The sequence below is a fragment of the Bacillota bacterium genome (assembly GCA_013314855.1).
GTDB lineage: Bacteria > Bacillota > Clostridia > Acetivibrionales > DUMC01 > Ch48.
This window is the reverse complement of record JABUEW010000003.1, coordinates 1-57671: the sequence shown is the minus strand read 5'-3', so window position 1 is coordinate 57671 and position 57671 is coordinate 1. Positions and strand designations below refer to the sequence as shown.

The 57671-nt window shown below is 36.3% G+C and carries 45 protein-coding genes and 2 pseudogenes (1 of these 47 running past the window's edge); 7 read left to right on the top strand and 40 right to left on the bottom strand.

Annotated features, from left to right (window positions below; all coding sequences use genetic code 11):
- Both HPY74_01170 and ytaF read right to left on the bottom strand, forming a co-directional pair.
- On the bottom strand, positions 1-661 hold the 5' portion of the coding sequence (locus tag HPY74_01170; GenBank protein ID NSW89287.1) for an L-fucose isomerase. It extends 1160 nt beyond the left edge of the window; only the first 661 of its 1821 coding nucleotides appear in the window; it begins with the start codon at positions 659-661; its stop codon lies beyond the left edge, outside the window.
- A 361-nt stretch (positions 662-1022) separates the two neighbouring features.
- A complete protein-coding gene (gene ytaF / locus HPY74_01165) occupies positions 1023-1715 on the bottom strand; it encodes a sporulation membrane protein YtaF (protein NSW89286.1) in 693 nt (230 codons plus the stop codon).
- Between the two features lie 287 nt (positions 1716-2002).
- Between ytaF and HPY74_01160 the strand changes: the two genes are divergently transcribed.
- A complete protein-coding gene (locus tag HPY74_01160) occupies positions 2003-3259 on the top strand; it encodes a LysM peptidoglycan-binding domain-containing protein (protein NSW89285.1) in 1257 nt (418 codons plus the stop codon).
- 37 nt (positions 3260-3296) lie between these two features.
- Here HPY74_01160 and HPY74_01155 read toward each other — a convergent pair whose 3' ends face one another.
- Positions 3297-4295 (bottom strand): LacI family DNA-binding transcriptional regulator, encoded by a 999-nt coding sequence (locus HPY74_01155; GenBank protein NSW89284.1) that lies wholly within the window; start codon positions 4293-4295, stop codon positions 3297-3299.
- A 201-nt stretch (positions 4296-4496) separates the two neighbouring features.
- On the opposite strand from HPY74_01155, the gene HPY74_01150 reads away from it, so the two are divergent.
- Both HPY74_01150 and HPY74_01145 read left to right on the top strand, forming a co-directional pair.
- Positions 4497-5717, top strand: a complete 1221-nt coding sequence (locus HPY74_01150) for a histidine kinase (GenBank protein NSW89283.1) — start codon at positions 4497-4499, stop codon at positions 5715-5717.
- 2 nt (positions 5718-5719) lie between these two features.
- Positions 5720-7339: a response regulator gene (locus tag HPY74_01145; GenBank protein ID NSW89282.1), complete on the top strand. Its 1620-nt coding sequence runs from the start codon at positions 5720-5722 to the stop codon at positions 7337-7339.
- Positions 7340-7471: 132 nt separating this feature from the next.
- Here the strand turns inward: HPY74_01145 and HPY74_01140 are convergent, their stop codons facing one another.
- The 27 genes and pseudogenes from HPY74_01140 to HPY74_01010 all read right to left on the bottom strand — a co-directional run bounded on the left by HPY74_01140 (position 7472) and on the right by HPY74_01010 (position 42860).
- On the bottom strand, positions 7472-7612 hold the full coding sequence (locus HPY74_01140; protein NSW89281.1) for a hypothetical protein: 141 nt from the start codon (positions 7610-7612) through the stop codon (positions 7472-7474).
- A gap of 48 nt (positions 7613-7660) precedes the next feature.
- On the bottom strand, positions 7661-8317 hold the full coding sequence (locus tag HPY74_01135; GenBank protein ID NSW89280.1) for a hypothetical protein: 657 nt from the start codon (positions 8315-8317) through the stop codon (positions 7661-7663).
- 62 nt (positions 8318-8379) lie between these two features.
- A pseudogene (locus HPY74_01130) lies at positions 8380-8828 on the bottom strand (sugar phosphate isomerase/epimerase).
- Positions 8829-8913: 85 nt separating this feature from the next.
- Positions 8914-9705 (bottom strand): TIM barrel protein, encoded by a 792-nt coding sequence (locus HPY74_01125; GenBank protein NSW89279.1) that lies wholly within the window; start codon positions 9703-9705, stop codon positions 8914-8916.
- A gap of 15 nt (positions 9706-9720) precedes the next feature.
- A complete protein-coding gene (locus tag HPY74_01120; protein NSW89278.1) occupies positions 9721-10632 on the bottom strand; it encodes a hypothetical protein in 912 nt (303 codons plus the stop codon).
- Between the two features lie 79 nt (positions 10633-10711).
- The gene (locus HPY74_01115; GenBank protein ID NSW89277.1) at positions 10712-11572 is read right to left on the bottom strand and encodes a sugar phosphate isomerase/epimerase; all 861 of its coding nucleotides are present in this window, start codon (positions 11570-11572) and stop codon (positions 10712-10714) included.
- A 50-nt stretch (positions 11573-11622) separates the two neighbouring features.
- A complete protein-coding gene (locus HPY74_01110; GenBank protein ID NSW89276.1) occupies positions 11623-12675 on the bottom strand; it encodes a hypothetical protein in 1053 nt (350 codons plus the stop codon).
- 1274 nt (positions 12676-13949) lie between these two features.
- Complete coding sequence (locus HPY74_01105; GenBank protein NSW89275.1) at positions 13950-14738, bottom strand: M55 family metallopeptidase; 789 nt, start codon at positions 14736-14738, stop codon at positions 13950-13952.
- Positions 14739-14804: 66 nt separating this feature from the next.
- Positions 14805-17000, bottom strand: coding sequence for a beta-galactosidase trimerization domain-containing protein (locus HPY74_01100; protein NSW89274.1), 2196 nt, complete (start codon positions 16998-17000; stop codon positions 14805-14807).
- A 512-nt stretch (positions 17001-17512) separates the two neighbouring features.
- On the bottom strand, positions 17513-18532 hold the full coding sequence (locus HPY74_01095; protein NSW89273.1) for a hydroxyacid dehydrogenase: 1020 nt from the start codon (positions 18530-18532) through the stop codon (positions 17513-17515).
- 107 nt (positions 18533-18639) lie between these two features.
- Positions 18640-19554, bottom strand: a complete 915-nt coding sequence (locus HPY74_01090) for a hypothetical protein (protein ID NSW89272.1) — start codon at positions 19552-19554, stop codon at positions 18640-18642.
- Positions 19555-19584: 30 nt separating this feature from the next.
- Positions 19585-20589, bottom strand: coding sequence for a hypothetical protein (locus HPY74_01085; protein ID NSW89271.1), 1005 nt, complete (start codon positions 20587-20589; stop codon positions 19585-19587).
- A 57-nt stretch (positions 20590-20646) separates the two neighbouring features.
- Positions 20647-21540 (bottom strand): carbohydrate ABC transporter permease, encoded by an 894-nt coding sequence (locus tag HPY74_01080; GenBank protein NSW89270.1) that lies wholly within the window; start codon positions 21538-21540, stop codon positions 20647-20649.
- A gap of 31 nt (positions 21541-21571) precedes the next feature.
- Positions 21572-22513: a sugar ABC transporter permease gene (locus HPY74_01075; GenBank protein ID NSW89269.1), complete on the bottom strand. Its 942-nt coding sequence runs from the start codon at positions 22511-22513 to the stop codon at positions 21572-21574.
- A gap of 305 nt (positions 22514-22818) precedes the next feature.
- Positions 22819-24357, bottom strand: a complete 1539-nt coding sequence (locus HPY74_01070; protein NSW89268.1) for an extracellular solute-binding protein — start codon at positions 24355-24357, stop codon at positions 22819-22821.
- A 281-nt stretch (positions 24358-24638) separates the two neighbouring features.
- Entirely contained in the window at positions 24639-25643 is a 1005-nt protein-coding gene (locus tag HPY74_01065) for a hypothetical protein (protein ID NSW89267.1), read from the bottom strand.
- Between the two features lie 51 nt (positions 25644-25694).
- Positions 25695-28331: an alpha-mannosidase gene (locus HPY74_01060; protein NSW89266.1), complete on the bottom strand. Its 2637-nt coding sequence runs from the start codon at positions 28329-28331 to the stop codon at positions 25695-25697.
- Positions 28332-28381: 50 nt separating this feature from the next.
- Positions 28382-30742: an AraC family transcriptional regulator gene (locus HPY74_01055; protein NSW89265.1), complete on the bottom strand. Its 2361-nt coding sequence runs from the start codon at positions 30740-30742 to the stop codon at positions 28382-28384.
- Positions 30743-30790: 48 nt separating this feature from the next.
- Complete coding sequence (locus HPY74_01050) at positions 30791-31633, bottom strand: sugar phosphate isomerase/epimerase (protein ID NSW89264.1); 843 nt, start codon at positions 31631-31633, stop codon at positions 30791-30793.
- Positions 31634-31653: 20 nt separating this feature from the next.
- The gene (locus tag HPY74_01045; GenBank protein ID NSW89263.1) at positions 31654-33336 is read right to left on the bottom strand and encodes a 5-deoxy-glucuronate isomerase; all 1683 of its coding nucleotides are present in this window, start codon (positions 33334-33336) and stop codon (positions 31654-31656) included.
- Between the two features lie 92 nt (positions 33337-33428).
- Positions 33429-34454: a Gfo/Idh/MocA family oxidoreductase gene (locus tag HPY74_01040; protein ID NSW89262.1), complete on the bottom strand. Its 1026-nt coding sequence runs from the start codon at positions 34452-34454 to the stop codon at positions 33429-33431.
- Positions 34455-34660: 206 nt separating this feature from the next.
- Entirely contained in the window at positions 34661-35485 is an 825-nt protein-coding gene (locus HPY74_01035; GenBank protein ID NSW89261.1) for a carbohydrate ABC transporter permease, read from the bottom strand.
- A gap of 78 nt (positions 35486-35563) precedes the next feature.
- The gene (locus tag HPY74_01030) at positions 35564-36511 is read right to left on the bottom strand and encodes a sugar ABC transporter permease (GenBank protein ID NSW89260.1); all 948 of its coding nucleotides are present in this window, start codon (positions 36509-36511) and stop codon (positions 35564-35566) included.
- A 136-nt stretch (positions 36512-36647) separates the two neighbouring features.
- Positions 36648-38324, bottom strand: a complete 1677-nt coding sequence (locus HPY74_01025; GenBank protein ID NSW89259.1) for an extracellular solute-binding protein — start codon at positions 38322-38324, stop codon at positions 36648-36650.
- 286 nt (positions 38325-38610) lie between these two features.
- The gene (locus HPY74_01020) at positions 38611-40911 is read right to left on the bottom strand and encodes an AraC family transcriptional regulator (protein NSW89258.1); all 2301 of its coding nucleotides are present in this window, start codon (positions 40909-40911) and stop codon (positions 38611-38613) included.
- 223 nt (positions 40912-41134) lie between these two features.
- Positions 41135-41971, bottom strand: a complete 837-nt coding sequence (locus tag HPY74_01015) for a helix-turn-helix domain-containing protein (GenBank protein ID NSW89257.1) — start codon at positions 41969-41971, stop codon at positions 41135-41137.
- Positions 41972-42083: 112 nt separating this feature from the next.
- Positions 42084-42860 carry an SDR family oxidoreductase gene (locus tag HPY74_01010; protein NSW89256.1) on the bottom strand — a complete coding sequence of 259 codons (777 nt, stop codon included), beginning with the start codon at positions 42858-42860 and terminating at the stop codon, positions 42084-42086.
- A gap of 215 nt (positions 42861-43075) precedes the next feature.
- Here HPY74_01010 and HPY74_01005 point away from each other — a divergent pair, with 215 nt between their 5' ends.
- The gene (locus tag HPY74_01005; GenBank protein NSW89255.1) at positions 43076-43951 is read left to right on the top strand and encodes a ribokinase; all 876 of its coding nucleotides are present in this window, start codon (positions 43076-43078) and stop codon (positions 43949-43951) included.
- A gap of 64 nt (positions 43952-44015) precedes the next feature.
- Here the strand turns inward: HPY74_01005 and HPY74_01000 are convergent, their stop codons facing one another.
- Positions 44016-44564, bottom strand: coding sequence for a DUF47 family protein (locus HPY74_01000; protein ID NSW89254.1), 549 nt, complete (start codon positions 44562-44564; stop codon positions 44016-44018).
- Positions 44565-44877: 313 nt separating this feature from the next.
- On the bottom strand, positions 44878-45054 hold the full coding sequence (locus HPY74_00995; GenBank protein ID NSW89253.1) for a DUF4338 domain-containing protein: 177 nt from the start codon (positions 45052-45054) through the stop codon (positions 44878-44880).
- A gap of 215 nt (positions 45055-45269) precedes the next feature.
- Here HPY74_00995 and HPY74_00990 point away from each other — a divergent pair, with 215 nt between their 5' ends.
- Both HPY74_00990 and HPY74_00985 read left to right on the top strand, forming a co-directional pair.
- The gene (locus HPY74_00990; protein NSW89252.1) at positions 45270-46493 is read left to right on the top strand and encodes a tyrosine-type recombinase/integrase; all 1224 of its coding nucleotides are present in this window, start codon (positions 45270-45272) and stop codon (positions 46491-46493) included.
- The gene (locus HPY74_00985) at positions 46493-47314 is read left to right on the top strand and encodes a tyrosine-type recombinase/integrase (GenBank protein ID NSW89251.1); all 822 of its coding nucleotides are present in this window, start codon (positions 46493-46495) and stop codon (positions 47312-47314) included. Before HPY74_00990 ends, HPY74_00985 begins: the two co-directional genes overlap by 1 nt.
- A 47-nt stretch (positions 47315-47361) precedes the next feature.
- On the opposite strand, the pseudogene HPY74_00980 reads toward HPY74_00985, so the two are convergent.
- Positions 47362-47598: pseudogene (locus HPY74_00980) on the bottom strand (integrase).
- Here HPY74_00980 and HPY74_00975 point away from each other — a divergent pair.
- Entirely contained in the window at positions 47589-48194 is a 606-nt protein-coding gene (locus HPY74_00975) for a transposase (protein ID NSW89250.1), read from the top strand. The pseudogene HPY74_00980 and the gene HPY74_00975 overlap by 10 nt on opposite strands.
- A gap of 556 nt (positions 48195-48750) precedes the next feature.
- Here HPY74_00975 and HPY74_00970 read toward each other — a convergent pair.
- The 7 genes from HPY74_00970 to HPY74_00940 all read right to left on the bottom strand — a co-directional run bounded on the left by HPY74_00970 (position 48751) and on the right by HPY74_00940 (position 57376).
- Entirely contained in the window at positions 48751-49617 is an 867-nt protein-coding gene (locus HPY74_00970; GenBank protein ID NSW89249.1) for an MBL fold metallo-hydrolase, read from the bottom strand.
- Positions 49618-49641: 24 nt separating this feature from the next.
- Positions 49642-50445: an endonuclease/exonuclease/phosphatase family protein gene (locus HPY74_00965; GenBank protein NSW89248.1), complete on the bottom strand. Its 804-nt coding sequence runs from the start codon at positions 50443-50445 to the stop codon at positions 49642-49644.
- 86 nt (positions 50446-50531) lie between these two features.
- Positions 50532-52049: an extracellular solute-binding protein gene (locus HPY74_00960; GenBank protein ID NSW89247.1), complete on the bottom strand. Its 1518-nt coding sequence runs from the start codon at positions 52047-52049 to the stop codon at positions 50532-50534.
- 88 nt (positions 52050-52137) lie between these two features.
- Entirely contained in the window at positions 52138-53004 is an 867-nt protein-coding gene (locus HPY74_00955) for a carbohydrate ABC transporter permease (GenBank protein NSW89246.1), read from the bottom strand.
- A gap of 22 nt (positions 53005-53026) precedes the next feature.
- The gene (locus HPY74_00950; GenBank protein NSW89245.1) at positions 53027-53971 is read right to left on the bottom strand and encodes a sugar ABC transporter permease; all 945 of its coding nucleotides are present in this window, start codon (positions 53969-53971) and stop codon (positions 53027-53029) included.
- 125 nt (positions 53972-54096) lie between these two features.
- On the bottom strand, positions 54097-55857 hold the full coding sequence (locus HPY74_00945; protein NSW89244.1) for a histidine kinase: 1761 nt from the start codon (positions 55855-55857) through the stop codon (positions 54097-54099).
- Entirely contained in the window at positions 55850-57376 is a 1527-nt protein-coding gene (locus HPY74_00940) for a response regulator (GenBank protein NSW89243.1), read from the bottom strand. Before HPY74_00940 ends, HPY74_00945 begins: the two co-directional genes overlap by 8 nt.
- Between the last annotated feature and the right edge of the window lie 295 nt (positions 57377-57671).

Sequence of the window (57671 nt, the reverse complement as noted above, 5' to 3'; positions counted from 1 at the left end):
ATTCATTTCTCATTCCAAGATAGTTCTGGAAAAAGTCTGCATCTACTATAGAACCTGCAATTCCCATGGAAACCGATCCAATGGAAAGATAAGATTTGCCGCGCATTTCAGCAACTGCAAGCCCTGCTTTAACAAACTTAAGTATCTTCTCTTGCACATCTTTAGGAATACTTGTATCATTCTTGTCCTGTACATCCCTGCCATAAATACTGAATGCAGGCAGTCCTTTCTGGTTATGGGCAGCCAACACTGCGGCGAGATATACCGCACCCGGTCGCTCCGTACCATTGAACCCCCATACGGCTTTCGGAGTATAGGGATTCATATCCATGGTTTCCGAACCATAACACCAGCAGGGCGTAACGGTCAATGATACCCCTACTCCTTCTCTTTCAAATTTCTCTGCAGCCATTGCTGCTTCAGCTACTCCCCCTACACAAGCATCAGCAATAACGCACTCTACCGGCATACCGTTTGGATGCCTTAAATTCTCAGTAATTAACTTTGCTGCAGCTTTTGCCATATTCATTGTTTGTTCTTCCAAAGATTCTCTTACACCTTTGCGCCTCCCATCAATAGTAGGACGTATGCCTACCTTTGGAAGTGTACCCCTTAATCTGTTCTGGGGTGGATTTAGTTTAATGCTTTCCGGATTCGCCATAAAATAACCTCCTTTGTATACTCAATTACATTCATATGCTTTTATTTTATAATATTTATGATACAAATATCAACCAATCTTTTGTAATCGGGCTGGGGGCGCATTTTCTTCCCATGACCCATTATATTCCAGAAACGGTGCTCCAGGCCTCTAGAGCCTGTAAATTCACTTCGGGGCAAATCAAACTCGCAAAATAATTTTGAATAAAATTTAATAGCACATCAATGTAATTATTTTGCTCAAACAGTTGATTTGCTTATCCCTCGTCGGATTAACAGGCTCTATGAGACCTTCCGCAATGTTTCTGTCATTATATGGGTCATATATAAAAAAATGCGCCCCCGGGCTGGTGTTATCAATTTTAATAAGTCCTTATAATAGCTAATATTATTAGCAAAATTCCGGGAATAATTGCCATGAATTTCTCTTTCACTTTTCCTGTATCTGCCAGATTCTCACCCAGACGGTTACCTATGCAGGTCCCAAGACGTAGTAATACCATTTGAAATAGTCCAACTGCAAACGGTATAATCGATGAATGAAATCCGGAAAGTGCGCTTCCTATGCCCACACCTACAGCATCCACTGACAATGCAAGACCAAGCAATAAAGATTCTTTTATATCTATAATACCTGATTTATCTATATCACATTCGGAAGGGTTCCGAAGTACCTGTATTGTAATGCCCAGTGACTTTATTACAATTTTCAATAATGTTTTATCCCGGCTATTCATCTTATCATGGTTATACTGGTCATTGTTGCCCATTTCCAAGGTATCTTTACCTTTATTCTTTATTAAGCTCTGAAGAATAATCCAGCATCCCATAATTATTAAGATGATAATACCTAATAGCTTTGATATCTTTGGCGGTATAGTATAAGACAGGTATTTACCGAGGAAAATGGCAGCTCCTGAATATAATATGGAAAACATACAGATAATAATAGCAGACAGTAAAGGTATTTTAACTTTCCTCAACCCATAAGTCATTCCAACTCCCAAAGCGTCAATACTTAAAGATAATGCAAGTATACATATTGAAAAGACCATATTTATTACTCCCTTCTTATCATCGTCCATATACTATTGGACTTTTAGGTATTGAATCTTAGCGGTTTTAATGCCCTTTACCTTTACCCATACAATATATGACAATTTCAAATGGGATGTTACCGGCCTTTGTAACAATATACATCTTGGTATACTGTATTAACACTACAAAATATAACAAATCATAACATTATGTCTGTTACCATAAATTAACATTCATATTTTTTATCTTTGTAATAAAAAATAAATATAAATCTATTAATAATAAGGAATAGGATTATAATACGATGATGAAGATAACTAATGGGGAGCAAAAAAATAAGTACAAAGATGAATACCTTTATATGAATTATATAAGTATGTTTAAACAAGTTTGCAAATTATTCATTGCAATATTAGTATGCTTTATGGTGCCCTGTATTAATTCAGGAGCTTCCAGTCCTTCTATCGCAGTATCAACTACTACTGTAGCATCAGGCGAAGACGATTATTTTATTTATACGGTTGTTGCCGGAGATAGTCTTTGGCTGATAGCAAACAAGTTTAATACTACAGTAAATGAAATTATTTCACTTAATAATCTAAAAAGTACAACAATTTATGTAGGGCAATCATTAAAAATTCCTGCAGATACCGGCCCCGGTATAAAAAATATTAACTACAAGGTTAAGGCAGGAGATACTCTTTCCATGTTGGCAGAATACTTTGGGACATCTATTGAAAATATTAAAATTCTCAACATGCTTTCCAGTGATATTATATATATCGACCAGGTACTACGGATTCCTGCAAGTTGTATAAAGTACAGGGTTGTGTCCGGTGACACTTTATGGCAATTATCATTAAAATATAATACTTCTATTGAAAAAATAAAGCTCTTCAACGGTTTGGAGGGGCATTTAATATATATTGGACAAATCCTGTATATCCCATATTTGCCCCAGGTACCGGAAGTGTCGTATATCACCCATACTGTTCAATCCGGAGATACTGTTTGGAGTATAAGTATTAAATACGGAATTCCTCAATATGAAATTCTTAATGCCAATGGACTGTCGGAATCCAGTATATTAATGATAGGACAAAAGCTAAAAATACCTGTGCATAAAATTCCGGTTAAACCTACACCAGGACCCCAGTACGGTGAATACCTCGACTGGTGGACAGAAGCCCAATACCTGTTCCCTATAGGGAAAACCGCGGTGGTCAGGGACTTCATTACGGGAAATACCTTTAAAATTAAAAGGACAGTGGGAGCAAACCACGCTGACTGTGAGCCTTTATCATCTCTAGATTCAAATGTAATAAAAACGCTATGGGGCGGCAGTTACTCATGGGTTACCCGCGCAATAATTGTTGAGGTGGATAATAGGAAAATAGCAGCGTCAATGACATCTATGCCTCATGATATTTCCTATATAGAAAATAATAATTTCCCCGGACACTTTGATATACATTTTAGAAACAGTACACGTCACGTAGATGGAGCAGTAGATGCTGCCCACCAGGAAAAAGTGAAGATTGCTGCAGGAGTCAAGTATTAGGTTCATTATTTAGGTTTGCTTAGCCTTGCCTTTCCTTTTAACCTTTTAATGCGCTGCACGTGTTTCTTATTGCCAGGCTCGGTTGGAGAATATTGAATTTTCTTGGCACTTCCTGTCCTTTAATCAGCTTTAGAAGAAGCTCGGTACACATTCTCCCCATTTCAAACTTTGGCTGGCAAACAGTTGTCAGTTTTATCCTATGCATGGATGAAAATGATATATCATCAAACCCGGCAACAGATATATCTTTGGGAACATTTAGCCCAAATTCTTCTATAGCTTGTATTACACCTAAAGCTACTATATCATTTACTGCAAATACTGCAGTAGGAATTTTCCTGTTAATCAGGATTTCCATCGTAGCCTTATATCCACTTTCACGGCTAAAACTGTTAAACGTTTGGATATTAGCATCAACCGTAAAACCGTGTTTAATCATAGCTTCTTTATAGCCTTCAAACCTTTCTCTATTAGTGCTTGTTTTTTCCGAACCTCCTATATATACAATATTCTTGTGGCCAAGTTTAATAAGATATTCGACAGTTATCACAGCTCCCATTTTATTGTCTATACCCACGTAATAAATGTCGTCATGCTTTGGTCCTTCTGTAACATATACCATTGGAATTGATAAGTCCGTATGATGACTTGCCATTTCTATTACTGAAGAAATAATTATCCCGTCAACTCTTTTTGAATTTAAAACATCTACATATGTTTTCTCCCGTTCATAGTCCCAGTTTGTATTACAGAGAAATACACAATAACCGTTTTCATTTGCAAAAGATTCTACCCCCAGGGCAAGTTCTGCAAAAAAGGGATTGGATATATCAGGTACAATTAGTCCTATCATATTAGTATTTTTACCCTTTAAACCCCTTGCCGAAGGATCTGGAACATAATTCATTTCCTTTGCAATTTTTTTAATCCTTTCTCGTGTTTCATCGTTTACATCAGGATGGTTGCTTAAAGCCCTTGATACAGTAGCATAAGAAACCCCCGCCACTTTTGCAATATCTTTAAGTGTAACAGCCATTAATATTTTCTCCCCCTTAGAATAAAGCAGAAGCTCATTATAAAAGTTCCAAAACGTTTACATTAAAAGTCTAACATTCACAACAAGCATATGTCAAGTTCAAGTCTAAAAGCTAAGGAATTATTTTGGCGAACCGCTGGGAGTTGTTAATATCTCCCTACAAGAATCAGTAATAGCGGAAGCCTTAAGAGATATATAAAATTGTATTCTTCCCAAGAAGTATTGATTATTAATAAAGACGAGTTGGTATTATCGCATAGCGATGATTCAATTTTATCAAGCAACATTATAGCTGCCGAGGGAAAAATAAGTGCAACTGATTTAAATCCTTTTATTGGCGATATTAAAAACAATTTGTTTTCAAATAAAAGCGGGATACTTGAACTTAAATTTAAGGGCAAGGATTTAATAGTATTATTTAACACAATAGATATAAGCAACTGGAAACTTCTTAGCATTGTTGATAAAGCAGAAATGCTCTCAACCTTTAATACCATAAAAAAATACATAATGATTGCAAGTTTCATGGCACTTATACTGGGTGCAATATTTATAATTATTATTACAGGGATTATTTATAAGCCGATATCCATTTTAAAATCTGCCATGCAAAAAGCCAGGGAAGGAAAATTTGATGTATGTATTACAGATAAAAGGAAAGATGAATTTAGAGAGTTGTATGAAAGCTTTAACTCTATGATTGAAACTATAGACAAACTTATCAATGAACTATATGAAAAGAAACTCCTTGCTGCAGAGGCTGAACTAAAGGCTCTCCAGGCAAATATAAATCCTCATTTTATATATAATATATTTGAGTCCATGATTTGGATGATAGAACTGGGAAACATGGATGATTTGAAAAAAATGGTCATATCCCTGTCAAAATTTTACCGGCTGGTTTTAAGCGAAGGGAAGGATATAATAACTGTTAAAGAAGTTGCCGAACAAATCGAGAATTACATCACCATACAAAAAATCAGGTACAAAGACAGACTCTATGTAAATATTAACATTGATAATAAGCTGTATGATTATGAAATGTTGAATATTTTGCTTCAGCCTATCATCAAAAACGCAATAATTCACGGCATCCAGGGCAAATCCGGACCGGGGTGCATCAAAATAAACGGGTACATGGAAGCAAACGACATAATGGTTTTTACGGTGGAAGATGATGGAATTGGAATTCAGGAAGACAAGCTGGAAGAAATTAAGAAAAACTTAATTGATTTTAGCAATTCGAAAAACACAAAAGACGCGTACTATGCGCTTAAGAACATTAACCAGAGAATAAAGCTCCACTATGGCGGCGAGTTCGGCATTAATATCGAAAGTACTTATAATAAAGGCACAAAAGTAATCCTTAAAATTCCTACAAATAAATCCGCGAAGAAGAAAATATACCAGGAGGCTGTGTAATTATGTTCAAAAAAATACTTATTGTTGACGACGAGCCCTGGGTACAGGAAGGTCTTGTTAAAAGCTTACCATGGGATACCCTGGGAGTGCGGGTCGTAGGAGCTGCCCAGGATGGCAAGACTGCGCTTGACATATACGCAAAAACGTCACCTGAAATAGTACTAACTGATATAAGGATGCCTGTTATGGATGGACTCGAACTGTCAGAGGAAATAAGTAAAATTAACAAGGACACATATGTTATCCTTATGAGCGCTTATGACGAGTTTGAATATGCAAGGAAGGCTCTTGAAGTTAATGTTAAGAACTATATTTTAAAGCCATTCGGTAAAGAAGAAATTGTGCTTTTGCTTAAAAAAGCATGTAATGAAATAGACGAAACAAAAAAGAAAACAAGGGCTTTGGAAGAAATTAACCTGTATGAAAGAAAAAAAATACTGGAAACATTAATATCAGGCATATTGGATAATCCCGAAGAATTTTTAGCAAAATGTGCAGAAAAAGGTATTAATTTATTTGAAAAAAAGATAATTATGTACGCTGGAAGAATTAATATTCATAATAAATATACAAGTACTGCAAGAAATACTAATGAAAATGGAGCTGATAATATCGAAGAACAAAATATTGTTAAATTAATTGAAGAAGATTTTCCTAAAGATTTTGTAAGTATTGTATCATTTATGGATAGAAAAAACCTGGTAACAGGTTTTCTGGGCTTTAGCCATCCATATGATGAAAGCAGTGTTAAAACATTTCTCATGGATGCTTGTGAAAAGCTTAATAAACAGTACAACGTCTCGGTTACATTCGGCGTAGGCAGCGCATTTGATTATATTAACAGGGCAATTGAAAGTTATAATGAAGCCGTAACCGCTTTAAATTATGCAATAATATGTCAAAACATAAAAGTGTTGTTTTACGGCGAAATACCTTCTTACAAAAGCAGTATTGATAATAATAGTTTATTTGCCTATAAACAAAAAATCGAACACATATTAAGGGCAGGTATGGCTGAAGAAATAAAAAAGACAGTTGAAGAAATGAACGAATTGGTCTTAAAAAGCAGGATGCTTTATAATTTGGGAATAAAAGACATTATGCTGCAGTTTGTGGAAATTCCCGTAAGAATATTAGTTGAATACGGTTACAGTATTGAAGATGTATTCGGTACAAAATATACCGTTCTTGACTATCTTAACCAAATGGAAACACTGGAAGAGTTTAAAAAATGGTTTGCGAGCTTTTTGCTCTCGACAGCTAACCTTATAGACAGCAATAACTATGATGTTAGAAAAGACATGGAATTGGCAAAAGAATTCATACATCGAAACTATTCGAAGAATATAACATTGCAGGATGTATCGGAAAAAGTTATGTTGACCCCCTGTTATTTCAGCAAAGTTTTTAAAAAGGAAGTCGGGATGTCATTTATCAGGTATCTTACCGAAATAAGGATTAACAAGGCCAAGGAACTTTTAGATGATTTCTCCCTAAAGATTTATGATATTTCATACATGGTGGGATATAATAATGTGAAACACTTTGTTTCGTTATTAAAAAAATACCTGGGTGTTTCGCCAAGCGAATACAGAAAAAAAATATCCTGGCGAAGCCAGTAGTACGTTTGTATTTTATCAATCTACTGTATAAATCCTTCACTTGTTTCCGATATGTCAAACTGCCGCACCAGACATTTTTCATTGCTTTTGCTGAAAGGAGTAAAAGGATAGTAATCACCATTTAGTAACATATTAACAGCTTTGTGCCATATATACGACAGGCCTGGCATATTTGCCGGAAATACCTACTACGGTATCCTGGGAATAAAAGACCAGTATCAACGGTAATAAGGCAAATATGCTCCCCTTACCCCAAATATCAGGAACTACCATTTTTATCCTTTCTCCACCTTTGGATGATGCATTATCTTGCCATTACCCTCATCTACCTGTTTTTGACAGGAAAAATACCTGTCCTATTTTTGCAGTATTCATATCCTCCCTGAAGGGTTTAAATTCTTCAATAATCATCTTATATGAATTTTCAAAAAAGTTAATACCGTTAAAAACAGGCGTTGTTTTACCCCTTACTTTACCGTAGAGCAAAAGGTCAAGTCCCAGCGGATCATGGACATTTTCATTCTTTACTCTTGTTTCAGCCCCGAAATACTTCTCGTATTCGCCGGTACATCCGCATATGGGGCACTCGTCTACATATGCATGTAATCCAGAAGGCCTGTCCACCTCAAAATGCACACTTATTGCAATTCTGTAAAACTTATCGCCGAACATTTCAAGTGGCTTACAACGTTTTAAAGGTGCAGAATAGAACCTGAGATGCAGCTCATGGTCATGGCTTCTTTCACCCAATTCTACAGGAAAAAGTCCTCTTCTGCGTGTAAAATAATCACAACCTTCAGCTATATGAAAACATTCAAAGTCATTGTAAACTTCAGCACATTCCTTCAACCTCTCAACAACAAAATACAATGCTTTATCGTAGTTCTCGACCATTCTGCAGCTTACATATATCCAGAGGTTCGGATATCTTGGTGTGGAGCTTGGGAATATACTCCTGGCAGGTAGATCTTTATTCATATAAATCACCAATCCTTTATATCCTTAATTTAAAATGTTTAAACCGGTAAAGAATAGGTCCTTTATTTCTTAAGTACAGCTTCAGTTTTTTCTTTACCTGTTTTAATGGTCTTTTCTATGTCCCATTCCCAATATTCTTCATTAAATAATTCTACTGAAGCCATTTTGTCATATCCAATTTTCTTCAATACTTTAATAATTTCTTCAAGATTTATTACCCCATCCCCAGGCCATACCCTGTGCCTGTCCCTAAGCCATCCGGCTGGCATATCCATTGAATCATTAATGTGAAAAATAATGTAACAAACTCCAGGGCATTGAAAGCATAGGGTTTAATTTTGCTGTTATTGAAAAAATGAGCCAATGATTCTATAGAAAATTCATTTAAATAATCTTTAAGTTTATCTAGTCTGATTTCAATTAAGTCATAACCATATTTTTCACATAACATTAAATCTTTCTTAAGATTAGAATATTTCATTGTAGTAGCCTGGTTAAAACAAATCTTCATAATGACATTCCTCCGATAAATGAAGCTATTAAAATTAATTTTATTAAAATTTTAAAATTAATTAGTTTTAGTACAATAAAACATCTTACCTTCTCTGTATTACTTCCATAATCTTATCAATTGCTGTTCTAGAACAATCTACAGGACATAGTTCAAAACCTATAATACCTTGATAACCGCAATCTTTAACAGCTTTAAATATATTATTAAATGCTAGTTCACCTGTACCAGGTTCATGCCTTCCCGGCACATCTGCCACGTGTATGTATCCTATATTTTCTATGTTTTTTACAATTATATCAATTATATTTCCTCTCATTATCTGCATATGGTATATATCATACAGTACTTTTATATACTCGGAATCTACTGCCTTAATCAATTCAAAAGCCTCTTCCGGCGTATCCAGGAAGTAATTCTTATGATCAACAATACTATTTAACGGTTCAAGGACAAGGCATATTCTTTCCCGCTCAGCTATGGGTTTTAATTGCTTTAGTACTTCATACATATTAATAAGCATTGCTTCTTTTGAAGCAACTCCATGCACCTCTTTAGCCGAACCGTCTTTTTCCAAGGCATTGGAATGAATCACCAGGTAATTGCAATTTAATGATTTTGCAGCTTCTATTGACTTTTCAACAAACTTGACATATTCAGCATTTTCTTCCCTATTTACCATGGAAAACTCGTCATCGCCCGAAAAACTTGCCACTTTAATCTTCGATTCTTCTATGGCATCTTTAATGCGAGGCAAATTTTTGTCCTTCCACGTCCAGAATTCAAAATACTCAAATCCGCACTCTTTTGCTTTTCTAATCCTTTCGGTAAATTCATATTCCGTAAATAGCATTTCAATACAAGCCGAATACTTCATAACCAGCACCCTCCTTTAACAACTCCTTATAAAAAACGGCTGTGTAAACAGGGCTTTCCCGCTTTCAAAAAGCACGTGCAGCCGCACATAGCTTTCAGTTCCATCCGGCCTGTAACTAAAGCGGTTTTCCGTTGTAAACGCTTTTTTCAGCAGCCTCCCATTCTTTCCAATGGCCGAATATATTTTTCTCTCCTGTATGCTGCTTTTAAGCAGTATATTTATTTCATTGTCATCAACAAATATATCTTCAATGCATGCGCCGGTTGAAACAACAAAACTCCCTCTTTTTACCGATTCAACTATACTTTCCCTGCTCAGCCTTTCCGCCTTGACAATATTATAACTTTTATTAAATTCTTTTCTGTGATGAAAATCGTCATTCCCGAATCCCCATACAACTTTTCCGCTGCTTAGCAATTTATCCCATACATCGACGGCAATATCCCAATAATCATACTCACCGTCAATATGGGCCTTGTCAAATATTATTGACGAATTAAGTATTTCCACACCGGTATAACCGTATAATTCCTCGAGATAGCCTTCAGGCCAGTAATCCTCTCTTTGCCAGTGAGGATGCGCCATTATTATAATGGCATTCTCACTATTCAGTTCATTTATGAAATCTTGATAGTCTTTCTTCGTTACGGTATACCTTCTTCCTTTGTGCCATGTATTTGCGACAACAACATGGGGATTCGGCCCCGTGCTTTGTTCAAAACCCGGTATTACAACTACTTTATCCGCAAAATCCATACACTCCGGCTTATTTTGGTCATGCTCGGACATTGTAAGAAAATCGCACCCTGCCTCAATCATGGAGCATATACACTCCCCGACGCTGAAAATCTCGCTGTGGTTATGGAACGACCCCTTATACCATTGGCCTTTTTCAATATACGGATTGTCAATAGCAATAATACTCATTTAAGCCACCTCTTCTCACACTTTTTTACGGCAAGTTTCATTGTTTTAATGTCTCCCCTCGCTCGCCTGCTGTTTAATCTCAATATATCAACTCTTTTAAAGTTTTCAGCGTATCTTCTATAAACATTTCATTCTGTCCAACATCATTTTCCAGCATGTAAACTCCGTTATAACTATCTTTCAGCACATCAAACACTTTATCATAAGGTATTAAACCCCATCCTATGGGAAGATGCAGGTCGCCTCTCCCTACTGTCAGCCTTTCCTTCAATGAACGCTGCTTGTTTACAAGCCTGTCAGGATCATACAACCCGATATTATCATGAATATGCACGTGTTTTATATACGGCTTTGCCTGCTTTACGGATTCCATGAAATCGTAACCATAGTACTTTGAAGCCAGAAAAGAGTGTGCAAAATCAAAGGTCATTTGCAAATTCTTGTGGTTAATTCTCCTGATAAGACTCAAGACAGGCTCTACACGCTCTATTTCTATGTTTTCAACACCTATTACAACGCCCACTTTCCCTGCATAATCCGCCATTTTAGCCATGCCTTCTTCGAATACCTTTTCTACGCTCTCATCTTCCGATTTTTGGGAAAAATGTGCTACATATACCATACCTCCTATTTCCTTTGTAAAATCAAGCCCTGCTCTGAATATATCATGCTGCATTTCCAGGTTGTTTAAATCCCTCATATTCTGCATGCCCGGGCAATGGACAGTATAACCGAATGGGAAATCGGAAAGTATGGATTTTATGGTTTTCAACACCTTCAAGTTTAATGAACCTCCTATCAATACAGGTCCCAACTCCGGTGTCAATTCAATGCAATCAATATCGTATTTTGCCGCAAGTTTGAGAGCTCCGGGCAGTTCCTCAATACTTACCCTGTTGCCAAAGCTAATGCCAATCTTTTTCCCGTTGCAACTGTTCAATCCTTAAACCCCCTTGAAAGCTTATTAAATCTCACTACTAAATCTAAATCTCATTCAATGAAAAAAGGCTGGGTTAGAAGTGTTTTGCCGCTTTCATAAATTACCTGCATTCTTACATATCCTTCATTACCTTCAGGACTGTAAGAGAAAACATCTTCTTTTGTGCAGCACATTTTCAGTATTCTTCTTTCTTTTCCGTATGCAATGTACGTTTTATTTTCAAATTTATTGTCCACCATCAGGCTTATAGTGTTTTTATCTTCATCTACCGCAATATCCTTGATTCTGACCCCTGTAGACACGGCAAAACTCCCTTTCGTCAGGGCGTTTATAACCCCTCCGGGAGATATTGAACGGCCTCCACGCAATTTCACCAGGTTAAACACCGAATTGAATTCTCCCCATTTTTGCAGTCCATCATTCCCAAATCCCCAGATCTTTTTTCCACTATCAAGCAAACTGTCCCAGAGAGCAATTTCAATACCGGAAGAACAATATTCTCTAAATTTTTTGCCCTGTTCTTTATCTATTTTAGAGCCGTTCCCAAAAGCAATATTCCCGTTTAGGATTTCTATCCCCACATAACCATCAAGATTTTTAAGATATTCCAATTTTTCTTGCAACCCGCTTAATTCCATCGGCTGTACAAAAAAAACAAGCCCTCCGGCCTTATTTTGACTATCAATAAACTCCTGCGCTTTTTGTATATCTTTTCCCCTGTTACTATCTTTTCCGCTATTATCCGCTTCATGCTCTTTATTATTGGTTTCATTTTCTTTTTCATTTTCTTCATGATCAAATCTGTCAACGCCGGTTTTCATTGAATTTAATACAACCATTGGCATATCAGCTTTTTTTTCAAACCCGGGAACCAGTACAATATTCTGCATGCCGTTTTTTTCATCCCCGGAATTGCTACACAAATACACATTCCCCCATCCGGTCAACGAAACAACATCATATCCTGCCTTTATATATTCTATAATAATCCTATCACCAAAATACCCGGTATCTTCCGAAACAGGCGTCGGATGAACATGAAGGTTCGCTTTCACCCATTTGCCTTCTCCAAAATACGGGCTTTTTATTCTTATTCTTCCCATTTTTTCCCTCCGCCATTTTTTGATTTTTATTTATTCATTACTTCAATTACTCGATATTATATTCTCGGCATGGAGTTTTCCAATGCGCCCGGCTCCAATCAACCCAAGTTTTAATATCTTTTCATGATTAATGTAACACTTTTCATCGTCTTTGATATTCATATAATCCCCCTTAATATACCATTTATGGCTTAAACGTTTACGGTGATACATATAGATTTAAATAACCTTTTTTATTCTAGCGTTATTATAATAGTATCAAACGTTTGCAATTTTGTCAATCTATTTATAACTTCACAATTAACCTAATTTTGAAATGCACACTTACACCTAAAATAATTATAGAATAGTCAAATTCACATTTAAAGGAGGTATACTTGCTATTTGTTCTGATTTTTTACTGCATCATACTATATTCTAAACTGGCATAGCTAGAACCAAAAAGGTTTGAAAACTTACACTGAAAATGTATAATGGAATCATACTTTGGACAAAGGTAACGAACCATTGAAAGTGCATTCCATAAAGCGATCACTTTGCACCGCCTGCACCTGCTCTTTTGGAATAACCACGGATACGATTGCATTTTCGTTTTTGATGAGATCTTTATCGCACATACGTGAGTAAAAAAGAAAAAACCCAGGAAAAATAAGAGCCTTCATAAGCCAAATACTAACAGGAAAAAGTAATGGAGAATTCTATGCGGGAATTGTTCCCCGACTCCAAATTCGTGTGGAAGAATAATAGCAATAAGTTATCGGATGTAATATGTGAAGTTGCTCAACCTCTCGTCGTATCGTCATAATATTCGAGCGAACAGGACGGTTTAACTACTGTCCTGCCCTCCATTCATCACAATGCAATTCTATTATTGTCCTTTACGTTCTTAACCTGCTTTGGGTCAACCAGTCTCTCCGGGTGTTCCTGCTCCTGCTTCTTGATATACTCAAGAAATCCTTCCAGACCGCCATGCTGTTCCAACAACTGCTCTCTTGACTTCCAGACTTCTTCAACAATCGGATCTCTATACGCTATAATTATCCCTCCCCATCAATTCATCCGGCGTTAGCAATATCGGCTCAAACAAGTTATTCTTCCTGTTGAATCATAAAAATTTTATTTTTATCCTATTAATAGTGCCTATATTGTTAATTTTATCTAATTATATAATAATATTACATAAATTTTAACCATACGTTTAAGTCAAGTGTCACCATAACATCATCGTTAAGGTGTCTGACCTCAACTCCTTATATGTTAACGAAATATGAGTTTCAAAATAAAATATCTCTATAATTCTCCACTTTGTATACAAGTTTTCGTACGGTTCGAGCGTCAAGACGCTCAATATTATCGTATTTTTTCATCAATTCATCACACATATCCGAACGATATAACTCAAGCTTAATTTCCAGTGGTAGTAAAGGTTTATATGGTTTAACTTTACCTATAAGCTTTAGGCTATCTTTAGCAGCTTTCTTAATTCTTGTAAGAGCATCATCTAGTTCAACCAATCGAGCATAGTTTCTTCCAATACCATATTTAACCACTGCACATTCAATATCACCAAGGAAAGATCTAGCTTCAACACAGGCAGCCTGATCACCGCTGACCATGACAAAAGGCACATCAAAAGCTCCGACAAATATAGCTCCTTGCGCTATTTCTCCGCATTTACGTCCATTAACTATATAATTATACCACGCTTTTGAACTCTGCGTATGATCCAAAAAACCGTTAATTGTTCCTGCCATAGCATGCGCACCTATTAACATAAATGCATTGATTTCACCACTTTTTATTATCTCCTGCCAGCCTGTACTATCTACCTCTACTGCACGCGGGTCTAGCATTTCCTTAATAAAATTTTTTCCACCACCGTGGCCATCTCTAATATAAACAGCAACAGCACCACCTTCAAAAGCACCATCTACAGCTGCATTCACATCAAACATAAGACGCTCAAGTGCAAACTTATGCCCAGGTGTTCCCTCTTCTGAAACCATTTCCATAGTATTTACTCCACTTATACCTTCAAGGTCTGTCATTATCAATACCTTCATTTTTATACCTCCCTGTACAAATATTTAAAAGCCTATATCTCATTACTCTTTTCCTCATTGGCAGTTCTATGCAAGCTTGATCTCGATAATTGCATAACCTTTAAAGAACTTGCCTGGGATATTAATTAGTATTTTACCATTTCCATAAGTAAACTCAATTTTCTTAAAGTAATTCCTTTCAGGAGTATAAAGCTTTACAGAATCAACTTTTGTATTTGCGTCTTTTCTCAATTCAATAATTAAATCTCTTGCTATTGTATACTCTGAGCTTCCTGTAAACGCTGGAACTATATCACTATGCCCTACATCACAAGAATCTTTAGGTAGAGTTCCTTCAGTATTTACAAGATGAATAATATATCTGGAAGTGTTTTCATCCATGAAACAAGTAGCTATTAAGCCTTCGGGACAGTCGATAATATTCAGTAATTTATTTTCAACTAAACTGTCAATTATTTCACCCGGTATTCTTTTTAGTTCATCTACTACATATTCCGGAGAATTCACTCTTATCTCATGCTTAAACCATCTGTCAGCACGTATTTCAGGTTGATGCTTTTCATTCCCGAAAGAATTAACAAGCCACATTATTTCACCCTTTCCTACCTTACTACAAATTCCTATAGTACTGCCGTCTGAAGTTGTCATTACAGCATTTGTCTGTTGCCCACGATTAATTATATAGTTGCACTTAATGTTACTTAAATTTAACTCAATACCATTATACTTATAAACACAATCCTCTATTCTCTCTTCATTAAGTTTATATAGTGAGATATCACCAGAAATTCCAAGAAAACTTAAGATTTCATCAATATCTCTTTTAATACCGTTCTCATCCCTTAGGCCAGGAATTCCAATAATCAAAAGCTTTCCACTCTCTTCTGCAAAAATTCTCAGGTTATTTATCTCTTCTTTACTCATCATTGAAACATTGGGTACAATAATTACCGGATACTCCATAAGTTTTTTGATATCATCATATTCAAATACTATATCTATAGAATGATTTTTGAAATATGCACTTTGCATCCATGAATAGAGTACACTCATATTATTTTTTTGAGAATCTTTTATATAATCCCGGGTTTTTATAGAAAAATAGAAAGCTATATCAGCATGTTTTTTTAGGTTATCAAGTATACAGAAATGTTTTTTTTCAAAATCCCTGAATTTCTTTTCCGCATGACTCAAGTCCATACCTTCTGGTGTAGCTAAGAACATTTGTCCCCAACTTCTTGAAAGTGCCCATGCAAAATACATTGAATCCTCTCTGTCGGGATAGAACATTGACATTGAAGGCACATTATTCCTTTCTCCAAGAGCATACCTGTGTACCGCTTCCATTGCAAAAGCAGGCCATGAGTACCTTATTATACTTGAATAGCAGTTTTCCTGGAAAACATAGTCCCAGATTGATGCTGCTGCATCAAATGGGTATCCTGTAGGGTTGCTCATTAGCGCATGAGAAACGTAGTTAGGCCTTAAAAGATTAAGTCCCAGACTTTTAAAGTGTTTATTTACCTCATACTGAAAATCCGCTGTGGATTTTCTTCTGAATTTCTCCCATGCTATATAAATAGGGTTATCATAATCACCATAGAATTTATACCATGCCTCACCAGGTTGTGGGAGCTCATATCCAGTCTGTTCCTTAAATAACTTTCTACAGTATTGGCATGCACATGCATTACCATCGCCAAACCACTGGACATCATCAGTCATTATGCCGTCAATACCGGTCTTGTAGACATCCTCCAAATATGAAAAATAAGCTTTCCTGTAATTAGGATTATTGAAACACATTGCATAGCCGTGGTAGCTTGAGCGGGCCCATTTTCCTGTTCTACCGTCTATCTGTCTGAATGATGAAAGAGGTTCACCATCTATTATGGGGTCTTCAGCCAGGTAATCCCGTATACCTTCCCATGAGTTAATACTACTTTGCCTTTTATTCAGAACTCTCTCCATATAGTCCCAGTCTTCACTGTTTAAAGGATCGAAGGTTAAATGTGAACTATGGTGCTCTACAACTTTAATATTATACTTGTGGCAGGCTTTTACTATTTGTTCAAGGCATCTTCCAATCTTATCCCAATATGGACGCATAGTCCATCTGAAATGAGTGCAGCTAAAAGTAATAACTATGTTTATTCCAGCATCTGCAAATTTTTTAGCCTTTTTATCAAAATCCTCCTGGCTAAATTTAAAAATTTCCTCATCATTATACCAGAAAAACCCAAACCTTGCATCCCAGCTCATTTTGTATACCTCCACTTATAAATTTATACTTCGATTTATAAATCCAAATCCTAACTACAGGAACAATCATATATATCCTATAAAATACATATATATCCTATAAAATATCTAAGGACTTCTTTAATACCACTATAATGCTTTTCCTGATAATATTCAAGCATTTCTAGCCATTAAACCACCTCCTGAATAACATAATAAATGTTCTTGCTTTTACAAGTCTTTATATGAAATCAACCCTTTACTGAACCCACAAGTATTCCTTTAACAAAATACTTCTGAACAAACGGATATATTGATACTATAGGCAAAGCAACTAGAACAATAGCTGCCATCTGGTAATTCACAGGTGATATTCCTTCAGCTTCTGTAGCTGCCATTTCAATTTAATGAAATACAAACCGAGGATGGCTTTTTAGCCATTCCTGCACCTGTTTTCCATGATGCATCGGGACATTGTCGCAAACGATATGTACTATTGTTTTTTCTTTGGATAATGTGAAACACTTTTTATTTTATGCCATTGTTTCCAGCATTTTTAATGTTACATTATACTTCAGCTCTTTACCCTCAATATAACGCAAAAATTCTTCTGCCATGTAGCATCCCATCCTTTCAACTTCCTTGCCCATGCTGCCGGCTATATGGGATGTCAAAATCACGTTCTCCATTTTAAGAAGCTCGCTGTCGCAAGGCAACGGCTCAGGATTGGTCACGTCGAGCACGGCTGTTCTTGTCGGTACTTCCTTCAGCGCATCTATTAAATCTTTTTCCACTACTTGCGCTCCCCTTCCTGTATTTATAAATGTAGCATTAGGAAGCATTTTGCTGAAATGTTCCTTATTAAGCAATCCCACCGTAGCCGGAAGATTCGCTATGTGGTTTGATATCGTCTGGCATTGTGAAAAAACCTCCGCCAGACTGCATTTCTTTACTCCCAGCTGGTTTGCCCTCTCATCGGAAAGAAAGGGATCGTATACCAGCACCTCAATATTGAAAGGCTTTAAAAGTTCTATAACCTTTGTCCCTATCATCCCTGCCCCCAGTATTCCCACCTTTACGTTATAATTGCCCGGAAACATCTCCGAGTACTTTCTCGCTGAACAATAATCTTTTTTTGTTATAGCAGCATTCTGAAAAAAACCTTTGTTTGCCAGCAGGATTTGTGATAGCGTATACTCTGCAACCGGCACTGCATTTGCAGCCCAGGCGCTTACTACAGTTATGCCCCTGTTAAGGAAAGGACGGGCAAAGCGCTGGACACTGCCTGCAGCATAAAACACCACTTTGAGCATGGGAAGGTATTCTTCAATTTCTTTTTCCGACAACGTTGGCATACCCCAGGTTGAAAATACAACCTCCACATTCTTAAGATACTCCTTGTGCTCCTCAAAGTTTCCCTTGCCAACAATTTCAGGGTATATTTCGGCATATTTGCTTATTTTGCCTATGCTTTCAGGGGTATATACCCTTTCTATCAATTTTCTGCTTTGTTCCTTGTTGTTCTGTTTCAGCATAAATACTGCTTTTTTCACCAGTATCCCTCCACCATAAAGTATATACGAATTAATTAAAGCACTAATTCTTCTATTGTTCAAGACTAATATGCAAATAGTAAAATATATAAATTGAGCATATCAAACTAGTTTTCTCTTATAAAGAACGGCTGCGTAAAAAGAGCTTTGCCGCTTTCAAAAAGTGCGTGTATTCTTACGTAGCCTTCAAAACCGCTTGGTTTATAACTGAAATAATTATCAACAGTAAAAACTCTTTTGAGTATTTTCCCGTGTTTCCCTATTGCCGAATAAATCTTTTTCTCTTGACATCCGCTTTTAACCCGAATGCTTATTTCATTCGTATCCTTATCAACAAATACATCTTCAATATCTGCGCCTGCAGTAACAACAAAGCTTCCACGTTTTACAGCCTCGACTATGCCTTCTCTAGATAATTTCTCCGCCTTTACAATATTATAACTCTTATTAAATTCTTTCATGTTGTGAAAATCGTCATTCCCAAAACCCCATACCACTTTTCCGTTGCTAAGGAGCCTATCCCAGACATCTACGGCTATATCCCAATAATCATGCTCGCCATCGAATCGCGCTTTGCTGAAAATTAACGAGGAATTAAGTATTTCTATACCAATATAGCCGTTCAGCTCCTCAAGATAACCTTTAGGCCAATAATCTTCTCTTTGCCAGTGCGGATGCGCCATTATTACAACAGCGCCTTCTTTGGCTTGCTCATTTATGAAATCCTGAAAATCTTTTTTAGTTACAACATGTCTTGCTTCCTTGTGCCATGCGTTTACAACTACAACATGGGGATTCTGCCCCCTGCTCTGTTCAAAGCCCGGAATTACAACTACTTTATCGGCAAAATTCATGCATTCCATCTTGTTTTGGTCGTGCTCAGACATTGTCAAAAAATCGCAGCCTGCCTCAATCATCGAATATATACACTCATCAACGCTAAAATTTTTGCTGTGGTTATGAAATGAACCTTTATACCATTTGCCTTCTTCTATGTACGGATTATCAATAATTATACTCATTGTATCCATCTCCTTGAATCTCAATAACAATTACTCAATAAAAAAAGGTTGAGTCAAAAGCGTTTTGCCGCTCTCATATATTACCTGCATCCTTACATATCCCTCATCGCCTTCCGGTTCATAAACAAAAATATCCTCTTTTGTATAGCAAGTTTTTAGTATCCTGCCGTATTCCCCGTATGCAATATACATTTTGTTTTCATGACTATTATACACTGCCAATTTTATCTCATTCTCCTCAACTGAAATATCCTTGATTCTTACCCCAGTAGACACTGCAAAACTTCCCACAATTAAAGCTCCTATAATTCTACCCGCATTTACCGAACTACCTTTTTGCAATTTTACCAGATTAAATACCGTATTAAATTCACTCCATTTTTCTAACCCGTCGTTTCCAAAGCCCCAGACTTTTTTGCCGCTGCTCAACAGGCGGTCCCAAAGCTCTATTTCATTGCCTTTATTATAATTCGCGTCATTGTAATTTGCATTATTCCCTCCAATTCCCTTGAAACTGCCAAAAGCAAGGTTGCCATTTAGCACTTCAATGCCCAAATAACCATCGAGGTTTAAAAGAAGCTTAAATCTTTCTTCCATATCATAATACCTCATAGGCTGAGAAAAAAAGACAATTCCACCATTTTTGATTTGTTCATATATTAGCGTCTGCAAATCATCTTCATTTTTGATTTCGCCATTATCGAAACTCAAGGAATTTATAACCACTGCTGGGATAACTCCAGTGCTTTCAAATCCCGGGATGATTATAATTTCATTTAACATCTCACTACTATTTAATGTACCTTTAGCTTCGCTAATTAACATGCCATTATCTTCGCTGTTTGCGTCAAGAGTATAAATCTCATTATTCCCAACCAACGAAATGCAACTATATTCGGCTTTGATGTATTCCCTGATAATAGTTGAATCGCAATACCCTGTTTTATTTGAAATAGGCGCCGGGTGGACATGGAAATTTGCCTTCACCCATAGCCCATCCTTTAGGTACGGACTTATAATTTTTGCCTTGCCCATTTTTTCGTCCTCCTTTTAAAACTGCACTTATTAAAATTAAAACTTCCTGAACCCAACTTATCCTTTTAATGAGCCAACTATAATACCTTTTACAAAATGTTTCTGCAGTAAGGGATACAAAAGAATTATCGGCCCCGTGGCAATTATAATTACTGCCAATTTTACCGCTTCGGGCGTAGGCATTTCATCTTCCGCATACCCGGAATACGCGCTGTAGCCTGTATCAGTCATTATCTGCGCCGTGAGAGTGATTTGCCGCAATATCACCTGGATAGGCCACTTTTTATAATCATTTAAATATATCAATGGCCCAAAAAATGCATTCCAATTACCAACTGCTATAAAAAGCGTAAAAGTCGCAATTACAGGTACCGACAGCGGAAGGATTATTTTTACAAGAATATAAAGGTCGTTGGCGCCGTCCAGCAATGCCGATTCCTCAATCTCCTTTGGAATGTTGCTGAAAAAATTTCTAAAGTATATTATATTGGTAATGCCTACGGCTTGCGGAATAAACAATGCCCAATACGTATTCAGCAACCCCAATGCCCTTATTAATAAATAAGTAGGAATCAAGCCCCCGCTGGTAAACATTGCAATTATTATCATCCAGGTAATAAAATTTCTGCCCACCAAATCCTTGTGCGCAAGCGGATAAGCCATGCTGATCGGTCCTGCCAGTTCGAACATAGTTCCGAATACAGTTAAAATCAGGGATGATTTCAAACCCATTAAAATTGGGCCTACGGTGAAGGCAAATCTATAATTTTCAAGTGTAAATTTCTTGGGTATCAATATAATTTCCTTCCCAGTAATGAGGTGACCGGCAGTAAATGATCCGCTTAATACATGGATGAAAGGTATCGCACATGCTAAAGCATAAATAGTTAAAATTGCTATATTAAAAATATCAAAAACCTTTTCGCCCAGTGATTTTTTATAAATCGCCATATAAAAATAAACACTCCCCCCACCAGTATTTTTAAAAGAGCCCTTCTCCCCTTACTTTTTTAGCCAATGAATGGGATAAACCTACCATTACAGCCCCTACCACCATTTTAAACAAACCGACCGCTGTTGTATAACTGAATAATCCCATTTGTATTCCATTACGGTAAATATAGGTATCAAACACTTCTCCTACGTCTCTTGTCGGCGGCGTCATCATCAGTATTAATTGTGTATGTCCAACACTCAGTATATTTCCAAGTCTTAAGATTAAAATTATCACGATTAGCCTACTTATGGAAGGAATGGTAATGTATCTTGCCTGCTGCCATCTGGTAGCGCCATCAATAATTGCTGATTCGTACAATTCAACTGATATTCCGGTAATTGCAGCCAAAAATATTATTGTACCCCATCCTGCTTCTTTCCATATTTGCTGGCCTACTATCATAGCCCTGAAATATTTTGGGTTCATCAGTATGTTTACCTTTCCCATCCCCATGGAAGCGAGCAAGTTCGGTATTACTCCCCCTGCAGGAGTAAAAAAGACATAGGTTATACTCATTATTACGACCCATGACAAAAAATGGGGGAGATAAACAATTGTTTGAATTGTCCTCTTGAAGTAAATATTTTTCAGTTCATTTAACATTAATGCGAGGAATATGGGTATCGGGAAATAAAATATTAAGCTGAGCGCAAAAAATGCCAGTGTATTTCTAAACAATATATAAAACGAAGAAACACTGAAGAACCTGTAAAAATGCTTTAATCCCACCCAGGGGCTGTTAAAAAACCCCAAAACAGGATTGTAGTCTTTAAAAGCTAATGCTAATCCCCATATAGGGATGTATTCGAAAATAATTATATGTATTATTCCCGGTATCATAAGTATATACAGCCATGGCCGTCTTAAAATGCGACCTATGTTTTTGCTCCGCCTTAAAGTTGAATTTTTGTACCCGGCTAACTCCATAGAAGCACTTCACCTCCGTTGCGCATAAATATAAAAGCTCTCTCCTTGCAACCATATAATACACGCACCTAATACAACACTTAACTTAAAACTACAATTATTAATTATTCGTCCTTATTTTTCTCCTCATTTGTCTCTTTATTGCAATATTATAACATCAGGTTCGGCAGGAATAAACAACACATTATCTTTGCCGTCCATTCCTGCCGCAGCCCATTATTTAATTTAATTCCTTAAAGCTCTATTAAATGAATTACTTGCCACTCGCTTTAACTTAAATTAGCTTGACTTAACTTGACTTAGTTTCATTTCTTTTTTGCGTATTCTGCATATTCTGCTTCATATTCTGCCAATACATCATTCCCGCCCTCTTTGCGCCATTTTTCGCAAAATGCTTTCCATCCGGCTTCGTCGATTTCTCCCATTATGAAATTTATCTTGGCATCCTTTCTCAGCGGGTCCAGGTCACCGCCTTTTTCTAAGTAGGTCTGGGAAGTTAAAGGAAAAGCAGGATTACCAACAGCATTTTTCTCATTTTCTTCAAGGTATTTTTCTGCTCTTAAATCAGACTCATCTTTCTTCACTTGTATTTGAAGCTTGACTTTTTTGCCGCATTCAAGTAAATTGAAGTTGCCGTTGTTAATTTTAGCGGACTTCCGTACAATACAGCCGTCTTCTATGACATAGTCGACGTCTTTAATTCCGTAGCTAATCAAGGTAACAATTTCCGGGTCTGACATCATCTTATCAAATATGGCCAAAACCTGTTCCAACTCTTGCTGCGTCTTAATGCCGCTCTTTGTAAACACATACATTCCCAGCGAACCTGCGTCCCAAGCCCTGGTACGGTTTAATCCAAGTTTTATTATCGCGTCCCATTTCGCATTAGGGTCGTTTTTACGTGTCTTTTCTGTGTCAGCCTTGAAATTGCTGACAGCACCAAAAAACGCTCCGACCTTGCCACTATGTATAAAAGTGTCTCTATTTGATTTCGGCAAAATTGCAAAATCTTCGTTTAAGATTTTTTCATCGTAAAGTCTCTTTATGAATTTTAATGCTTCCAAATATTCTTTTGTTTCATGGGAAGGAATAAATTTCCCATCTTCCGTAACCATGTAAAAATTAGGCGCTCCGAGCCATATTGCCAAGTCTTCCACTATCCAAAGACGGCCATCTTCCAAAAACCCAATAGTATCATTCTTACCATTTTTATCAGGATCGTCATGAGCAAAGGCTCTAAGCATTTCATAAAATTCATCTAATGTTTCCGGTTTCTTTAGTCCAAGAGCTTCAAGCCAGTCTTCTCGGTAAGTCACACATGAACGGGCAAGATCCCTTAAACGGGAAATACCGTAATAAGTACCCTTTATGGAATCTCCCTCGATAGTAACCTTTGGGATTCCTTTCAGGAAATTATATTTATCCAGGTAAGGATTTATTTCCCAAAAAGCCCCGGAAAGGGCAGCCGTCATGATGGTTGGCGTCTTTTTTGCGAACAATACCATGGGCAGGTCCCCTGAAGCCAAGGTAACATTTAGCCTTTCGTCCCATACGCTTGTCGGTATCCAGTTAATATCAAAATCAGCATTAAGTCTTTTTTCTATTTCTAAGACTATAGGCGTATCTACATTTGGAGGTTCAGCCGAATCATATGAACTCATAACAGTGATTTTGATAGGTTTTTTCTGCTCTTCGGCAGTTGTCTCTACCGTTTTGCCCTCGCCTTCTGTTTGCTTCACTTCGGTTTGCTTTACAACGCAGCCATTGAAAACAAAAGATGCAAGGCATAAGATGATAAGCATAATTGTTCCTGCTTTTAAATACTTCTTTACATTGCTTTTCATTGAATTATTCCCTCCTTTAAAATTTTTACTTTTTTAGTCTTTTTTAGTTGTTTCGTGGTGGTAGTTGATAATGAGTTGCTCGAAAATGAATGATCTTAATTGTTACCTACTGCTATGATCTCAATTTTAATCACCTCGCTTAACTAAATTTTAGTCATAAAGACTTTAATATGTAAATAATCATTTAATAACAAAATAAATAATCAAAATAAAAACAAAAGTAAAATTTACAAAGAGCATGACGCATATTGTTTCGCTTGCACATATGCTTTTCCTATACTTCAATATCTTTGACTGACCCATTCTTTGTATATAACATCGCATTTATACATGTCGACTTTATCCCAGTCAAACCTCCAGTTTTTTGACGCTTTAAAGCGCTCCGGAAATGCTTCGGCTAGTAAGCCAAATATGTGCACATTAGCAAGTAATCTGTGAGTATCATGCTTTAGGACATCCCATTGCGTCGTAAAAAAACTCGTAAATGCATAGTATAATTTATTTAAAGAATCAATTGCTTCCTTTTGCCTGTATCCTATGATACTTGGAATCCTGGTAAGAAGATACGCAGAATCCATGGTGCCAAAATTCGGAGCTGTTTTCGGATCTTCTTCCCAGAACCCGGTCGCTTGCTGTCGCATTAAAATAGTGTCTATTATCTTTTCTGGGTGCCGGGGTAGCTTCTTTGCAGCCATATGAAGCGCTGTATATGCAAAAGTCCTGCTAATGTTTGCTTTTCCTGTTCCACGCGGCCAGGTAAAAGTTTCGGGATCCTGTTGTTCTTCTATCCCTTCAAAAAAGGTCTCAGTCCACTCGCTACTGTCAACGCTTGCAAGGATGGGAACAAGCCCGAGAACTTCATGATGGCTTGAACTAGGTGAGGACCAGTCCTTTTGGGAAAACCATTCTCTAAGACCTGATGGTTCCAGTAATTCTCTTAAGTACTCGGGAAAATATAAAATTTGTGCACCCAGGATATTTAAAGCCCTTGTTGTATGCCAGAAAGCATGCCCTTTATTATGTTTAGTGATTTCATACTGAAAATACCCTTGATTGGGATCTTGTTTGCTTTGCAGCCATCTAATCCATTTCACCTTTTTTGGCGACATTCTATCTACCGCGTCGATGCAATACAAAATCCATGCCGTATCGGTGGTGCTGAGAAGGTTAACCGGCCCGTGTTCCCCCATCCGGAAACCGCCAGTTTCCCCTTCTTCTTCCCACAAAGTATTAACATGTGCAACAACATGTTCTTTTATATCATTCAGATTAATTACTCGTTTCATCCGTCAAATCCACCTTTCACAATTTTTATGTTATTTTCAACAACACTGTAATCAGATAACATTATTATTAATTTTATTTACTTCCTGCCAGAATACGGATTCGTGGTTATATTCCTTCATAGGGGGTATCTTCATTGCTGTTTTAAACAATAGTGTTTTAATTTCAAACGGCATAAATATAACTTCAACCTTATTATTTTTCACATTCAATTTCTTTTCTTCTTCTTCAAGTAGATTTGTCTCATATATTTTACATTCATAAAGTTTTTCGCTGAGGTTAATCACTGTCTTCGAAATCTTTCCAAGGGATTCATAAAGTCTAAGTATATACCCATCTTTATTTTCCGATACTTTGAAAGAGGAAGTTATAATTCCGTCTCCGTCTAGCCAAAAAGGCGGGAAAGGCATTCCATAACTGCTATCTTTACTATTTTTACAGCAAGCCTGCCATGCAAGGGCAGGATGGCAAAATTCATCCGCTATTGCAGGAATCCCTGAAGTTTCAAAACCACCTTCATAAGGCACTATTCTAAAACATGCATTTATTTCCCCGCTATCAGAACATGGGTCAAAAGGTCGGGTTGAACATCGTACGATCGAAACTCTCAGCATATCTTCAACAAATGTATGACCCGGCCTATCCCTATCAATTATTGCCATTCCTATATCTTCATTTCCTATAGCAGCCCATCCAACAACTGGTATCTCTATTTCTTTTCCCGTTGCAGTCTCACAACCAAACGGTATTCCATATTTCCTGTAGGTTACTTCATTAAGATTTGGTTCTATACAGAGCCTTGCCAATGTTTCCTTTTCATTCCAATCAATTTTTAACCTAAGTTCCACCCACTCATGCCCCGCATAAAGTGAAATGTCAGTTATAAATTTGGATTTGCCCCACCGGTATTCTTTGCGTAATGTAGCCCTTACCGGCCCATTTTCAAGTAAAGTAATTTCTCCTTCCGGCATGGCATAATACCTGTGCCCATCTATTCCAAGGCTGTAACAATCACCCCTGGGCTCAGGCCATAACTCAATTCTCACCGCTGAACTTACACTTTTCAGATACTCGTACCCACTGGTTTTCTTAAGTATGGAGCGTATAATTCCTGGTCCGCCTGTATCTACTTTTAAATATTCATTTTCGATTATTGTTCCTTCCGCTTTAACAAAGGACTTAAAATTTATGCTACCATTACCTATTTGGCTGCTTTCACCAGGTTTTGCCATATTAAATTGTTCAGGCATAAATGGAGGAAGATTACCAGCATCAAATATTATTCTCCCCCTTACATACCGCTGATAAGTTCTTTCCTCAATTATTTGATATGGAGTAAATGCTCCAGATAGAGTTTTTAATATACCACTTTTAGGAACCCTCATACTATTTGGCTCATCGCCGGGGTCATCACGGTTAATCATCATATCAATATCTGTCTCCACAATTCCCCCGGAATGTAACATCCTAGGATTAACAACCAAAAATGATCTTAGGTAGCTTCCCTGAACATACTCCTTATCCAATATAAGCTGGGCCTTGCGTCTTAACATTTTCATATTTAAGAAAAGTTCGTGATAAACCGCCATATCATCATTGTACGCCTTATCGGATGTCGAACCTGGCAATGCATCATGAAACTGCATCAAGCTAAACCTCCACCAATTTGATTCTAATGCTCCATAAGGGTAGCCATACCCAAGTAACGCAGCAAGCGACCAAAGTAGCTCCACTTGTCTTAATTCTCTTTCTGCACGTCTCAAGTTTTCCTTTTCGCCTATATGCGTTGTATAACAACCCTCCATTCCTCGATTCAGTGGCACATCCATAACATTTAACACTGGCTTTTTTTCCATTAGTGAATTGTAAAATTCTGAAGGAGTGCTGTATTTTAAAGTATACCTCTCGCCTTTGCAAGGTTCCACATAAGGCGCTACTCCACCTGCATCAGAAATGCAATGCGGTCCAAAGAAATCACTAATACCTGCTGAAAGATTCAAGTCAACTTTTAACTGTAAAGGATTTTCGTCCTCTTTTAGCTGTGTTCCTTTTGAAAGATTTGGCAATCCATTCCCCTTATTGTTAAAACGCATAGCAAATATTGCCGTACCATCAATACCTTTCCAAGTAAATGGAACCTCGGGTAAATCTGCTACACTTTGGACGGGGCGCTTGAATATAAAAGCATCTATGCCGCACTTTTTAAGAATTTGTGGGAGACTTCTTGAATGTCCAAAACTGTCGGAATTTATGCATATTCTTGCATAATCCCCGAAATGCTTTTTTACATATCGCTGACCATAGAGAAACTGTCGTACAATAGATTCCCCGCATGGTATGTTATGGTCCGGTTCTACGACCTGACCACTATCAATTTCTATCCTTCCTTGCCTTACAAGCTTTTTAAACCTTTCAAATAGTTCCTTGTCTAATTCTTCAATTACCTTTAGTGTAAAAACTTGGGCATGTGTGTACTTGGCATCGGGCTGTGTCTCCAACAATTCTACATTCCATTTTATTGTCTCAAGGCACATTTCTATTGTATCAGGCAAGCGCCAGTACCATATCATATCCAGGTGATTCATATGAACCATGTGAAAAGTTATATCAATTCCTTCGCGTATATTTAATTTTTCAAGTTCTTGCTTGCATAATTCAGTATAATTAGTTCTTGCATATTTATTTCCCATCTCGCAAATCATCTCCCCTTCCATTAAACATTTAAAATTATTGATTTTATTCATGCAGTATATACCACTTTATTTGTATTTCCAATTAATGCTTTCTTACATTTTTCACGGTATTCACCGGGAGTTAAACCAACATGTTTCTTAAAACAGCGAATAAAATTTTGTGAATTTGCATATCTTAGTCTCTCGGCTATATCGGATATTTTCATGTTGCCTTGTTCCAGCCATTTCTTTGCTATTTCAATTCGATACTGCTTTAAATATTCGCTGAAACTCATGCCTGTCTCATTGTAAAAAACCCTGCTTACATATTGCGGACTGTAGTATAAACGTTTCGCGCACATATCAAGCGTTAGGTCAGTATCAAACTCATTATGAATTATCTTTGTTATTTCATCGGATATTTTCTTTCCATGCGCCGATCTTTTTTCTTTAATTAACCTGGCAATGGGTTCAATAATTTCATGCCTAAGCCAGGTTTCAAGTTCTTCTCTGGTTTTTGACTCGACAAGCCTCCCATACAAAAAAGTTTGTTTATTATATATTGCTTGGATTGATTCTCCCTCTTTGACTATAATAAATGCAAGCTCGCTTAGAAGCTTTCCTATGCGAACTTGATAGTCCAGGTAATTTAAATTGCTTTCAAAGATTTCATTAATAAACTGCTTAAGATAATGGTTTGCTTTTTGTATATCGCCTGCTTGCAATGCATTGATTAAATCCGATTCTATTTGAACAGGATATTCGGGAACCTGTTTTGAATTATTCCTGATATCATCATAAAAAATTATCATTTCCTGCCCAAGCAATATTTTATGTTTTAAAGCTTCAATACTTTCCTGATATGCTGTATTTACGCTTTCAAATTTGCCAAATGGTCTGCTTATGCCTATGCTTACCTTAACGCCAAGGTAATTTCCAATAGACTTTTGCAGCGCCTCCGCCAATGAATAAACATAGTTCATAAATGTTATCTTCGAATCTTGTTCGGTTCCTATAATTGTTACCTGCAAGGAATTGACAACCAGGGGACTTAAGCATTTATTGCCAGGCATAATTTCGTTTACAATATTATTAATAGTAAAAAGAACTATCTCTTTATCTTTTTCCGTATATGAAGTACCCTCCAGAGTATCAATATCAACTGTGACAACGCACATCCAGGTCCAATTTTGGCAATAATCAAAATATTCGACTTTGCCTAAAATTTCTTCTATTTTCATTTCGCCGAGAACAAGTTTTAGCAAAAAATACTCTTTCAATTGTTCAAACTGCAGTTTTAGTTTATATGTCAAATCCTTTTTGCTGCTCATTAGTTCCCGGATACGATTATTAATGCACTTAAATTCGTCCGTATCTTCTTTTACTTCTTTTAAATTTCGCGGTTTTTCCGTAATTAATTCATATAATCGTTTTACAGGAAAATATATTCTTCTGGAACCAATAAACGAAACTATACTTAGTAAAACTATAACTGCAAAACATACTGCTGCTGTAAACAGACCCATAATCTTTGATTCTCTTACAATATAATTAAAAGGCGTTATAAAGAAATATAACCACCCGCTATAGCTTGATTTTATAAAAATAATATCAAAACTTTTATCTTGTACTTTTATATTGAAATTGCCCTCTTTAGTCCCTAGCGCATCAATCTTCCTAACATAATCCGATAAACTGAAATCTTCTCCTACATACCTTTCATCATTATGCCATATTACATAATTATTTTGATCAAGTATAATGAAATTATGAGTTGTATTTACCTTGCTTTTTAGGTTGTTTATAATTTCATTTAGGGGTATTTTGGCAACCAATAAACCATTTGTAGTCCTATAAGCTGTTCTAATTTTACGTATAAGGTTAATAAAATATTTCTTCCTAACCTGAGTTGTCATACTGGTTTCATTTTCACCGAACAATACGCTTTCATAATTCTCTTCCTTAATTGTCCACATGTAATTCTCGGAAGTGTTCAGAAACTTTCTATATGCTTCAAATGCGGTACTTTCATCCAAATAATAGTATCCCGGAGTGTTTATTGCCCAATTTTTTGCATAATTCAAAACAATCACGTCGGCAATGTTTACTTCGCTTGCCTGCAAATGGCTCATCTCATTGATTAAATTGTCAATCTCTTTATAATATTTGGGATCCCAATTCTTGTCAACCAAATTCTTGAGGGTGCTTGAGTTTATCAACTGTATGCAATTATGATCAATTACTTTCAACATATTTTCGATTCTTAAATGAGTTTGCATCAACATTTGCATGTTGTTCTCATTTACTTTTGACTGAATTGCGGCTGAGGTTTTATTGTAAAAAAATATGCTAAGCAAAATAATGGGGATTATACTTATTATACTCGAAAATATGAAGATTCTTAAAAAATATTTTGACTTTAACATCATCAAATTTACCCCCTCCAAATATTTTGAAGAGCATTCGCATAAACCTGTTCAGGTTTTATCTTCATTTGTAATTGAAGTTAACTTTTCTATATTTTTAAAATAATTAACCTCCTTTTTGAATTTTGCTAAAAGTAAGTTAAAATTATCAGTATCATAAAATGGCATTAAAATGATTGGTCCATTATAGCCAATTTTTTTAAGTTCAGTAAATATTTTGTTATAATTGCTTTGTCCTTCGAAAGCTGGTACAAAAAATGTTTTCCATCCTTTATCATCCTGTTCGGATTTGGTTATACGCAAACTGCAAGCATCTTTTGCTCCTAATGCTCCAATATACTCATTTAGTAAACTTATCTGATATGCAAAATCTTCATAACCTTCCTGGTTATAATTGTTTCCTGGGTCAATTTTAATACCAATAAAATTTGGATCCAATCCCTTCACAAGGGGGTATGCTGAAGTAGCGTTATGTGGATAACAGCCGCCGTGAAGTTGAATAATTACTTTAATATTACTTTTTTCTGCGACATCTGTAATTTTCTCCGTTAAACTTCTAGTAAATTCATACAGATTTCTTGCATCTGTTGTATTTCTTTTAACATAACCAACACGTACAAAACGAATACCATTCTCGGAAAGAATTGTAAGAATGTCCGGGTTTTCTATAAGATGCAGCATACTATACGGCACTTCCGCATATTTCACCTTGAGCTTGTATTTTTCAGCAGCTTTGATATAATTCGGCAACTCGTGCATAAAGTTGTCCAGCGAAAGCCAGTATCCATCCCTTATTAACGCGGTAGGGCCGTTAATCTCATATTCTGCACATAGCTCCATCAGTTCTTCTATTTTTAAATGGTTAAAATATTTCGGAAATAAATAATACTCCATAAATACACATCCTTCAGATTTCATTTAAAGCATTCATCAGGTTCTGAAAGGTCATATCTTCTAAATTCCGGTTTTTTTGCAGCAAGTATCCAAAAATACGTATTTCTCGTTCCGGGCGCTGCAACCGTAGGATGATATCCATATGGCATTATCACCACATCCCCATCTTTAACAATATGTACTGTAATTTCATCAGTTCTTCCCGGTTTGCAATAAACAAGATGCATACCAAATCCTGGTGGAGGCATATCAAAATAGCAGTAAATTTCTTCCAAATATTCTCCGTGTTGGTGAGGCGGCCAGCTCGTCCATGATCCATTCCCTCCCCAAGTTATTCCGCATATAAGGCGGGAAGCAGATATCTCCGGATTAAGTGTAAAATAGACCTCCCTTTTACTTATTCCGTTGCCATGTATCTGACGTATTTCTCCAAAAGGAAGTTCTTTCTCATATTTTCTGAAAAATTCTTTGCCAATGCCATTGCATTCGGCAGCACCTATGTAAAAAGTACAATTTTCCAAAGCAGCTATCTTAATACTTGTTTTGCCGGGAATATAGAAACTATCGAATTTATGCATACACTCCTCAAGTTTATCAGATTTAATACTGCATTTCCCATTTATAAGCACAGCATTCATTTCAAGTTTACCTGAGTTCAAAATATATTCTTTTCTTTCGGGAAGATTAAGTCTGTACATATAAGCATATTCACATTTGGTTTTTTTCGGAGAAACAACTTCGTGAAAGCCTTCCACACTAGGAGATGGTACCTTCCATTCTTCTGTCCTAGGCTGACGGATTTCTTGAACCTGTAGAACATCTTTATAACATACTTCTGCAAGTTTTCTACCTGATGGCATATCTTTATTATTCTCACATACACTTTCGACAATTAAATAACCCGTATAATTAATTTTCTTCAGAGCTGTCAACACTTCTCTCCAATCAATCCCACCATGATTGATCCTTCTATGGGAAAAAAATCTCTCCTGTTTGTTTTTCGGCGGTATTACTTTTGTAAATCTTCCTATATGTTGTACATAATACGAGTATTTAAAACAATATGGGTAACTATCAGAAGGAAGCTCTATAATATCTTTGATGTGAACATTAAATATTTTGCTTCCAAGTTTTTTAATTGACTCATATGAATAATCAGCAGGTACCTGGTATAAATTCACCGGATCAAGAGTAACACCGACATTATCACAGTTAATCATGTTTAAAAGCTTTAGACTACTATCAACACTGTCGCACAATGTGCCATGATGCATTTCCATAACAAGCTTTTTACCGTATTCAGCTGCATATTCACATGATTTTTTCATCCATTTGGCTGCTCTTTCCCATATTTCCGGAGGCGCAGCGCTCGATTCTTGCCACGCTGGCCATACTCTTATCATTTCACTCTCAAAAAATACAGCAAGTTTAATATATTCCTTGAATACATTAAAGGCTCCAATACACTCTGCATCAGTTAGTAAACCATAGTTACCGGTAAAGCATGAAAGACAGCCTACCTTTAATTTCTTCATTAAAAGGAATTCCTTTATTTTATCAAGCTCTTCTTTATTACAAGATGGATTTACATGCGTACTTCTTAATTCGACACTTTTATAACCGAAATCAGCCGCAGCCATAAGATGATCCCAAATCGTATAGTTATCAAACATTTGTCCCGATAAGCCTATTTCAAGAGCCACGAATAAATCATCCTTTCTTCTTTTTTATTTAAAACTTTATTTAAACTTTCCATAATAAAATATTTATAATAGTACATAATATATAAACAGTATTATAAATATATAACACTATGGGAAGATGCGCTTTTTAAGGCAGCTTCCTGTACTCTTATTACATCAATTATTTTTTTGCCTGATGTCATTGCATCTCTTTTTTCAAGAATAGATTCTGCAAATTCAATGTACTGTATGGCAAAATTGCTTAATTCCTGCTTGCTTTCCCATATAATCTTGCCATTTTTCATAAGGCACGTTTCATCATTTAATATCAACGTGCCTTCCTTGCCCTGTATGTACCTTTTATACATTACGTCTGAAGAGGATAGCATTTTTCCTGCTCCATCCCACGCTTCATCCTTGAGCCTTGTGTTCCAGGACATCTTTATCGTGGCGTGCCTGTTGCCTGAAAAGCCAATAATTATAGTTACTTCATCTTCTCCCTCCCATTCCGGATTCACCGAATAGCTTTCGCAATAAACTCTTAACGGCTTTTCATTAAACATCCAGAGAGTATAATCAATAATATGGTTTCCCCATAAAGGTATTAATAATCCTCCTGTTTTTGTTACCCCTTTCCACCATTCAGTTTGAGGCTTCGGAAGATATGCAAAGAGTAGGCCGGTTATACTCACTAAGTCTCCTATTTCTCCTTTATCCAATAACTTTTTTGATTCAAGAACGGCATTATAGAATCTGCGACTCTGCCCAACCATTAGCGAAATCTTGTTGTCTTCTGCAGCTTTTATCATTTCCTCACATTCAGCAACAGTAATTGCCATAGGTTTTTCTACAAGGATATGTTTTCCCGCATTTGCGCTTTTTAAGGTAAATTCTTTGTGAAGGTAATTAGGAAGACACAGATCAACCGCATCAAACTCAACAAATTCCACTGCCTCTTCAAAACTTGAAAAGGCATGTTTTACTCCATAGATCTTCTGAAATTCTAAAGCCTTACTTATTGATTTATTTACCACAGCTACAACTTCAATATACTCAGGGACTTCCATAGCACCCTCCATATGACTTTTTGCTACTCTTCCACAACCTACAAGGCATATTTTCAACGGCTTTTTTTTCAATCAATTCAACCTCCTCCCGGCATTTAATGTCGCAATTAACATGATTAAGCGCCTTAAATCCATTGGCTATATTATTATCAATACAGCATAATAATTATAAAATAAAAAAGAATGCATTTCTTTAACTTTTTACAGAATAGTTTATAAAATTCAAGGATTATTTCTTGTATATTCTAAATTATTTTAGCTTCCCTTGCACTTATAATTCAACCCTTTAGCGCGCCTATCATTATACCTTTAACAAAATATTTTTGTAAGAAGGGATAAATCATCATTATTGGCACTATTGAAACCATAATTGTGGCATACTTGATTGTCTCGCTTACAGGTTCTTTCTCTGTCGCAGAAATATCAGTGACCATACTTTCAGTACTATTTAGAATAAGGATTTCTCTCAGAATCAATTGCAGAGGATACAACGCTCTATTTCTTAAAAAAATCATTGCGTTAAACCATGAATTCCAATGCGAGACACTATAAAATAGTGTCATTACTGCCACAACAGGGAGAGAGAGCGGCAAAACAATTCGAAACAGAATAGTAAAGTCATTTGCACCATCCATAGTTGCTGATTCTTCAATACCATCAGGAATTGTTTTAAATGAGGTACGCATAATTATGAGGTTTGTAGTGTTTATAGCACTTGGAATTATAAGCGCAAGTCTTTTGTTGAGCAATCCTAAATGGGTAACAGTAAGATAGAATGGAATCAAACCACCACTAAAAAACATTGTAAATACTATTATTAACATGATAATATTTTTCCAATATAAGTCTTTTCGTGATAAAGCGTATGCTCCCAGTGAAGTTAGTATTAAATTCACAATAGTTCCAAAAATAACATAAATAAGCGTATTGCTAAATCCAAGAGTGATCATCGGATTTTTAAATACAGATATATATGCATCAAAATTAAAGCCCTTCGGATAAAGCAAAAGGCCGGAATGTTGAACTACCAGCACAGGCTTGCTTAAAGACGCAAAAGTAATATGCATAACAGGATATAAAGTAACTAACATTACCATTATCATAATAATATAATTGAAAGTGTCGAATATTAACTCTGAAGCAGATTTTCCTCTAGCTGACAGCACATCTAGTCCTCCTCTCTACCACAAACTTGTTTCGGTTGTTACCTTGCTTATTTTATTAGATAATACAAGCAAGACAAAATTTATAACCGAGTTAAACAATCCTACTGCTGCACTATAGCTAAAATTCATTTCAAGCAATCCTTTTCTATATACGAATGTAGATATTACATCGGCCGTTTCATATGTATTCGGATTATAAAGCAGAAATACCTTTTCAAATCCAACATTCATCATCTGTCCTGCTTTTAATATCAATAATATTATTATAGTTGGAGCAATTCCGGGCAAGGATATATGCCACAACTGCCTTAGCCGCCCTCCTCCATCAATTTTTATGGCCTCATAGAGCTGTGGATCTATAGATGAAAGTGATGCTAAATAAATAATAGAATCCCATCCCATGTGCTGCCAGATCCCCGAGCTAACATATATTGCGCGAAACCATGATGGTTGTAAAAGTAGTGAAATACGTTGCCCTCCAAACATTTCTATAATATCGTTAACAACTCCATCAATGGATAAAAAGTCTACCAGCATGCCACATACTACAATTAAAGATATGAAGTGCGGAAGATATGATACTGTTTGGACAGTTCGCTTGAATATGCCATCCTTAACCTCATTCAATAAAAAGGCAAATATAATCGGTGCCGGGAATGCAAATATTAATTGATATACATTTATTAATAATGTATTTCGTATAAGTCTCCAGCAATAATAGCTATTAAAGAAATCTTGAAAATTTTCAAATCCTACCCATGGACTAGCAAATATACCTTTACCAGGACTAAACTGTTTAAATGCTATTATAGCGCCGTACATAGGCCAATAATGAAAAATGATGTAAAAAGAAAGTACTGGCATGAGCATCAGGTAAACAAGTTTTCTTTTATTATAGTCCTTTTTGATTATACATAATTCTCTTTTCATATTATGACTCAATATTCTGTTGCTAATAGCCATATTTATCTATTTAGCCCCTTTCGAACATATTATATTCCTTAATCTGTCATATCAAATCAGGATGGGATATGAAGATATATTCAATATCATCTCCATATCCCAATCCGGACTATTATTTACACTTCCTTGTTCAAAACTATTTCCTGTTATTATATCTGTCATATGCTGCCTGCTGTATTTTTATTGCTTCATCAATACCCATTTTCTTTATCTGTTGTACATACTCTTCAAACTTATCAATTGGCTCCACTCCCATTATGAATTTGGTAAACATTTCAGAAACAAGTGTATCAATATCGCTCATTATAGATGCAAATTTCGCACTTTCATCTATTGAAGGAGCGATAGGAGGTAAAAGAAGAGAAGTATCACTACCGCTATTCCATAATTCAATACACTCCTTCTGTTGAGGGAAAACAAGAATTTGTTCAAAATACCGTTTATCCTGAACAATAGGTCCGCTAGACTGTGATACGGCATACTTTGCAAGAGCGTCAGTCGCTCCAAGTTCGGGATTATTAACTATTATATCGGTATATTTAGGATAATCACCTTCCATTATATAGCTTTCTCCCAATATACCAAAATTCATAAGCATATGTCCATCGGGACTATAATGATAATCCAGCCACCTTACAGATTCAATAACATGCTCATTCTTGGTTGAAATAGCAGCTCCCTGACCGTAACATATTAAGACCATATCTGTGCGGACATTATATGGCTTTCCTGCAGGACCTATTGGCCAAGGAGCGCCTGTCAAATTAAATGATGAATTCTTATCTTTCATTAATGTAAGATATCTTCCGAAAGTATTGGCAATTCTTCCTATATACGCGCCTGCCCTTTCTGAAGTAAGTTTGGCATCAAAGCTCTTTTCATCAGTTGCTGCAAATTCACGATCCAATAGTCCTTCCTTATACCATTTGTTCATAGTAATGATAAATTGCTTGTACCCTTCTTCTATTGGACCATATTTAATTTTCCCATCATCTTGGTAGAATCCAAAAACCACTCCAAAAGGTGCTGTAAAACTTGTCAAGCCTTCCAACCTGCCAATTTCCTTCCGGGCTATCAAGGGAATTTCATCAGTTTTACCATTTCCGTTAGGATCTTTTTCTTTAAATGTCTTTAGCATGTTGTACCAGTCATCCAATGTTTTTGGTATGGACAAACTAAGCTTATCCAACCAGTCTTTCCTTATTACCGGTCCTCCTGCCTTCAATGAAGGATCAATTTTTAAAAATGGAAACATATAATATGATCCGTCATCTAACATACTTTGTTTCCTAGCATCTGGCGAATCTGAAAATACCTGTTTTAGATTGGGTGCATATTTGTCCATATATTCATTTAATTTGATAATAATTCCATCGCTGATAGCTTTTTCTGGTCCTCCTGGATAATCTAACCAATTCCAATAAATTATATCAGGAAGATCTCTCGATGCTATCATAAGGTTGAAATGTTCGGATTCCTGGCCCATTGGCGGATGTATGAATTCAATTTTGATGCCGGTTCTTTTTTCAAGTTCTTTGTAGCATGCCATTTCTGCATGACTCTTCATTGTATGCGCTGCTTTTGACCCAAGCTCTGTGTAATACGTAAGAGTAATAGGTTCCTTAACAATTGGCAAGGCAGTAAGCTCAGTTTTACTCATCCCATCTGATGAATTTGCTTCCTTTTCAATATCAGCGTTCTCATTGGAAGGTTGACCTCCCTTAGCTTTATAACCGCTGCATCCAAAGAATATAGAGGTCATAAGTAGTAAAGCGACAGTAAGCGAAATAAATTTAACAATACTTTTTTTCATAAAATAATATCCTCCTTTTGATCATGTATGCTCTCGAAAAGTCAGAGAGCTTTAAACTTGCTTATTTCAAATTATAAAAGAATTATATTTAGCCGTAAATGAACAATTTCCGTTCTGAACACACAAATTTTAAGGAACAAATACTCATTTTTTGAATCAGGTTTAATTTTTTGTTTTAACAGTGAATTCCTTGGCGCAATGAATTCACTATAAAGTATTCCGGAAAGTAGTGTTAAAATTATATGAAAAATCCAATAAAAAACCACTACAATTATTTGCAAAATTATTACAGCTCCCTATAGACTCCGGGAGTTATACCTTCATATTTCTTAAATATACGTATCAATGCCTTGTCACTATTGAATCCTACGAGAGATGCTATATGTTCCAAAGAAATGCTTTTATCTTCCAAAAGAATTTGTTTTGCCCTGTTTATTCTCATCCTGTTAATATAATCCACCATACTTTCTCCGAACTCATTTTTGAAAAAATGTGAAAGATAAGAAGGAGATATTCCAACGTTCTCTGATATGGAAACCTGGCTTAAGTCCTGCTCAAGATAATGTTCTTCTATATACTTAGCTATATCCTGCTTCAATTTTAATCTACCGTATTGCTTATTTTGTTTCTTACACACAGAAACCCTGTCACAGATATCCTTTATAACTTCCCTAATTTCACTGATGCTATCGCATTCCAATATCCCATCCAATGAACCTGTATTTCGCTTGGGCATCATCTCATAGTTTTTGCTTACCTCGTTTAGCGCTTTGATAACCGTGCTTGCAATATCAAAATACAGGCATTGCAATAATTCGAGTGATAAACGGTGTTTTATAAGATTTTGCTCTATCACGGCATCTATCACTTTTTCGGCTTCCTTGCTATCCCCGGCTTTTATATAGTTTATCAGCTGCATTTCCTTTTCTAAAGGATAATAGTAAAATTCCTCCATATTGCATATTTCATCGTAGAATATTATGCCATTGTTACCTTTGGCCAATTTATACCTTGCAGCTTTAAGAGCTTCAATATACGACAGATTTATTCCATCAATCCCTTCATGAACATTTCCTACGCAAACCAACGGGGATATTTGATAATATTTCTCTATTTGGATTTTAATATCGTTGATTAATGTTTCAAGTTCTTTTCTTTTTTGCTCAAATTTCTTTCGCGGCTGAAAATTCATTATTAAGGCTATTGCTTCGTTTCCCATGTTGCATATATAACCCCTGTTTTCATGAACCGTAATTTCATCTTTCAAGTTCTCCTCTATGTTTTTAACCAATCTCCAATCCTGTTTGTTTATGCAATCCCTGCACAAGTTCATTCCAGGCATTAAAAAGAATAATATGACTTCAAAACTGTCCGATATAAAATCTATTTCATATAGATCAAGCATTTCTTTATTGATACAATTGCCACATACCTTCCCTTCAAGCAAATTGCTCAAAAAATTGTTTTTCAATGTTGGCAGATATTCCTTTAGCCTGTTTTTTAATTCCTTATTTTCATTAATAGTAAATGCAACAGCTTGCTGTATGAACGCTATCTCGTTCTTTACAATATTAGGTATGCTGCCTCCCAAATGTACAATAATTTTGTTTAATATGTCCTTTATAGGTACATAAGTTTTATATGCGTTAAAATACGATATAAGCAGACCTACAATCATACAGAATGCCACAACCAATGCAGTGAGGGTCCGTATATAATTAATTTTTTCTATATATACTGAACGCGGTATTACAATCATGTACTTCCAATTATTATTGGCGGAGGATGCATATACTATATTAAAATCTGCTCCCTTAATCGACTTAGGCTCACCTTCTATGCTGTTTTTTAGTTCCTTATATTTGGGTATATATCCTTGCTCATTATCCGAAGCCATAACCACATAATTATTTTTATCTATAATATAGGCTTTACCACTACTAAACACATTGGACAAAAGTTCCTTTATTTTATTTTTATTGATCAATATGACTATTTGGGCATCGGGTTTATCACTGCCGTATATATACATGGATTTAATATATGTTAACATTTTGTTTGAATCGCGTTTGCTAGCCAAATCAACCGTGTGCATATCTAAAAACTGGCCCCAATAATAATTCAGACACATAACTTGATGCCATTCTTTATACGATTTGCCTTCAAAGGCATAAATATTATCATAAAACAATCTGGCATCGCACTCGCTTGTTGGAGTAAGTATTACCCCGCTATTAACGAAATAGATGTAATAATCGTCAATAAATGTATTTATATTTTTATAAGTTGATAAATTATTAATAATACTTATCATGCTATATATATCAGCAGTAGTTAAATTCCCTTTAATACGCGCAAAATTATTAACCTGTTTGTTTAGAATTATTTGATTAGCCATCTGTTCAACTTCCTGCATCCACGAATCGATAATTAACTTGGTTTGCTGCAATACAGCCATATTGGCACGATAAGATTCCCCTTCCAATGTATTGTAAGTTTTGACATATACTAATATCCCCATGGTTATCGGAATCAACAACACTATTATATAGGATAAAAAAAATTTTTTGAAACCATTGAGTTCCAATTTTAATCCCTCCTATTACAGTCTACTGATTCCCTGATTGCTTTTTATTCTTCTTAATTAAATACGTTAGCAAACTATGAGTTCAAGTCTTTCTACCATTCCAGGAATTACTATCATACTACTCCATTCATTACATCGCATTTATCTCGCAATATAATAATTATAAAATAAAAAAGAATGCATTTCTTTAACTTTTTACAGAATAGTTTATAAAATTCAAGGATTATTTCCTTATCTGCGACGGTGAAATATTAAAATGATTTTTGAAACTTTTTGAAAAGTACGATACATTATCAAATCCTAACTGTTGGGCTATTTCGGTAATATATTGTTCCGAATTGCGAAGCATGACAATGGCAGCTTCCATTTTAATCTTATTATGGTATTGTTTAATACTCATGCCTGTCACTTTCTTGAACAAATATCCCAAATAATTGGGCGAAAGGTAAAACTCGTTTGCCAATGTTTTCATATTGATATTTAAGTGTATGTTTTTCATTAAATACCTTTTTATTTTTTCTATGATAACCTGTTTTCTTAGATCCAAATTTTTAGCGCCATCATCAGCATATTTGTAAACAGCCAAATTTGAAAGTATTAACGATAACGCTCTCATTATCCTGCCCCTTGCGTAGTTCAACATAACTTGCTTATTCTTATCATATTCGGCATTATCAAAAATTCTGTCCAATTCATACATCAATACAGTTATTTCAGGCATATTCAATATAAAAGAGCCAATATTAACATCCAGGTTGGAAGAAGGTATAAAGCTGAAATCAAAACCAATATAAAGAATTTCCTTATCTACATTTGAATTATTTTGCATCCAGTGCTTTTTCAATGGTTCGATTATAAAAAGCCTGTTATCCAAACCATATATGGATTCGGTTTCAACAAACATTAAAATTTCACCGGAAGGAACGTAAATAAATTCCCAGAAAGGATGGGTATGCTCGTCTCCTTGCCATCCCTTTTCACATTTTAAATAGCCTAACAGGTCAATCTTGATACTATCATCAATTTCAATTTGTATTCTTTCATGTCGGCGAACAGGCATATTTTAATCTCTTCCTTTACCATGATATTCCAATGTTATCATATAGTGTCGTTCCTGATGAACAACCAGGTTCATGAAATAGCTGCAACTAATTTGCTCCCTTGAAATATTATCAAACCACTGAAGACAATCCTCCATCAATATATAGTATTTGACCATTTATAAAACTTGAAGCATCAGAAGCAAAAAATATGGCCGCTCCTATTAATTCTTTTACATCTCCCCATCTGCCTGCAGGAGTTCTGTTTTTAATCCATGAATCAAATTTTTCATCCTCGGCAAGAGTTCTTGTCATATCGGTAATAAAATATCCGGGACCTATTCCATTAACCTGAATATTATATTTTGCCCATTCTGCTGCCATGGCTTTTGTAAGCATTTTTACTCCGCCTTTGGACGCAGCATACGGAGCAATGGTAGGTCTTCCCAACTCGCTCTGCAATGAACAAATATTTATTATTTTCCCTGATCTTCTCGCGATCATACCTTTGCTAACATACTGAGAAACAAGGAACACGCCTGTTAAGTTTATATCAATTATCTTCTTCCATTCAGATAAATTAAAAGCTTCAAGCGGCGCGCGTATTTGTATGCCGGCATTGTTAATTAATATATCAATAGGGCCAGCCTGCTTTTCTACGGATATTAATTGCTCTTCTATTTGCTGCTTATCAGTAACATCAAAAAGAGCTCCATAAACTTCAAAGCCTTCATTTGCCAACTTAGACACAGCCGTTTGCAAATTATCTTTATTAGCACTATTTAATATAATTTTTGCTCCTGCCTCTGCAAGACCGCGAGCTAATTCAAAACCTATACCTCTGCTAGAACCAGTAATCAGCGCTGTTTTACCAGTAAGATCGAATAGCGAACGTGGCATGAAATTAATACCTCCCTTCAATTATAGGCAGCAATTGTTACAAGTTATATTATATAATAATTTAAAAATTACGTCAAATGAGCTGCATTTCGTTTAAAGAGTTGACATATTGATATTTATTGTAATATAATTTATACCGTAATCGTTTACAAGATTTCGGAAATTTTATAATTTTATATAAGTTAATTATATACGAAGAATCAGTTTAAGGGGGCTATACAAGTATGAAAAATTATGACACTTTTATTATAGGACATATTTCTCTTGACAAAATCATTACCCATAAGGGAGAATTAACCGAGTTAATTGGTGGAGCTGTTATCTACAGTTCTTACGTGGCCTTTGCCGGGGGAAACAAAACAGGAGTACTTACAAAAACTGCAAGGGAGGATATACACCTGCTTGATGAGTTTAATATTCCTCGGGAGGATATATATTATCTACCATCAAAAAAGACAACATCAATTAAAAGTGAATTTTTTTCAGAGGACAAGGAAAGAAGAAAATGCACTGCTTTAAGCATTGCCGACCCGTTTACTGTGGAAGATATTCCCGATGTAAACTCCAAAATATACCATCTTGCGGGTTTAATCGCAGGGGATTTTAACAATGAACTTATTAAGCACCTTTCAAAAAAGGGAAAAGTTGCAGTGGATGTGCAGGGTTTTTTAAGAGTAGCGGAAAACGGAGAAATGGTTTTCAAGGATTGGAAAGGGAAAAAAGACTATTTGCCATACATTGACTTTCTGAAAGCAGATGCTGCCGAGGCAGAAGTTTTAACAGGATACAGCGACAGAAAGAAAGCGGCGGAAACTCTTTTTAACTGGGGTGCCCGTGAAATAATGATTACCCACAACACCGAGGTTATTACGTATAATAAAGACGGATTTTGCCAGTGCCCCTTAAAACCAAGAAACCTATCAGGAAGGACAGGCAGGGGAGACACGTGCTTTAGCGCTTATATAACAGAAAGAAACAATAGAGAAATGGAAGATTCACTTATATACGCAGCAGCACTGGTATCGTTAAAAATGGAAACACCCGGACCGTTTAAGGGAAAGAGATCTGATGTAGAAGCTTATATCAAAAGCTTTTACTAAATTGTTTCATTTATTAAACCTTTCTTGTTGCCATAATAATTTCTATAGTATCTGATTACATCTTCTATAATATCGGATGTATCGGATATTTTGAAATTATGTTCCTTAGCTGATTCATTTCTACCAGGTTGATGTCCATGGAGTACAGTTCTTTAATCAAGCTTTCTTCCAGCTTGTCAACTTCACTTTCTATCAGTTCTGTCTTTTGTATTATTTTATAGTTTTCAAGTATGTCATAACCGGTAAAGAGTGTGTTTATTATATTGCGGAGTAATAAAAACTGTTCTCTTGTCTTGTTATTAATGTCAATAATACAGGTTTTCATTTCATCATAAAATGTAATATTTTCAAGGCAAATCTGCGTTATTAATTCTTCTGATTTATTTGCTACCTCATCTGTCAACTCAATGAGCTTAAGTATTTCTCCCCGTGACTCGGGCAATAATGCACCGCCAAGCAAGGTTTTAATAATACTGTGGCGTTCATCATCCGCCTTTGACTCTAATGCACTGATTCTTGCTGCCAGTGTTTCAATTTTGAATTTCCGCTTATCAGTAAAGAGTATTTCAATAGCAGCAACAAACTCCTCATGGCATTTTAAAACTAAATCCACATAATCACATACTAACTTGTAAATTTTTTTGACTTGGAAAATATCATTATTGGTAATTCTCCTTTACAGGTGTAATTTATTATTCCTTATTGTTTAACAATAGGTTTTACAAAAAAAAAACACTATATTTATATGCATAATATATAACTATTAAAAGCAAAATGTAATATTAACTTCAATTAGTATAATATAAAAAAAGATTTTTAATCAACCGTACTGAATGTGATACAGAGCTGAAGCATGAAAATTTTATTTTTATCTATTAATACTGTCTTTTATAGTAATTTAATTCAATTATGTAAAACAATTACGTTTACTCATCCGGCTCCACCACCTTATAAGGCTTTTCCCCCTTAAGATAAGCTCTGAAGTCGTTCTGTAATGGATATACAAAGATTGACTTCCTTGAAAGAATTCTTTTTTTCCCACCGTTACGACCAATCCCTTTGGTCTCTCCTAGATAAAGCCAGTTGGCTGCTTTATACGAAATACCTTCATTATGTGAAGCTTCACATAATCAAGGTTATGTTGAGAAAGTAATTATGCAAGGTTGCACCTCTAAAGCCGCATAAAATCAATAGTTATAGTTCAAATACTTCACATAATACTCCATGGTGTAAAATAGAAATGAGCTACTCAGTGGTTATTAGGGATTAAATTTAACCATTATGGAACTCAAATATTTATCATTATGGAGGTATTTATATGGAAGAGGTAAGAAAGACACTACCCGAATTAATCGAAGCGATAGGAGGTGAATTGGTACGACTAAATTACAAGAAAAGGTATATTAGAACATACCGCGCAATTTGGGACAAACTTCTGATGTATGCAAAAAGTAAAGGCGAAAATCATTTTACAGAAGAACTTGGAATTGATTTTCTTAGTGAGAATTATAACTATCCATATGAACATACTACCCGGTTACCAAACAGACTTGAAATCAAAGCCCGGGCAATAAGAATACTCGGTGACTATCAGCTGCACGGTTACGTTTTGCGAAAAAACAGAAAGCGTATTCCTGTAGTCCCGGATGGTTTTAAAATAGCGATTGATGGCTTCATTGAATACTCACATCGTCGCAATCACAGAGAAATAACCATAAAACGTGATTTAAATGATCTATTTGATTTTATTGAATACCTGCACACACAAAAAATCGAAAATGCCTCAGAAATCAACTCACAACATATTTCTGGCTTTGTATCATCACTTGCGGGATATAGAAAAACCACAATACGAAGAGTGCTATGTGCTCTGAGGTGCTTTTTTAGGGTTATGCACGAAAAAGGTATCCATCTGCAAGACTTATCTGTCATGGTTCCCAAGTTCCGTTTTCCTCGCCAAGACCGAGTTCCTACTGTCTGGACAGGTGAAGAATTGGATAAAATATTAGCATCTGTTGACCGTGGAAACCCTTGCGGCAAAAGGGATTATGCGGTTTTGCTATTGGTAGCACAACTCGGGCTCCGCGGAGGTGATGTCAGTAATTTAAGGCTTGACAATATTAAATGGGAGACAAGTCGTATTGAACTTATACAATCAAAAACATCACAAGGAATTAGTTTACCTTTATCACAGGATTTGGGACTGGCAATAATCGACTATTTAAAATACGGCAGGCCTGTCACAGATTCACCTTATGTTTTTGTCAAACATGTTGAACCGTATGATAAACTTCATAGTCCATATAATATTATGCGGCGTTATCTGCGATTAGCCGGAATTAAAGTAGATAAGGAAAGACCCCATGGGCTTCATACACTTCGTCACACTTTAGCCTGCAGGCTGCTTGCACAGCACATACCACTCGAAGTCATCTCCGGCATATTGGGACATGCAAGCACAAATTCCACCAAGACATACCTGCATGTAGATATTGAAAACTTGCGAAAATGTGCGTTGAGCCCCGAGGGAGGTATTTTGTGATGAGTAGAGCAACTGAAATCAAAACATATACTTATTCAGGCCCGTTAAGAGAAGCAATTGAAAAGTTTATTGCAGAAAAAAGAGGTATGGGGCTTCAGTATAACAGTGCAGCCGAACGGCTTGCCAATTTCGATAGGTTCAGTATAAAATTCGGCTATGCTACAAATGTCTTATCAAAGGAAGTTGTCGAGGCATGGACAGCCAGACGGCCAAACGAAGGCACAAACACTCAAAGGTTAAGAGTAACCATTATACGGGAACTTGGTGTTTTCATGCAAAGATGTGGCTACGAGGCATATATTGCACCGAAAGATTTGGTGAAAAAAACCGGCTCAAATTATGTGCCCTATATTTTCAGTGACGATGAGATTGCAAGAATATTCAAACAGGCAGTCCTTTTAAAACCCTCGCCACAAGCACCCATAGGGCATATTGTAATTCCACTGTTTATGCGTATGCTATATTATTGCGGTTTGCGTGTATCGGAAGCCCGATATCTCAAAGTGAAAGACGTTGACCTTGAAAATGGCATATTGACAATTCAAGGGACAAAATTTGATAAGGATAGATTGGTACCAATGTCACCATTCCTTACAGAACAATGCCGTATTTACTCAGACAAGGTCCATAAATTTTCTGACCCTGAAGCTTTCTACTTTCCGAATGCTCGTAACAACATATATGGCATGTTACAAATATATGATGCATTTAGAAAGATTTTATGGAAGGCTGGTATTTCACATGGCGGGAAAGGAAAAGGACCACGAATCCACGACCTTCGTTATCCAAACTTAAATAAAATCCAAACCTTTTTTGAATAACATTGGTTTTTAGGCAAATTTTTTAAAAAAGGTTTGGATTTTTTTCTTTACTTTTTCATTGACTTAACACCACAGAATTCTGCCAGTCTACCTTTTACATTTTTCCATTTCTTTGATACCTTTTTGTCGTTCTCATCTTCAAGTGTTGCAAGGGCTTTTAATTCCTGCTCTATAGTAATGTCAAGATATACCATTGTTGTCTGTAACTGTTCATGTCCTAATAGAAATGAAATCTGTACGATATTCATGCCGTCTTCCAACCAGTGGGAGGCCTTTGCATGCCTCAAATGGGGAGCTCCCCATTTTCGCTAAAATGTTGAGTCTGGCAATATGGGGAGTTCTCCATATTCGTTATCTGCAGGCCGTCATAGAAATCATTAAACATCCTTGGGCAATAGAGCTGGCAGAATTTTTCCGGGATGCAAACAAACTGAAAAAGCAATACCTGGCCATGGACTTAAATTCCATTGATGAAAATGAACTAAGCCGCATCTCCACCCGCTACGATGAAATCCTTGATGCCGGAAAGGCACAATACATGGCTGCGACGGAAAACAAGAAGCATATCTCGTATTTCAACGACGAGCGTCTCCTCTTAACCCGGTTTGAGGAATACAAGCAAGAGCACTTGCGCTTCCTTACAAATTTTGATGTGCCCTTTGACAACAACGGTTCCGAGCGCGACATCCGTTTCCTCAAAGGCAAGTTGAAGGTTGCCGGTTGTTTCCGCTCCGAGGAAGGCGCCAAAAATTACGCGAAAATTGCCAGTCTTATCTCAACGATGAAAAAGCAAGACGCCAATATTTATACGACGATTTACGATATTTTCAATGGAACCCCTCCCAAATTTGATTTTCAGGACACTATCGACAACGGATAATCTAAACATCCCCGTACTTTTTGCGGCAATCCTAAAATAGATTTTTTTAAAGCCTGTAGACTTTATATCAGGTTATGCTTTGTCGCGCCAATTTTCTTGTACTCTTTTTCTTCTGTATAACCCTGCTGACTCTTCCTCTGCATTCATAAGAATTTTTACCCCTGAATAGTTGCATTAATGCAGTTCTTTTTGATGATTTTGACCCTGATAGTATCGGAAACTCATCGATATCAATATCTTTAAAAACAACTCTATTTTGACGCTATAGCTTAAACCATTGCTGTTCAATGGTCTCAGGCATTTTTTGCGATTTTTGCTGTTAAACTTAGGATGCCAGCTTTTCTCTATGTCCATCAAATCGGGTATAGGTCATATCTTAACCTTACCTCTCACGAATCTCCCTCCCATTATTGTATCTTATCTCTTATTATTGAACTCATCGAAAACGGGAACTTGTCTTCTGCAAGTTTATGAGCATTGCTAGTCATAGATGGAAATCTTCATAAAGCTGAAATAAAACATTACAGTAAAGAATTAAGAGGTTGGGGAATCCCTATCATGGAATGCGCAAGCCGTCATAAGCTACAGTTACCCTGAAACTGCTGCTATCAAATACTTTCTGCATGTCGTCATGCATTAAATCATGCTTGTGATTGATATGCGTTGCATAAATATTAGTAGATTGTTCAATAAAGCCAATTTGCTCCATCCTTTCCAAGACAGAAATCAGGTTTTTAACATCAAGATGGCCGCTAACCTGAAAACCCCGGTATCTTCCTCCAAATGTAGCTTCCATTACAAGAATATCCACTTTCTTTCCTTCGAGGAATTCCCATGTATCTTGTTCGTAGTACCCTGTGTCCACGCCATAAAGCATCGTTTTTCCATTTTTAAGTTTAATAATATAATTCAATCCATATTCATTTTCCCCCAATGCCTTATGGTTTGCCTTTAAAGATGTAACTTCCAGATCTCCCGCTTTGAACATTTCAAAATAATCGACAGGAACAAGCCTATATTTATTATAGATTTTATTTATTTCATTCTCATTCTTATTTCCCAGATATGTATTGATTAGTGTTTTGGCCCATTTGGCCGCACTTGTGCTGAGGTAAATATAAACAGGTTTGCCGTTGTTAATTACAGCCATTTCTTTTGATAAAATCTCTGCAATATCGAAATGGTCCTCATGGCTGTGCGTGATTAAAATATGTTCAAGGTCGTATAAATCGAGCCCGTATTTTTGCATCTGAAAATAAATATCAGGGCTGAGATCTATTTGATGACGTTCATCGATTCTGAATGACGAACGGGACCTTACATCCTTTCCTCCGTTTTTCCGTGCCTTGACACAGTAATTGCACCTGCAGTAAACTGCTGGGATCGCTTCAGCTGCCCCAGTGCCCAAAAAAAACATATCCATACCACATTATCCCCCTTTACACATTTAGATAGTTGGCCAAGAAATATCAGCAAGTACGGGCAAATGATCGGACGGATAATATCCATCCCAATGGTCTGCCAGCACGGCATGGCGCACTACCTTGACATTACTGCTAACAAAAATAAAATCGATTTTCTCTTTTTTTTGCTCGCTATTAAACATGTTTATAGTATATGAAGGCCCGTGATGCGGTCTCCCTGATATTGCCTGGGCATCAAATAATCTGCGTTCGCTCTGGCCTGATTGTGTCAAATACCTGTATGTATAGCTTTCATTGGTGCAGTTGAAATCTCCCGTTATTACAAGAGGAACTCCACAATCCCTTTCTTTTATTATCTTTTTCAAGAGATGAGCGCTATTCTTATTGGCTTCATTTTTATAATCAAAATGGGTATTTATAAAATCAAACTTCCTGCCGGTTCCCAAATCCTTAAAAAGGACACAGGTCACTATTCTTGGACATACCGCGTCCCATCCTTTGCTCCCGGGGCAATCCATGGCACTTGAAAGCCAGTAAGTTTCATGGGAAACCGGTTCATACTTTCCTTTCCTGTAAAAGACGGGGCAGAATTCGCCTTCTTTTTTACCGTCATTCCTCCCGACCCCCAACCAACTGTAACAATCCCGGAGATTACTATCAATATAATTAATCATTTCTATGGTTGCTTCCTGCAGACCTGCTATATCCGCATCGTAAAGATCCAGCATGCTTACAACTTTGTCTTTCCTGTATTCCCAGCCATTTTCACCATCTATTTCATTCTTGTACCTTATATTAAAAGTCATAATTCTCTTAATCCCATTCATCTTTATCTTCTCCCGCATTTTTAATAGTAATGACACGGATGCGAGCAACCGTGTCATTACCTCTTCAACAAAATTTCAGTTACTTACTATTTTAGTTTTTTATTCATGTTTTCAATTATTCCGTCAAGGTCGATTTCCTTCTTGTAATTCTTATAATCATTCACGAAATAGTCGTAATCAATCTCACCTACTACATACCTGTAGAATAGCTCTTCCAGTTTGCTTACATAATCGTCTTTAATTGCATAATAATCGACCATCTCCATGCTGGGACGGATTGTCTTAATATCGTCAGCATGTTCCTTTCCCCATTTTGATATCAGTTTTATGCTGTCATATTCTCCCTGAGTAATGGGGTCAAACTTGAACGGGTACTCAAAGAAAGGGTTAACTGGAGGGAATCCCTGTCCCCTGTTGCCAACTCCTCCCTTGTCGTTATCCGGTACCATGACTCCGTCCACTACCTTGTAGGAATACCCTGGTACACCTCTCGATGTTGAAATTATGCCATTTTCATGCAGGTAGTACCAGTTGAAAAATGTCGTAAAGGTTTCAGCAGGATACTTGCATTGTTTCGTAATTCCTCTCGGAGTTGATGCCCCTTCATAATACAATCCTCCTGTAGCGTGAGGGCCCTCGAACGGCGGGGCAGGCACAGGTTCACAGTTTTCATACCCATTGCTGTTTAAGCCCTTTTTCAAGGTATCATAAATATCATCCCACATGAATATCGAGCCCGCTCCTCCTGTGAAGAAGGTGGTCCTAGCATCTCCCAAGCCTTTTGTTGGAACTTCTCTGTCAATAAGTTCATCCTTGTAAAGCATTTTTACAAAATCCATAAATTCCCTGTATTCTGGCGTAAGAGTGGAATCAACATATTTTCCGTCCTTCAAGTAGACCCCATTCTTGACTCCGAAACAGGAGGAGATAATATCCCACCTTATGATATAGGAAGATGTTGTTAAAGGAATTGTATCATCTGTTTTTCCATTTCTGTTTATATCAGTTTTCTTGAATACCCTTAATATATCCACAAAGTCATCCAGGGTTTTAGGCATGGAAAGGTTCAAATCCCTCAAAAGGTCATCCCTGAACCACAGCGCGAAATAACATTCGTTCTTTGAACCAACGGCATAAATCTTCCCATCTATTGTGAAATTTTCGACAATAGCAGGATTTGCCTCGACCATTTTTTTGAATTCAGGATTTTGCTTTATGTAGTCATCCAGCGGGACAATAAAATCCTGCTTAACATAAGTATAGATGTTATCCGGAAGCCTTACTACATCCGCTATATCCCCTGACAAGAACAAGGCGTTTAACTTGTCTTCCCAATTATCCTTTGCAAAGTGTACAATTTCCAGTTCAACGCCTGTGTCTTCCTTGAATAGTTTCTCCAATACTTCTGCAACCTCAGGTATCGTATAGAAGACCCATGTTGCAAACGTGATTTTGTCGAGCTTCACAGGTTCGTTGGTTGGCTCTTGCGTTTCTTTTTGCGTGGATGCAGTACTTCCGGTATCCTTGGATTTCACGCATCCGGTTAACATTGTCAACGCAATTGCCACCACCATTACAAGGCATATAAATTTCATTTTTCTCATAAAACATCTCCTCCATTTTTATTTTTTTTGTATTTTAATAAATATTATACCTACAGTAAAATCACCGTATCCCGTATAATACTAATCCCTATCCCTTAATTGACCCAAGCAGTATGCCTTTTGTAAAATATTTCTGTAAATAAGGGTATACCAGCATTATCGGGATAATGGCAATTATGATTGTTGTATACTGCAAATTCAGAAGGGGCATGCCCTCCAGCACTGTCGCAGAAGATGTGGCGCTGTCATCCATGACGAGAGAGTGCAGTATAACCTGCAGCGTATGTTTCTTCCGGTCATTAATATATAGTATAATATTAAAATACTCATTCCATATGTCCACCAGGTAGAACAAGGTAACTGAGGCGACCGCGGCAGTCGACAGCGGTATTACTATTCTGGCCAAGATCCCTACCTCAGAACAGCCATCAATTCTTGCGCTTTCTATCAACGAATCAGGTATTGACTGGAAGAAGTTTCTCATTATAATAAGATTGAAAGAACTGATTGCACCGGTAAGTATTACGGCAGAATACGTATTAAGCAGTCCCAAATCCCTCACGACAAGATACCTGGCAAGGTAACCGATACTGAATACCATTGGAAACACCACCAGGAAATTCAAAAATTTCCTTGCTACCAGTTCTTTCCTCGACAAAGGGTAGGCAAACATTACCGTGGTGAGCATTGATATAAGAACACTTACACTAGTAAGGTAGACCGAATTCATAAATGGCCTCTGTATGAGTTTGTTTTTAAAAACATAAATATAATTGTTTACTGTAAAGTTTTTCGGCAGCAGGCGAAAAGATGCGTCCTCAATTCCCGAAAGAGTTAACTGTAGAATGTACAGCAATGGTGTAAGAACCGAAAGAGCATATAAGCCCATTGAAACATATGAATATATCACGAATATTTTCTCACCGGTACTGGTTTTTATAATTTTGTTATTCAAAGCACTGCCACCTTCCTCAACCTCAAAATATCGCTTCTTCATCAAAGTATTTAGCCGTCTTGTTTGCAACAAGCACGAGAACCAGGCTGACAACAGCCTTGAAAATACTCACGGTCATCCCGTACCCTATTTTCATTTCGCTTATACCCGTCCGGTAGGCATATGTCTGTATTACATCCCCCATCTCATACACTATCGGTTTTACCATAACAAGAACTTGCTGGAACACGTTTAGTATTCTCCCAAGCCTGAATATCAGCATGATAACGATTGTTGAACGTATGCTGGGGAGCGTTATATGCCATATTTGCCTGAACTTGCTCGCGCCGTCGACAATTGCTGCTTCATATAAATTAATATCTATTCCTGATATTGCTGCTAAATAAACAATTGCTCCATACCCCGCTCCCTGCCAGATATCAGAAACAACAAGCAGGCTGCGTATATATTTCCTGCTTGCGAACCAGTATATCGGCTCTTTGCCAAGAAGATATGCTATTTGGGCGTTTATGCTGTTTTGTGGCGCAAGGAGCATGTAAAATATGCTTCCAATTACCACCCAGGAAAGAAAATGCGGGAAATATATAATCGTCTGTACTGTCCTTTTATATGCCTTATTTCTTATCTCATTTAAAAGTATCGCAATTATGATCGGTATTGGAAAGCCATATAAAATCTTGTATAAGCTTATAATGACCGTATTCTTTAACGCCCGTAAAAAGGACTGCGTGCCGAAAAGTCTCTTGAAATTGGCAAGCCCTATAAATTCAACCTTATCTAAACGTACCTCGCCGTAATTGGTAAAAGCCCAGTATATTTTTGTTAAAGGCACATAATCGAATAGAATATATATACATAAAGGAATTATTAGCATTAAAAACAGGTGCCTTTGCTTGTATATTTTCTTCAGGATAGGGTTTTTTATTTTATCTTCAAAATGGAAACTTCTCTTAACCGGTAATTCCAAGCGAATTCCTCCCACAGGAAAAAATAAAAACTTTGCTTAATTACGGTACATTTATAATACTACCAGAGAAGTTTCTAAAAAAAAATCTACAAATTAAACATTTAGTCATAATATTAAACCAAATTCTATATTCCCCTATCAATTTTTTCTTTTGCAGGAATAACTATTGTAACCAGCGTTCCCTTTCCCGGTTCGCTTGATATATCAACACCACATTCTTCCCCGTATACAAGCCTGATCCTTTGGTATACGCTTCCAAGGCCGAAATAACGGCTGTCTTCCTCTATTTTGAATTCCTTCATGTTCTTCTTGATTTTCATTATCTTATCCCGGGACATTCCAATGCCGTTGTCCTTTATCCGGAATACTATCTTCTCCCCTTCAAGGCTTCCCATGATTTTAATTTCCCCTGGCTTTTTAAGGTTCTTAAACGCATGGATATATATGTTCTCTATGACTGGTTGAAGAAGAAGCGTCATAATTGCATAATCCTTTATTTCTTCACTGAAATTTATTTCATAATTTATTATATCATTGAAAAAAAACTTTTGGAGCTCACAATACGTAATAAGCTCTTGTTCTGTTTCTCTTATAGACACAAACTCCCTGTTCCTGTGAAGGATATTTCTCAAGTATGTTGAAAAGGTTTCAAGCAGGGTTATGCCTTTTTTATACTTTTTCAATCTCATTATCCAGATAATTGAATCCAGGACGTTGTAGATAAAATGCGGATTGATGCTCTCATGGATGTTGCGCAGTTCCAGTTCCTTTTTATAAAGATTCGCTTTGTATACTTCATCTATAAGGCGGTCAACCCTGTACACCATATTGTTGAAACTTTCATAGAGGTACCTGAATTCATCTCCTCTTTGCGCTTTGACAACCTGTAAGTCACCTTCGTTCTTCCTGTATTCCTCCATTATTTTCACAAGTTTATTAATCGGCCCCGAGAAAAGCTTGGCAGTCAGGTATGAACATATCATGCCTATAAGGATAAATACCACGAATATAATATATACAACATTTCTTACCTTTATGACTGGTGAAAACACTTCTTTTTTAGGAAGCATTTGTATATATTTCCAGTTATTATCCTGGGAAACACCGTATATCAGCAGGTATTCAATTCCATTATATGTATTTTCAAAACTTCCTATTTTGCCCGTAATATTGCCAATAATAAAATTAAAGTCGTCAATATCATCCCCAAAAACCACGTTGTCTTGATGATCCAGGACAAACTGCAACGTATTTTCACTTAAATTTTCCGGGTATACCATCTGTTTCATGTATTCACCAAGAGCATTTACCGATACGTACGCAATATCTTTTTCAAATAAATCCTTCTTCATTGTCCCTGTGTATGCCATCAAGGTATTTATTGGCTGGTTATTATCCCGAATATATGTTAGTTTTATTCTTCCATTATCTTTTTGGGCTTCCCCAATCCAATCATCACATAATAAGATTTCTATTCCCTGATCACTGCTTATAAAAACATTATCATTTATGTCATACAGGTAAATGGAATATATACTTTTATAACTGCTGGTAAGGGTCCTTAACTTGTTTAATGTGTAATTATACCTATTATATTTCTGTTTTTCATCTATAGCCTCAATTTCAATCCATAGTTCCTTGTCGGTCAAAATATTGTAATAGACACTCCTCATCTGTTCAAGGTAATTATCTATATCCTTGATAACAAGCTCGGTATTCTGCATGTTCAGTTCCGTCATTTTTTCCTCAAGTTCTCCTGTCATGATGCTCTGCACAAAGTACATGACACAAAGGGCAAATAATAGAAAAATGGAAAAAAATATCAAGAATATCTTATATTTTATCGACAGATGCATTTTCACCATTCCCGTTTTTAATTTATCCATACATTTTGCGATATTCCATTGGTGTGATACTTTCGTATTTCTTGAACAAGATGTAGTAATTTTTTGGTTCCAAGCCTACAATATCACTTATCTCATATATTTTCATATCAGTTTCCACGAGATACTTCTTGGAAATCCCTACCCTGTACCTGTTTAAATATTCGGTGAAATTTACCCCCACATCCTGCTTGAAAGCCTTGCTCAGGTAAACATAGCTCACGCCAATTTTTTCTGCAATGCTTTTAATGGTAATGTCTTTCATGTCAATATTCTTGCAGGCATAATCAATAGCCCTTTTTACTATTGGGCGTATTTTTTTGGTATTCCTTTTTTTCACTTCATGTATAACGGAATATAGAACATTTTTTATATAGTTACTTATGTCTTCAAGAAATTCCATGTCTTTCATACTGGAAATAGGCCCACATTTTTCAAATATACTTTCTGGCAATATACCTCTTTCGGACACGTATCTTGATATTTCAACCAGCATACTTACACACTGGCTCTCAATCAAGTACCTATCCGTATTTGAACGTTTATGCATTTCTAATATGCTATCGATATACCGGGCAATGTCTATTTCCCCGTAACTGTTTATTATATTTCTTACTTCATTAAAATCAAAAAATACACCGTTTTCATGCCTGCTTATCTTATCTTTAACCTTATCATAAGAAATTATCCCTTTTAAATTGCATAAAAAAGCATAATTATAAACTTTTAGAGAATCTTGATAAGATTTTCTCAACTCCTCTGGCTTTTTTGCCATTGAACCCGTGCATATTCGCAGGTCCAAGCCTTTAAACTCATCTTTTAATCTTAAAAGATACTTATTAAAATCATATTGGGACATTTCTCCGGCATGCGTATAAACGCCAATAGTTAAACTACCATGAATAAATGAAGCAAAATTCTTGCCCATGTTAAATATATCCTGGTAGACTTTCTTTTGTAAATCGTGTTTCCTTAGAACTTTAACAGTAAAAACAATTGATTTGCCTTTTAAAAGGTCAATACCCTTTTTGCACAGTTTATCCAATATATTCGCATCATTTGGCCTACTGCCTGTAATATATTCTTTCAGGAGGTCTGAAACATTAAACCTATCAAATTCAAGTGCCTTGCTTATATTCAACCTTTCGCTTTCAATCGTTTCGATAACCCTGGATATTTTTTCTATAAGTTCCTCCTCTTTAATAGGTTTCAGGATATATGCGGACACTCCCATATTGACTGCTTCCTGTGCATATGAAAAGTCAGGGTACGCGCTTATCATGATTATTTTGGTGCTTGGCCATTTGCTTTTCACATGTTTTGTAAGCTCAAGCCCGTCCATAATGTCCATTTTAATGTCTGTAATTATAATATCAACAGGGTGCTCATTCATTGCCGCCAATGCCTGTTTCCCGTTACTCACGACGTATTTCACCCTGATGCCTTTCTTTTTCCAGGGAATGTTCCTGGTCAACCCTTCGCGCGTCCATTTATGGTCATCGACAATCATCAAATCATACATAATTCAGACCCCCGCTTGTATAAATCACTTGCTTCATGCTAATACAAGGTCTAATCTAATCGACTTCAGCATTCCATACTCATGGGCATTTGTATTGTAAACGTTTTAATTCTGGCTACTCGATTATAACACAGCTACAAAACCTTGTCAATTCTTCTGGGGTGCAAGCAGAGCTGAAGCATGAAAATTTTATTCTTATCCATTAATAGTGGCTGCGTTAGTAATTTTATCCAATTATATAATAATATTACATAAATTTAACCATACGTTTAAGTCATCGGATAACACTATAACC

Coding starts and splice junctions, on each gene's coding strand:
- ytaF (NSW89286.1), bottom strand. CDS start 1,715: ATGGTCTTTTCAATATGTATACTTGCATTATCTTTAAGTATTGACGCT.
- HPY74_01160 (NSW89285.1), top strand. CDS start 2,003: ATGATGAAGATAACTAATGGGGAGCAAAAAAATAAGTACAAAGATGAA.
- HPY74_01155 (NSW89284.1), bottom strand. CDS start 4,295: ATGGCTGTTACACTTAAAGATATTGCAAAAGTGGCGGGGGTTTCTTAT.
- HPY74_01145 (NSW89282.1), top strand. CDS start 5,720: ATGTTCAAAAAAATACTTATTGTTGACGACGAGCCCTGGGTACAGGAA.
- HPY74_01140 (NSW89281.1), bottom strand. CDS start 7,612: ATGGTAGTTCCTGATATTTGGGGTAAGGGGAGCATATTTGCCTTATTA.
- HPY74_01135 (NSW89280.1), bottom strand. CDS start 8,317: ATGAATAAAGATCTACCTGCCAGGAGTATATTCCCAAGCTCCACACCA.
- HPY74_01125 (NSW89279.1), bottom strand. CDS start 9,705: ATGAAGTATTCGGCTTGTATTGAAATGCTATTTACGGAATATGAATTT.
- HPY74_01120 (NSW89278.1), bottom strand. CDS start 10,632: ATGAGTATTATTGCTATTGACAATCCGTATATTGAAAAAGGCCAATGG.
- HPY74_01110 (NSW89276.1), bottom strand. CDS start 12,675: ATGGGAAGAATAAGAATAAAAAGCCCGTATTTTGGAGAAGGCAAATGG.
- HPY74_01105 (NSW89275.1), bottom strand. CDS start 14,738: ATGAAGGTATTGATAATGACAGACCTTGAAGGTATAAGTGGAGTAAAT.
- HPY74_01100 (NSW89274.1), bottom strand. CDS start 17,000: ATGAGCTGGGATGCAAGGTTTGGGTTTTTCTGGTATAATGATGAGGAA.
- HPY74_01090 (NSW89272.1), bottom strand. CDS start 19,554: ATGAGTATAATTATTGATAATCCGTACATAGAAGAAGGCAAATGGTAT.
- HPY74_01085 (NSW89271.1), bottom strand. CDS start 20,589: ATGGGCAAGGCAAAAATTATAAGTCCGTACCTAAAGGATGGGCTATGG.
- HPY74_01080 (NSW89270.1), bottom strand. CDS start 21,540: ATGGCGATTTATAAAAAATCACTGGGCGAAAAGGTTTTTGATATTTTT.
- HPY74_01075 (NSW89269.1), bottom strand. CDS start 22,513: ATGGAGTTAGCCGGGTACAAAAATTCAACTTTAAGGCGGAGCAAAAAC.
- HPY74_01070 (NSW89268.1), bottom strand. CDS start 24,357: ATGAAAAGCAATGTAAAGAAGTATTTAAAAGCAGGAACAATTATGCTT.
- HPY74_01065 (NSW89267.1), bottom strand. CDS start 25,643: ATGAAACGAGTAATTAATCTGAATGATATAAAAGAACATGTTGTTGCA.
- HPY74_01060 (NSW89266.1), bottom strand. CDS start 28,331: ATGGGAAATAAATATGCAAGAACTAATTATACTGAATTATGCAAGCAA.
- HPY74_01055 (NSW89265.1), bottom strand. CDS start 30,742: ATGATGTTAAAGTCAAAATATTTTTTAAGAATCTTCATATTTTCGAGT.
- HPY74_01050 (NSW89264.1), bottom strand. CDS start 31,633: ATGGAGTATTATTTATTTCCGAAATATTTTAACCATTTAAAAATAGAA.
- HPY74_01035 (NSW89261.1), bottom strand. CDS start 35,485: ATGATAATGGTAATGTTAGTTACTTTATATCCTGTTATGCATATTACT.
- HPY74_01030 (NSW89260.1), bottom strand. CDS start 36,511: ATGGCTATTAGCAACAGAATATTGAGTCATAATATGAAAAGAGAATTA.
- HPY74_01025 (NSW89259.1), bottom strand. CDS start 38,324: ATGAAAAAAAGTATTGTTAAATTTATTTCGCTTACTGTCGCTTTACTA.
- HPY74_01015 (NSW89257.1), bottom strand. CDS start 41,971: ATGCCTGTTCGCCGACATGAAAGAATACAAATTGAAATTGATGATAGT.
- HPY74_01005 (NSW89255.1), top strand. CDS start 43,076: ATGAAAAATTATGACACTTTTATTATAGGACATATTTCTCTTGACAAA.
- HPY74_00990 (NSW89252.1), top strand. CDS start 45,270: ATGGAAGAGGTAAGAAAGACACTACCCGAATTAATCGAAGCGATAGGA.
- HPY74_00985 (NSW89251.1), top strand. CDS start 46,493: ATGAGTAGAGCAACTGAAATCAAAACATATACTTATTCAGGCCCGTTA.
- HPY74_00970 (NSW89249.1), bottom strand. CDS start 49,617: ATGGATATGTTTTTTTTGGGCACTGGGGCAGCTGAAGCGATCCCAGCA.
- HPY74_00965 (NSW89248.1), bottom strand. CDS start 50,445: ATGAATGGGATTAAGAGAATTATGACTTTTAATATAAGGTACAAGAAT.
- HPY74_00960 (NSW89247.1), bottom strand. CDS start 52,049: ATGAGAAAAATGAAATTTATATGCCTTGTAATGGTGGTGGCAATTGCG.
- HPY74_00945 (NSW89244.1), bottom strand. CDS start 55,857: ATGGATAAATTAAAAACGGGAATGGTGAAAATGCATCTGTCGATAAAA.
- HPY74_00940 (NSW89243.1), bottom strand. CDS start 57,376: ATGTATGATTTGATGATTGTCGATGACCATAAATGGACGCGCGAAGGG.